The 55921-nt window shown below is 61.0% G+C and carries 50 protein-coding genes, 1 tRNA gene, 1 other RNA gene and 1 pseudogene (2 of these 53 only partly in view); 8 read left to right on the top strand and 45 right to left on the bottom strand.

Annotation, left to right across the window (positions count from 1 at the left end):
• Nucleotides 1-53, bottom strand: the 5' end (the start) of a protein-coding gene (rdgB, locus tag HMPREF9720_RS00790; RefSeq protein WP_014775358.1) for an RdgB/HAM1 family non-canonical purine NTP pyrophosphatase. Its footprint begins 529 nt before the window's first position; only the first 53 of its 582 coding nucleotides appear in the window; the start codon lies at nucleotides 51-53; its stop codon lies beyond the left edge, outside the window.
• A gap of 65 nt (nucleotides 54-118) precedes the next feature.
• Complete coding sequence (locus HMPREF9720_RS00785) at nucleotides 119-958, bottom strand: HAD family hydrolase (RefSeq protein ID WP_009596168.1); 840 nt, start codon at nucleotides 956-958, stop codon at nucleotides 119-121.
• A 77-nt stretch (nucleotides 959-1035) separates the two neighbouring features.
• Between HMPREF9720_RS00785 and HMPREF9720_RS00780 the strand changes: the two genes are divergently transcribed.
• Nucleotides 1036-1563 (top strand): nitroreductase family protein, encoded by a 528-nt coding sequence (locus HMPREF9720_RS00780; RefSeq protein WP_009596196.1) that lies wholly within the window; start codon nucleotides 1036-1038, stop codon nucleotides 1561-1563.
• A 14-nt stretch (nucleotides 1564-1577) separates the two neighbouring features.
• On the opposite strand, the gene HMPREF9720_RS00775 is transcribed toward HMPREF9720_RS00780, so the two are convergent.
• From HMPREF9720_RS00775 to HMPREF9720_RS00750, 6 genes are all read right to left on the bottom strand, one after another.
• Entirely contained in the window at nucleotides 1578-4727 is a 3150-nt protein-coding gene (locus tag HMPREF9720_RS00775; RefSeq protein ID WP_009596139.1) for an ATP-binding protein, read from the bottom strand.
• A 154-nt stretch (nucleotides 4728-4881) separates the two neighbouring features.
• Nucleotides 4882-6648 carry a single-stranded-DNA-specific exonuclease RecJ gene (gene recJ, locus HMPREF9720_RS00770; RefSeq protein WP_009596137.1) on the bottom strand — a complete coding sequence of 589 codons (1767 nt, stop codon included), beginning with the start codon at nucleotides 6646-6648 and terminating at the stop codon, nucleotides 4882-4884.
• An 8-nt stretch (nucleotides 6649-6656) separates the two neighbouring features.
• A complete protein-coding gene (lipB, locus tag HMPREF9720_RS00765) occupies nucleotides 6657-7415 on the bottom strand; it encodes a lipoyl(octanoyl) transferase LipB (protein ID WP_009596134.1) in 759 nt (252 codons plus the stop codon).
• Entirely contained in the window at nucleotides 7412-8299 is an 888-nt protein-coding gene (gene lipA / locus HMPREF9720_RS00760) for a lipoyl synthase (protein ID WP_009596228.1), read from the bottom strand. The genes lipB and lipA overlap by 4 nt, the downstream gene beginning before the upstream one ends.
• A gap of 487 nt (nucleotides 8300-8786) precedes the next feature.
• The gene (locus HMPREF9720_RS00755) at nucleotides 8787-9704 is read right to left on the bottom strand and encodes an AraC family transcriptional regulator (RefSeq protein ID WP_009596129.1); all 918 of its coding nucleotides are present in this window, start codon (nucleotides 9702-9704) and stop codon (nucleotides 8787-8789) included.
• Nucleotides 9705-9862: 158 nt separating this feature from the next.
• A complete protein-coding gene (locus HMPREF9720_RS00750) occupies nucleotides 9863-10843 on the bottom strand; it encodes a hypothetical protein (protein WP_009596141.1) in 981 nt (326 codons plus the stop codon).
• A 507-nt stretch (nucleotides 10844-11350) separates the two neighbouring features.
• On the opposite strand from HMPREF9720_RS00750, the gene HMPREF9720_RS00740 reads away from it, so the two are divergent.
• A complete protein-coding gene (locus tag HMPREF9720_RS00740) occupies nucleotides 11351-11950 on the top strand; it encodes a ribonuclease HII (protein ID WP_039939447.1) in 600 nt (199 codons plus the stop codon).
• Between the two features lie 111 nt (nucleotides 11951-12061).
• Here the strand turns inward: HMPREF9720_RS00740 and HMPREF9720_RS00735 are convergent, their stop codons facing one another.
• The 7 genes from HMPREF9720_RS00735 to dprA form a co-directional block, all read right to left on the bottom strand.
• Entirely contained in the window at nucleotides 12062-12532 is a 471-nt protein-coding gene (locus HMPREF9720_RS00735; RefSeq protein ID WP_009596170.1) for an ExbD/TolR family protein, read from the bottom strand.
• A gap of 3 nt (nucleotides 12533-12535) precedes the next feature.
• Complete coding sequence (locus HMPREF9720_RS00730) at nucleotides 12536-13141, bottom strand: ExbD/TolR family protein (RefSeq protein WP_009596190.1); 606 nt, start codon at nucleotides 13139-13141, stop codon at nucleotides 12536-12538.
• Nucleotides 13142-13155: 14 nt separating this feature from the next.
• Nucleotides 13156-13575: a hypothetical protein gene (locus HMPREF9720_RS00725; RefSeq protein ID WP_009596184.1), complete on the bottom strand. Its 420-nt coding sequence runs from the start codon at nucleotides 13573-13575 to the stop codon at nucleotides 13156-13158.
• Nucleotides 13576-13606: 31 nt separating this feature from the next.
• Complete coding sequence (locus HMPREF9720_RS00720; protein ID WP_009596195.1) at nucleotides 13607-14365, bottom strand: MotA/TolQ/ExbB proton channel family protein; 759 nt, start codon at nucleotides 14363-14365, stop codon at nucleotides 13607-13609.
• A gap of 362 nt (nucleotides 14366-14727) precedes the next feature.
• Nucleotides 14728-15756, bottom strand: a complete 1029-nt coding sequence (locus HMPREF9720_RS00715; RefSeq protein WP_009596157.1) for an asparaginase — start codon at nucleotides 15754-15756, stop codon at nucleotides 14728-14730.
• Nucleotides 15757-15775: 19 nt separating this feature from the next.
• Entirely contained in the window at nucleotides 15776-16564 is a 789-nt protein-coding gene (locus tag HMPREF9720_RS00710; RefSeq protein ID WP_009596154.1) for a TatD family hydrolase, read from the bottom strand.
• On the bottom strand, nucleotides 16561-17664 hold the full coding sequence (gene dprA, locus HMPREF9720_RS00705) for a DNA-processing protein DprA (protein WP_009596127.1): 1104 nt from the start codon (nucleotides 17662-17664) through the stop codon (nucleotides 16561-16563). Before dprA ends, HMPREF9720_RS00710 begins: the two co-directional genes overlap by 4 nt.
• 223 nt (nucleotides 17665-17887) lie before the next feature.
• Between dprA and HMPREF9720_RS00700 the strand changes: the two genes are divergently transcribed.
• Nucleotides 17888-17958, top strand: a tRNA-Cys gene (locus HMPREF9720_RS00700).
• 354 nt (nucleotides 17959-18312) lie between these two features.
• Here the strand turns inward: HMPREF9720_RS00700 and HMPREF9720_RS00695 are convergent.
• The 28 genes and pseudogenes from HMPREF9720_RS00695 to HMPREF9720_RS00565 form a co-directional block, all read right to left on the bottom strand.
• Nucleotides 18313-20430: a Tex family protein gene (locus HMPREF9720_RS00695; protein WP_009596142.1), complete on the bottom strand. Its 2118-nt coding sequence runs from the start codon at nucleotides 20428-20430 to the stop codon at nucleotides 18313-18315.
• A gap of 104 nt (nucleotides 20431-20534) precedes the next feature.
• Nucleotides 20535-21682: pseudogene (locus HMPREF9720_RS00690) on the bottom strand (aldo/keto reductase).
• A 1-nt stretch (nucleotide 21683) separates the two neighbouring features.
• Nucleotides 21684-22646, bottom strand: coding sequence for a DUF362 domain-containing protein (locus HMPREF9720_RS00685; RefSeq protein WP_009596152.1), 963 nt, complete (start codon nucleotides 22644-22646; stop codon nucleotides 21684-21686).
• 11 nt (nucleotides 22647-22657) lie between these two features.
• Nucleotides 22658-23170, bottom strand: coding sequence for a hypothetical protein (locus HMPREF9720_RS00680; RefSeq protein WP_039939443.1), 513 nt, complete (start codon nucleotides 23168-23170; stop codon nucleotides 22658-22660).
• A gap of 162 nt (nucleotides 23171-23332) precedes the next feature.
• Complete coding sequence (locus HMPREF9720_RS00675; RefSeq protein WP_009596191.1) at nucleotides 23333-23770, bottom strand: DUF1893 domain-containing protein; 438 nt, start codon at nucleotides 23768-23770, stop codon at nucleotides 23333-23335.
• 486 nt (nucleotides 23771-24256) lie between these two features.
• The gene (locus tag HMPREF9720_RS00670; protein ID WP_039939441.1) at nucleotides 24257-26464 is read right to left on the bottom strand and encodes an alpha-galactosidase; all 2208 of its coding nucleotides are present in this window, start codon (nucleotides 26462-26464) and stop codon (nucleotides 24257-24259) included.
• A gap of 275 nt (nucleotides 26465-26739) precedes the next feature.
• A complete protein-coding gene (locus tag HMPREF9720_RS00665) occupies nucleotides 26740-27312 on the bottom strand; it encodes a hypothetical protein (protein ID WP_039939439.1) in 573 nt (190 codons plus the stop codon).
• 11 nt (nucleotides 27313-27323) lie between these two features.
• Entirely contained in the window at nucleotides 27324-28631 is a 1308-nt protein-coding gene (locus HMPREF9720_RS00660) for a phenylacetate--CoA ligase family protein (RefSeq protein WP_039939438.1), read from the bottom strand.
• Nucleotides 28628-30286 (bottom strand): C45 family peptidase, encoded by a 1659-nt coding sequence (locus HMPREF9720_RS00655; RefSeq protein WP_009596165.1) that lies wholly within the window; start codon nucleotides 30284-30286, stop codon nucleotides 28628-28630. Before HMPREF9720_RS00655 ends, HMPREF9720_RS00660 begins: the two co-directional genes overlap by 4 nt.
• Nucleotides 30283-31782, bottom strand: a complete 1500-nt coding sequence (locus HMPREF9720_RS00650) for a phytoene desaturase family protein (RefSeq protein ID WP_009596161.1) — start codon at nucleotides 31780-31782, stop codon at nucleotides 30283-30285. Before HMPREF9720_RS00650 ends, HMPREF9720_RS00655 begins: the two co-directional genes overlap by 4 nt.
• A gap of 1 nt (nucleotide 31783) precedes the next feature.
• Nucleotides 31784-33667 carry a trifunctional MMPL family transporter/lysophospholipid acyltransferase/class I SAM-dependent methyltransferase gene (locus HMPREF9720_RS15750; RefSeq protein WP_254654345.1) on the bottom strand — a complete coding sequence of 628 codons (1884 nt, stop codon included), beginning with the start codon at nucleotides 33665-33667 and terminating at the stop codon, nucleotides 31784-31786.
• Between the two features lie 563 nt (nucleotides 33668-34230).
• Nucleotides 34231-35625 carry an MMPL family transporter gene (locus HMPREF9720_RS15745; protein WP_009596144.1) on the bottom strand — a complete coding sequence of 465 codons (1395 nt, stop codon included), beginning with the start codon at nucleotides 35623-35625 and terminating at the stop codon, nucleotides 34231-34233.
• Nucleotides 35618-36772, bottom strand: a complete 1155-nt coding sequence (locus HMPREF9720_RS00640) for a DUF2062 domain-containing protein (protein WP_009596164.1) — start codon at nucleotides 36770-36772, stop codon at nucleotides 35618-35620. The genes HMPREF9720_RS15745 and HMPREF9720_RS00640 overlap by 8 nt, the downstream gene beginning before the upstream one ends.
• The gene (locus tag HMPREF9720_RS00635) at nucleotides 36769-37137 is read right to left on the bottom strand and encodes a FabA-like domain protein (protein ID WP_009596171.1); all 369 of its coding nucleotides are present in this window, start codon (nucleotides 37135-37137) and stop codon (nucleotides 36769-36771) included. The genes HMPREF9720_RS00640 and HMPREF9720_RS00635 overlap by 4 nt, the downstream gene beginning before the upstream one ends.
• Nucleotides 37138-37155: 18 nt before the next feature.
• Nucleotides 37156-37770 (bottom strand): LolA family protein, encoded by a 615-nt coding sequence (locus tag HMPREF9720_RS00630; RefSeq protein ID WP_009596193.1) that lies wholly within the window; start codon nucleotides 37768-37770, stop codon nucleotides 37156-37158.
• The gene (locus HMPREF9720_RS00625) at nucleotides 37767-38453 is read right to left on the bottom strand and encodes a polysaccharide deacetylase family protein (protein ID WP_009596169.1); all 687 of its coding nucleotides are present in this window, start codon (nucleotides 38451-38453) and stop codon (nucleotides 37767-37769) included. Before HMPREF9720_RS00625 ends, HMPREF9720_RS00630 begins: the two co-directional genes overlap by 4 nt.
• Complete coding sequence (locus HMPREF9720_RS00620; RefSeq protein ID WP_009596151.1) at nucleotides 38444-39346, bottom strand: beta-ketoacyl synthase chain length factor; 903 nt, start codon at nucleotides 39344-39346, stop codon at nucleotides 38444-38446. The genes HMPREF9720_RS00625 and HMPREF9720_RS00620 overlap by 10 nt, the downstream gene beginning before the upstream one ends.
• Nucleotides 39343-40506 (bottom strand): beta-ketoacyl-[acyl-carrier-protein] synthase family protein, encoded by a 1164-nt coding sequence (locus HMPREF9720_RS00615; protein WP_009596222.1) that lies wholly within the window; start codon nucleotides 40504-40506, stop codon nucleotides 39343-39345. Before HMPREF9720_RS00615 ends, HMPREF9720_RS00620 begins: the two co-directional genes overlap by 4 nt.
• Nucleotides 40503-40757 (bottom strand): phosphopantetheine-binding protein, encoded by a 255-nt coding sequence (locus HMPREF9720_RS00610; RefSeq protein WP_009596179.1) that lies wholly within the window; start codon nucleotides 40755-40757, stop codon nucleotides 40503-40505. The genes HMPREF9720_RS00615 and HMPREF9720_RS00610 overlap by 4 nt, the downstream gene beginning before the upstream one ends.
• A 5-nt stretch (nucleotides 40758-40762) precedes the next feature.
• Nucleotides 40763-42727, bottom strand: a complete 1965-nt coding sequence (locus tag HMPREF9720_RS14750) for a beta-ketoacyl synthase N-terminal-like domain-containing protein (protein WP_009596131.1) — start codon at nucleotides 42725-42727, stop codon at nucleotides 40763-40765.
• Nucleotides 42712-43155, bottom strand: a complete 444-nt coding sequence (locus tag HMPREF9720_RS00600) for an acyl-CoA thioesterase (protein WP_039939433.1) — start codon at nucleotides 43153-43155, stop codon at nucleotides 42712-42714. Before HMPREF9720_RS00600 ends, HMPREF9720_RS14750 begins: the two co-directional genes overlap by 16 nt.
• A complete protein-coding gene (locus tag HMPREF9720_RS00595; RefSeq protein ID WP_009596148.1) occupies nucleotides 43155-43595 on the bottom strand; it encodes a hydroxymyristoyl-ACP dehydratase in 441 nt (146 codons plus the stop codon). Before HMPREF9720_RS00595 ends, HMPREF9720_RS00600 begins: the two co-directional genes overlap by 1 nt.
• Entirely contained in the window at nucleotides 43571-45073 is a 1503-nt protein-coding gene (locus tag HMPREF9720_RS00590; RefSeq protein WP_009596202.1) for a B12-binding domain-containing radical SAM protein, read from the bottom strand. Before HMPREF9720_RS00590 ends, HMPREF9720_RS00595 begins: the two co-directional genes overlap by 25 nt.
• Nucleotides 45043-45924, bottom strand: coding sequence for an LpxL/LpxP family acyltransferase (locus tag HMPREF9720_RS00585; RefSeq protein ID WP_009596156.1), 882 nt, complete (start codon nucleotides 45922-45924; stop codon nucleotides 45043-45045). The genes HMPREF9720_RS00590 and HMPREF9720_RS00585 overlap by 31 nt, the downstream gene beginning before the upstream one ends.
• The gene (locus tag HMPREF9720_RS00580) at nucleotides 45914-46162 is read right to left on the bottom strand and encodes a phosphopantetheine-binding protein (protein WP_009596180.1); all 249 of its coding nucleotides are present in this window, start codon (nucleotides 46160-46162) and stop codon (nucleotides 45914-45916) included. The genes HMPREF9720_RS00585 and HMPREF9720_RS00580 overlap by 11 nt, the downstream gene beginning before the upstream one ends.
• A gap of 14 nt (nucleotides 46163-46176) precedes the next feature.
• Nucleotides 46177-47400: a beta-ketoacyl-[acyl-carrier-protein] synthase family protein gene (locus HMPREF9720_RS00575; protein WP_009596159.1), complete on the bottom strand. Its 1224-nt coding sequence runs from the start codon at nucleotides 47398-47400 to the stop codon at nucleotides 46177-46179.
• A 4-nt stretch (nucleotides 47401-47404) separates the two neighbouring features.
• Nucleotides 47405-48145: a 3-oxoacyl-ACP reductase FabG gene (gene fabG, locus HMPREF9720_RS00570; RefSeq protein WP_009596187.1), complete on the bottom strand. Its 741-nt coding sequence runs from the start codon at nucleotides 48143-48145 to the stop codon at nucleotides 47405-47407.
• Nucleotides 48142-49656: an HAL/PAL/TAL family ammonia-lyase gene (locus tag HMPREF9720_RS00565; protein WP_009596200.1), complete on the bottom strand. Its 1515-nt coding sequence runs from the start codon at nucleotides 49654-49656 to the stop codon at nucleotides 48142-48144. The genes fabG and HMPREF9720_RS00565 overlap by 4 nt, the downstream gene beginning before the upstream one ends.
• Nucleotides 49657-49920: 264 nt before the next feature.
• On the opposite strand from HMPREF9720_RS00565, the gene HMPREF9720_RS00560 reads away from it, so the two are divergent.
• Nucleotides 49921-51183 (top strand): anaerobic sulfatase-maturation protein, encoded by a 1263-nt coding sequence (locus HMPREF9720_RS00560; protein WP_014775392.1) that lies wholly within the window; start codon nucleotides 49921-49923, stop codon nucleotides 51181-51183.
• Between the two features lie 75 nt (nucleotides 51184-51258).
• Here the strand turns inward: HMPREF9720_RS00560 and HMPREF9720_RS00555 are convergent, their stop codons facing one another.
• Together HMPREF9720_RS00555 and rnpB are read right to left on the bottom strand one after the other, a co-directional pair.
• Nucleotides 51259-52782, bottom strand: a complete 1524-nt coding sequence (locus HMPREF9720_RS00555) for a DHA2 family efflux MFS transporter permease subunit (protein WP_009596166.1) — start codon at nucleotides 52780-52782, stop codon at nucleotides 51259-51261.
• A gap of 208 nt (nucleotides 52783-52990) precedes the next feature.
• An RNA gene (rnpB, locus tag HMPREF9720_RS14755) (RNase P RNA component class A) lies at nucleotides 52991-53359 on the bottom strand.
• Between the two features lie 194 nt (nucleotides 53360-53553).
• Here rnpB and HMPREF9720_RS00550 point away from each other — a divergent pair.
• The 4 genes from HMPREF9720_RS00550 to HMPREF9720_RS00535 form a co-directional block, all read left to right on the top strand.
• Nucleotides 53554-54150: an RNA polymerase sigma-70 factor gene (locus HMPREF9720_RS00550; RefSeq protein ID WP_009596192.1), complete on the top strand. Its 597-nt coding sequence runs from the start codon at nucleotides 53554-53556 to the stop codon at nucleotides 54148-54150.
• Nucleotides 54151-54237: 87 nt separating this feature from the next.
• The gene (locus HMPREF9720_RS00545) at nucleotides 54238-55239 is read left to right on the top strand and encodes a FecR family protein (protein ID WP_039939430.1); all 1002 of its coding nucleotides are present in this window, start codon (nucleotides 54238-54240) and stop codon (nucleotides 55237-55239) included.
• 126 nt (nucleotides 55240-55365) lie between these two features.
• Nucleotides 55366-55782, top strand: a complete 417-nt coding sequence (locus tag HMPREF9720_RS15740) for an STN domain-containing protein (RefSeq protein ID WP_009596189.1) — start codon at nucleotides 55366-55368, stop codon at nucleotides 55780-55782.
• A 13-nt stretch (nucleotides 55783-55795) separates the two neighbouring features.
• On the top strand, nucleotides 55796-55921 hold the beginning of the coding sequence (locus HMPREF9720_RS00535; protein WP_009596178.1) for a SusC/RagA family TonB-linked outer membrane protein. The gene runs 2811 nt beyond the window's last position; the window shows 126 of its 2937 coding nt (coding positions 1-126); it begins with the start codon at nucleotides 55796-55798; its stop codon lies beyond the right edge, outside the window.

The following is a 55921-nucleotide window of genomic DNA, read 5'->3' as shown; positions in this document are numbered from 1 at the left end:
GCCTGCACCTCCATGAGTTTATGCGCGTTATTCGTAGCGAAGAGGATATTCACTGCGTCTGTTTCGGATTGTGACATATTTGTTGTGTCGGATGGTTGTATCTGCGTTCGCTTCCCGGTCATTTTACGACCTCCAGCTTTTCGAGTTTGTCGTCGAGGTCGATCTTGTCGATGATGGTTTTGACCAGCACGTCCATGTCCGACCCTTCGGAGTAGTCGGCCGGGCAGACGTGGCTCACGCGGTTGTCGTGAATCAGCGAGGCCATCTCGCGCCGCGCCCCCTTCTGGTCGGGGTTGTAGACGGCGATGGAGTGGCCGCCGGAGTTCTTCACCAGCCGCATGCAGGGGATGTCGGTCGTTCCGTCGCCTACGTAAATCATGTGTTTGAACGGTATGGGACGCTCGTTTTCGGGGATGTAGCGGTTCACCAGCTTGCTGTCGAAAACCGACTCGACGCCTTTGTTGATCTTGAAGATGAACTGCGTCTTGTTGGTGTAGTTGACCGCCACGGCGGGCCAGTAGGCGATGCCGTCCACGTCGTAGAGAAACGAGCAGGCGTATATTTTCCGGAATTCGTGGGCGATCTCCGTGCCTTCGATGATCTCCTTCATGCCCGACGAGTTGATGTAGTGCAGAATCCGGATGCCGCGTGCGGCCCCGTAGGCGTTTATCCGCCCGAACCACTCCCGGACCCCCTTGTAAAGCGTCACGCGGCGGCCCGACTCCTGAAAGGCTTCGCGCCGCAGCGACAGTCCTTTCGATTTGGCCTCCTGAAGCATGCGCGCCATGTAGGTCAGGACCATGTCGGCGTCCTGCTCCTCGGCCAGCGTGTTGGCTTCGGTCCAGAACTCCTTGTTGCTTTTGCCCACGGCGGGGATGAAGTCGTACTCCTGCATGTTGCCGGGGGCGAGCGTGCCGTCGAAATCGTAAATCAGGGCGATGTTGAATCGGTAATCCATTCTTCGGGGTGTTTTGAATTTCAAATATACCTATTTTTCACTACTTTTGCAAAAGCGAGACCGAAAAGACAAAACAAATGGAATTCAAAGAGTTGATCGAAAAACGCCGCAGCATCCGAAAATTCTCGGACCGGGCGGTGCCGCGCGAGACGGTGGACCGCATCCTGCGCGAGACCCTTACGGCGCCTTCGGCGCGCAACACCCGGACCACGCGCCTCATGGTGGTGGACGATCCGGCCTTGGTGGCCCGCATGGCCGAAATGCGCGATTACGGTTCGGCGTTCATGAAGGGTGCGCCGCTGGCTTTCGTCGTGCTGGGCGATACTTCGAAAAGCGATCTCTGGCGCGAAAACGCCGCGATTTCGGCCACGCTGCTGCAGCTCGCCTGCGTGGACGAGGGACTCGGCTCCTGCTGGGTGCATATCAACGGCCGGCCGCGCCGCAAGGATGAACCCGACGGGCAGAGCGCGGCCGATTACCTGCGCAGTTTCCTGCCCGTCCCGGCGGACTGCGAACCCCTCTGCGCCATTGCGGCCGGCTACTCCGACTTCACGCCCGCTCCCCTGCCCGACGCGGACGACGCGGCGCGGATCATCCGCCTTTAAACAGTTTTTTCCGGCTACAGCAGAACCACGTGTTTGCGCAGCATGTCGACGATCTGCGTCCGCAACTGCAGGGCGTTGATCGGCTTGGCCATGTAGCCGTCGAATCCGCTCTGGAGCACCTTCTGTTCGTCGGAAGCGAATGCGAACGCCGTCACGGCGATGATCGGGACGCTCTCTGACAGTTTGCGTATTTCGGCCGTGGCCTCGTAACCATTCATCACGGGCATGTTGATATCCATCAATACGAGATGCGGACGGCGCTGCCGGTATATTTCGACCGTTTCCAACCCGTTCCATGCGTGCAGAAGCGTGTATTCTTTGCGCAGGATCGATTCGAACAGCCGGTAGTTGCTGTCATTGTCCTCGGCGATCAGAATCACCAGTTTGTCCTTTTCGACCGAGATGACGGGATATTGCTCCTCCGTCCTTTGCGCCGCGGCCTTTCCCGGAACATAGGGCAGGATAAACCAGAATTTCGATCCTTTGCCCTCTTCGGATTCCACGCCGATACGTCCGCCCAGATGCTCGACGATCATCTTGCAGATCGACAGGCCGAGTCCCGTGCCCTGCTTGAAGGTGTTGAGTTTGACGAAGCGTTCGAAAACCTGTTCCGTTTTGTCTGCGGGGATTCCGCTGCCGGTGTCCGAGACCCAGAAATAGAGTTCTCTGTCGCGCATTTCGTATCCGAACCGGATGCTGCCCGTCTGCGTGAACTTCGCGGCGTTGGTCAGCAGGTTGATGATCACCTGCGAGAGCCGGTTGCGGTCGGTGCAGACGGAGCATTGTTCGTATTTCTGCTCGAAGAGCAGTTCGACGCCCTCCCGGACTTTCATGCGGATGACATTCTCCTTCTCCCGCATCAGTTCGTTCAGGTCGAAGTCCGTGTGGATGAAGTCGAGCGTCCCCGCCTCGATTTTCGAGAGGTCGAGGATGTCGCCGATGAGCTGCAGCAGCAGGGCGTTGTTGTTTTCGATGATCGAGACGTATTCCTGCTTCTCCTGCTCCTCGTCGGTCGAGGCCAGAATGGCCGAAAATCCGACGATGGCGTTGAGCGGCGTGCGTATCTCGTGGCTCATGTTGGCCAGAAACGCCGTTTTCAGGCGGTTCGACTCTTCGGCGCGGTCGCGGGCCGAGAGGAGCTCCTGCTCCATGCGTTTGCGTTCGGTGATGACCTGCGACGTTCCGACGAGCGTCTTGGGCCGTCCCTGCGCGTCGAACGACTCTACGGCGGCCAGCGCTTCGACCCATTCCATGTGCCAGTGTCCGCTTTCGTTGGAGATCACGCGGTACTCTTCGCAGACCTTGTCCGTACGGCCGGCTATCAGGTCGTCGTAGGCCTGCCGTATGCGGTCGCGGTCCTCCTTGTGTATCTTCGAGAAATAGCATTCGTCGCTTACCGAAAGCGAAGCTTCGTTTTGCAGGATCGCCTCTCCGGAGGCGGCTTTGACCGGTTTGTTGATGTCGCAGAGGATGGTGCGGTTGTTCAGGTCGCATTTCCACGGAACGATGTTGGCCACGTCGAGCGCCAGCGAGAGCTTGTGGTTGATCAAGTCCAGTTTCTGCTGCACCTTGTGCAGCGCGGTGCCGTCCAGACAGAAGATGTCGATGTGGTCGGTCAGGTACGAGCGGCTGAGAACCACCTCGAAAAAGATGTCCAGCGGTTTGTAGTAGAAGGGATAGGTGACGGTCCGGTTTTCCGTCAGGACGATGTTCACGAGCCGCAGGAACTCGGAGAACGAATCGGCGAAAAGTTCGCTCCCCCGTTTGCCGACGACCTGATTCCGGGGCAGGAACGTCCGTTCGAAGTAGGCGTTTATGTCGCTGAATTCCGTATCGGCGGGATAGTGTTTCTCGTCGAATATGACCCGTTCCTGAATGTAGATGATCGGCATCCGGTTGAACAGGTTCGCATATTTTATCTGGCTTTCCGATTCCCGTCGGCGGGCCGCTTCGACCTTTCGCATGACGCGGATGCGCCATTGCTGGAAGAGGATGAACAGCAGGAAGAAACCGCCGCATAGGATGATCGCCGTTCTGTTCCGCTCCGCGAATGTCTCCGGTTTGTCGATGAATACCGAATCCGGGGGACATATTTCGGGTGAAATCTTGTTGCGCAGCATCGCCGGATAGTTGAACGTCGGGTGTGCGTCGGTCGGGGTGTAGAACGGAATGTCGCGCGGCTGGCGTCCCTCCAGAATGGTGTTGAACGTCTTGATGATCTGCCGGTTGTATACGCTCACGTCGTATGTGAATCCGCCTACCACGCCGCTGTTTTTCACCGAAGAGGGCCATAGTGCGAACAGCGGAGCCGTCGAACTTGCGATGATCTTGAAGGGATTGGCCGTTATCTCGGTATTGCCGGCGATATTTCTTGTGTAGTGCCACGAGGAAAAGAGCACGCCGGTATGCCGGGTGTCGGTGACGTTCAGCGAGTCGAGCAGCTGGTCCACGCTCATGTTCGAAGCCTTGTAGGAGGTGAACCGCATTCCCGGATAATCGGTGTCGAGCAGTTTCTTCAGCTCGTCTTCGTATTGCTGGTTGATATAACGGCCGTCGCGGACGAATACGAGGCGGTTCATCTCCGGAATCATGCGGCGCATCAGCTCGATGGTCTGTTCGAGGTAGATCGGGGCGTAGAGCAGTGTCAGATTGTATTCCCCGCTCAGCTCCCGGAGCGGAATGCGCTCGGAGTGCGGGATGGCCCGCTTGCTGACGTAGTACTTGTCGGGGCCGATGAAATCCTCCTCGGCGCAGATGATCGACGGGATGCCTTTCCCCCACTCCTTTTCGGCGAAGTCCCGCATGATGAAGGCCGGGGCGCCGATGTATATCAGCATCCGGGGCGGATTCTTGCCGTATTCACGGGAGAGATTCGTCCGGAAATTGTCCAGATCCGACTGCTGGTCCATCAGGAGCGTGTTCATATGCTCGACGTATACTTCGAGGTTTTCGATCTGCTCTATCCGGGCGGTGATGTCGGTGATTATCTCCCATCCCCACGAGGAAGATTCGTTGTAGCTGTTGATTATCAGTACGTAATCACGTTTGTCTCCCGGAGGGCTGCTGGTGGCGTTGGTGAAAGGATGAGCCAGCAGGCATCCGAAAATCATGACCCAGAGCAACGCCTGAAGCGTCAGTCCGAACGGTTTTTTCAGTAAGTTCATGGTGTGGGACGGGTTCCGTGTGCCGAGCGCGGGGACCGGATGCGGAGATTAGGGGTGAGACGACGCAGGTTTTTAGTGAAAAGAGACGCAAAAAAAGAGGATCGGAGCCGTAAAGACCCGCCGTGCGGCGGGTCTTTACGGCTCTCCGAATCATCTATTTGTTTAAAACGGGTTTAATGTCCTTGATACGCAACTGGGTGGTTACCGTACCGCGGTAGTGGTTTTCGACGATTTGGTAGCATACGTCGATCGGGCGTCCCGAACGCACCCATTCGTAGTGCGTGGGCTGCTGGAAGGCGATCGACTGGATCTTGGTGTTGGGCTTCTGCCGCTGTATAAGGTCCATGCGCAGGTGCTCGCACTCCACGCCGACCAGTTTGGCGTCGCCGTGGTTGCTGACCCCGTAGGTGGCGAAGACCGGCGCCGTATTGCCCGGCCCGAAGGGCTGGAAACGGTTGAGGTCCTTGCGGAATGCGGGCGTGATGTCCGAGAAGAGCAGTTCGCTGTCGATGTCCACTTGGGGCATCAGCATCTGCGGGTCGATATTCTCCTCGACATAGGCGTTGAAGCGCCGGGTGAACTCGTCCACGTTTTCGGGCCGCATCGTCAGTCCTGCGGCGTACATGTGTCCGCCGAAGTTCTCCAGCAGGTCCGAGCACGATTCGACGGCCTGATAGAGGTCGAAGCCCGGCACCGAACGGGCCGATCCGGTCACGAATCCGTTGCTCATCGTCAGCACCACCGTGGGCCGGTAGTAGGTTTCGATCAGACGCGACGCGACGATGCCCACGATGCCCTTCATCCACTTGGGATTGTAGATCACGGTGCTCTTCAGCTGCTTCATTTCGGGGTTGCGCTCGATGAAGTCGTGCGCTTCCTGCGTGACGGAGCGGTCGATCGACTTGCGGTCCTGATTGTAGGCGTCGATGACGTTGCCGAACTCCGCGGCGATGCTTTCGTTACCCTCGATCAGCAGCTCGACGGCGGCGTGGCCGCCCGAAGGCGACGCATTCTCGTCGTTCTCGTCCATGCGCATGCGCCCGGCGGCGTTGATGCGGGGACCGATCTTGAAGACGATGTCGTCGATGGTGATGTTGTGCTTGTCCAGACCGCAGATCTTGATGATCGACAGCAGGCCCTTCGACGGCTCGCGGTTGAGGTCTTTGAGGCCGAAATGCGCCAGAATGCGGTTTTCGTCCACCAGCGGCACGATGTCCGAGGCGATGCTCACTACCAGCAGGTCCAGCAGCGGGCTGATCTGCTCGAAGGGAATCCGGTTTTTCTGGGCGTAGGCCTGCACGAGTTTGAATCCCACGCCGCAGCCCGACAGTTCGTCGAACGGGTAGGAACAATCGACCCGCTTGGGGTCCAGAACGGCTACGGCGCGGGGAATTTCCTCGGCCGGGAGGTGATGGTCGCAGATGATGAAATCCACGCCCTTGCTCTTTGCATAGACAATCTTTTCCGTGGCTTTGATACCGCAGTCCAGAGCGATGATAAGCCCCACGCCCTTGCGGGCCGCGAGGTCGATACCTTTGACCGAAATGCCGTAACCTTCGGTATAACGGTCGGGAATGTAGAACATCAGGTTTTTATGCCCGATCTGGCGCAGGAACTTGTACACCAGCGCAACGGCCGTGCAGCCGTCCACGTCGTAGTCGCCGTAAACCATGATCTTCTCATTGTTACGAACGGCCTGTTCGACCCGCTCGACCGCCTTGTCCATATCCTTCATCAGGAACGGGTCGTGGAGGTCGGCGAGGCTCGGTTTAAAGAACTTGTCCGCCTTTTCTACAGTGTCTATGCCTCTCTGTACGAGCAGATTCGCCAGCACGGGGGATATCCTGAGCACGGAGGCGAGCTTCGCCACCGCCTCGGAATCGCCCTGCGGTTTCACTACCCATCGTTTTTCTATAGGCATACGATTTACTATTTATATATTCTAACATTTAATATCTCACTTAAAAATTTCACGACGAGTCTTTTGACATCGTCCATCGGGACTTTGGCGCCCGTTTCCCTTTCGATCGAGGTCGCGCCCCGGTCGGTGAATCCGCAGGGGTTGATGCGCGAAAACCACTCCAGATCGGTCGTTACGTTCAGCGCGAACCCGTGCATGGTAATATAACGCGACGAACGGACTCCTATTGCGCATATCTTGCGCGGAGCGCCCGCCGGCGTGCATTTTCCGCCGCCGTCCGCGGTCCGGTGATCGCCTTCTTGCGCGATTCCCGCTCCCACCCAGACGCCCGAAGCGCCTGCGATGCGTTCCGCCCGGATGCCGTATTCGGCCACGGTGCGGATGACGGACTCTTCCAGCGCGTCGATGTATGCCCTCAGCCCGATGCCTAACCTTTCGAGGTCCAGAATCGGATAGCAGACCAGCTGTCCGGGTCCGTGGAAGGTGATGTCGCCCCCTCGGTCTATGTGAAAGAACTGCGCGCCCATCGCTTCGAGCGCTTCGCGGCCCACGAGCAGGTTCTCGGCGTGGCCGCTTTTGCCGAGCGTGTACACCGGCGGATGCTCCACCAGCAGGATCGTGCCCGCCTCTTCCGAGGACGGCGTTGCGCTCTCCGGCGCTGCCGTCCGGTTCGTTTTTCCGGCTGTCAGGGCGTCGAACAGGGTCTGCTGCAAATCCCAGCAGGCTTTGTAGTCCATCTGTCCGAGGTCCCGGCAGTAAACGTTCATCGCTGCAAACTTTTAACGCTTTTCAGGGCCTCTTCCGCCAAATACGACGAGCGGACCAGCGGCGCGCTCGCGCAGTAGGCGAAGCCCATTTCCAGCGCTTTGAGTCTGTACCATTCGAATTTTTCAGGAGTGATATACGCCGCCACGGGGTAATGCTCCAAAGTTGGACGAAGGTACTGACCGAGCGTTACGATCCCGACGCCCGCTTCGCGCAGGTCGTGCAGGGTTTGTAATACTTCGTCATCGCTCTCGCCAAGTCCGACCATCAGTCCGCTTTTCGTTGCGACGCCCTGCCGGCTCATGTGGCGCAGGGTCTCCAGACTCGTGCGATATTTCGCTCTGGAACGGACCACGGGGGTCAGCCGCTCGACGGTTTCGATGTTGTGCCCGATTATATCGGGCTTCGACGCGATGACCGTGTCCAAGAGGTCGGGCCGTGCGTCGAGATCGGGAATAAGGAGCTCAATTGCGGCGTCGGGATTCTGTTTGCGGATGGCGCGGACGGTTTCGGCCCAATGTGCGGCGCCGCCGTCCGGCAGGTCGTCACGCGTTACAGAAGTTACGACGACATACCTCAGTTTCATCAGCGAGACGCTTTCGGCTACCCGCCGGGGTTCCTCGGCGTCCGGGGCAAGGGGATGTCCTGTTCTGGTGGCACAGAAGCGGCAGCCCCGTGTGCAGATATCGCCCAGAATCATGAAGGTCGCGGTTCTGCGGCTCCAGCATTCGGCCTTGTTGGGACACATGCCGCTGCTGCAAATCGTGTGCAGCGCATGTTTTCGGACTATCTGCTGAACCTCGGCGTATTCCGGGGTTCGGTGGAGCCGGATCTTCAGCCATCCGGGTTTTTTCAGTACGTCTACCTTGTCATAAAACTTCGGCATTTAAGATCATTATTTTCCAATTGATGCAAAAATACGAAAAAATAATTGATATTCCCTAAGAATGGTTCATTTTCTTTGACAGCCCTGCGCCGGACGCTTCTGCGCCGGCATCCGTCCGTTTTCGGGCTTTTCGGGGCGGATCTTCGAAGGGGGAACCGCTTTCCGCCCTCCCGTCGTCGCCGCGGGGAGAAAGCATATTAAAAAATAAAAAAACGCACCTGCCGAAACTGCAATAATTCATTATCGGAGCCTTCTCTCCGCCGCTTCCGGACACGAGAAAGGGGTTCGGTACCTGGCAGTAGCGAACCCCTCTGGTTAGGTTAGTTAGGTTAATGAGAGTGGGAGAATCCCACGTTTTGTTATACAAAGATAAACTGAAATTCACAATTCACCAAATCTTTTATAACATTTTTTCAAACTAACCTGAAGAAATCTGTTAAATTATAATTAAAAAATTTAAAATAATAGCCGATTTATAAGTTTTTGATTAAAGCGCTTCGCGTATTTCCGCGTTCTGCACCGTTTCGGGCTGCTTCTCCGGGGTGAGCGAAGTGATGTGGCGGTTGCGGTAAGCGGCCGGCGTCATCTGGTATTCCTTTTTGAAAAGTTTAATAAAATGCGACGTATTGGGGAACGTGCAGGCGTTGCCGATCTCCGAAATGGATTTCGAGGTCGAGATCAGCAGCAGACGCGAGTGCATCAGCCGCTGGCGGATGTACCACTTGTGGGGCGGCATCTGGAAATGACGGCGGAACTCCTTCTTGAACGAAGTGAGCGAACGGTTCGTCAGTTTCGAAAGCTCCTCGATGGAGATGTCTTTGAAGATATGGTCGTAGACGATCTGTTCGAAATTCTCTTTCGCGGCGTCCATGTTGCTCAGCAGCTTGCTTTTGATGCAGCAGTCCTCGTGCGAGGCGATCAGATAGATCAATTCGGTCATCTTGATGTTCTCGGCCGTCTCGTCGCGGTGGAAATCTTCGTCGCGCAGGTCGTTGTTGGTATTGACGAAAAAGTTGCGGATCGAATTCCATGCGGGCATGGCGACGTGCGTGCGGTTGCGGCAGTTTTCACACGAATGTTCGTTCGAAATGTTCAGGCCGTAGGTGATGTTCAGATGCATCAGGATACGCTGGAGGTCCGCCGGCGTATAATAAAAGAGCACTTGTTCGAAGGGCTGGCCGTTTTCCGGGAAGTTCTCGATATAGTGATGCCCGATGCCGAGGTAGAATACGTCTCCGCGTGTGAGCGTCTGGCGCTTATCGCCTTCGTAGATGTACTTCGTACCACGAAGAATGTAACCGATTGCATAGCGCGAAAGCGCCTGAGACTGGATTCCGTTGTGAAGTGCTTCGACATACTTCACGATCATCGGCTGCTGAGCCGACGAATTCAATGAATTCTTCATACTAAATCGTATTTTAAGTTTCTATGAACAATAAGTTGCGTCACTTTTGTTCAACTCCAAATATACAATTTAATATTTGTTTTATAAAAGAATTAATACGCTAAAAAGGCGCATTAAGGCAAATAGGACTGTTTGTATTACCTTTGTGACTAAATAGATTATTGTAATGTTGCAATGTAGACCGACGCGGCCAGCAGAATCAGGTAAACGGGCAGTGCGATTCTGCGGTCTATCCGCACGAAAAACACCGGGAAAAGCAGGGCGGCGGGAACCGCCGTCAGGGTGAATGCTTCGGGGGTGACCGACGGGGTGCAGAGCAGGGCGAGAGTCATCGCCAGTATACCTGTATTGAAAATAAGGATGAAGCGGGGTTTGGTTCCGGCGGCATAAATGTCCGAGAGAAAGAAAAGGAGCGCCGTCAGGGCAAGCGCCGCGATGACGCACAACATGACGAGCGACGGGAGCGGAAGGCCCTTAAAGATCCACAGCGGAACGCCCGATACGAGCGCATCGGCCAGCGTCATGACCGGAGCCGTAAATTCGTCACCCATGCCCCAGCTGACATAGCAGGCGGTCAGGAGGGGCAGTATCAGCCCTGCGGCGGCGACTACCGCTTCGCGGAAGGTACGCTTGAAAAGCAGTATCGCCAGCGGAAGGATCAGCACCGGCGGCGTCGCGGGAGCATAGACCAGCGGCAGCAATCCCAGATACAGGGACGCGCGGAAAATGGCGTCGAATCCGTAGCCGTTGCAGTACGAACGGCAGTAGTTCTTGGCGGCGAGCGCCAGCAGCATCGAAGCGGCGAATGCCGTCAGGTAGTTCCCGCCGGAGAAGATTCCGCAGGCGACGACGGCGTAGAGCGGAATCGGCAGGCATGTGCTGACGCCATAGAGGTTGTAGCGGATGGCGATCCGCCCCGTGCACATTCCCGTGAAGAGGATCATGAATCCGGCGGCCAGACGTGCCCACACCGGATATGCTGCCTGAAACCGGGTCAGCGCTCCGCCCAGCAGGGGCATTGTCTCCGGCGCGCCGGCGGACACGCCGTTTCCCGCCCCGCCCCACATGGCCGTGACTGCGAGTGCGAAGAGGGTGACGAAGGCCGGGACCAGCGGTTGTCGGGCGATATCTATCTTCATGCGGCGATTTCTGCTTTCGGCAAAAATACGGAAAAAAGCTGTACGGGACTAAATAATTGCTAACTTTGTTGTAGCCGGAATCCTGCGGAGGGTGTTTCTTTTCCAGTCTTGCGTATGGTTGCGGCCCGTTCGCAGGAGCAACACGGCATGTTTCGGCTGTCCGGCTGTCCGGCTGTCCGGCTGTCCGGTTGTTCGGTTGTTCGGCTGTTCAGTTGCTCGGCTGCTCGGCTGTTCAGTTGCTCGGCCGCTCGGCGGAACCGGTGGGCGGAGGCGGGGCGGATCGACGTCTCCGGAGATGCCGGTTGCATTCCGGCGGTTCTGTCCGGAATTGGGTTCCGACTCGCTTTTCGGACCAGCTTTCCGGGCCTGTTTCGGGATTTGCTTTTCCGGTCGCAGGATTCGTCTGTGCAATTTTTGCCGCAGCAGCTTCCGGCGGCGGGCGTGTAATAGTTTGTTGCCGGTTTTCCTTGATTTGTGTCGGGTGCCGATGATTTAATGTTTTTGGCTATGCTTGAAAATTGCTTTCAATACGATCTTCCCGAAGCGGGATGCGACGAAGCCGGGCGGGGGTGTCTCGCCGGGCCGGTCTTTGCAGCGGCCGTGATGCTGCCGCCCGATTTCCACGACCCCTTGCTCAACGATTCGAAGCAGATGACCGAGCGCAACCGCGAGAAGCTTCGGACGATTATCGAACACGAAGCCGTGGCATGGGCCGTCGAAGCGGTCTCCGCCGAGCGGATCGACGAGATCAACATTCTGAATGCGTCGTTCGAGGGAATGTCGCTGGCCGCGGCGCGGCTTGATCCCGCTCCCGGCTTTCTGGCCATCGACGGCAACCGCTTCCGGACTCGGCTCGAACTGCCTTACCGCTGCATCGTCAAAGGCGACGGCAAGTATGCCGACATCGCCGCCGCTTCGGTGTTGGCCAAAACGCACCGCGACGAGTACATGCTGCGTCTGGCTGAGGAGTTTCCCCAGTACGGCTGGCGGAAGAACAAAGGTTATCCGACGCGCGAACACCGCCTTGCAATCCGCGAGTACGGTCTCACTCCACATCACCGGCTGACCTTCAACCACGAAATCGGCCAGCTGGAATTGGTGTTCTGATCCGGCGGCGTATCATTCGTATTCGAAACGCCGAAATCCCTCTTCATACGGCAAAACAAAAAGAGCTGAAGTCTTGACTTCAGCTCTTTTTCAAACAATTTTCCTCGGATTTTAGTATCCCAGCGACTTGGAAGCGGCGTAGGAGACTTTCAGTGCGTTGGCACGGCGAAGCTCCTGCTTCACGTCGGTTACGATACCCATTTTCGTGGTCTGGTCGGCCTTGAGGCAGATGGTCATCGAAGCACGGTCGGCCTCGCTGAGCTTATCGCGCTCTGCAGCGACGAAATCCAGAATATCCTTGGTCGTTTTGTACGAGTCGTTCAGCTGGATACGGGGTGCAGTACCGAATTTGGCCTGCATCGCCAGCGAAGGCTGTCCGATGTGGATGTAGCTGACGAGCGATTTCTTCTCCAGCTTCTGTACCTCGGTAGCCTCAGGGAGTTTGTATCTCACGAGCAGTTCCTGATCGCGCATGGTCGTCGATACCATAAAGAAGAAGAGGATCATGAAGATCACGTCAGGAAGCGATGCGGTCGAGATAGGGGGCAAACCTTTGTTGCCCTTCTTTTTCATTACTGCCATAGCTTACTTCTTTATATTACGGGGTTCTGCCTCCGAGATCTTCAGCGGAACGGCTTTTGATACTGCGTTGCGGTTCTCTTCGGGAAGGTCGGCGAATTTCGAGCCGAATTTCCGCATGGCGACTTCATCGCGGACCTCGTTGAATGCGCGGGTCAGCTCGTTCTGCACCATGATATACGACTGGTAGCCGGTATCACGTGTAGTCTGGAGCGAAACGACGCCTTGGCTTTCGGGATACATCCACTTGCTGCCGTCGCTCAATTCGATCTCCTTCTCCACCTTCTCAGGAAGGTTTTCGTCGTCCATCGGATTGAGAATGAATTCCTTCGTCCTGTTCTTGAGCTGGTGCAGGTCGATAATCTCCTGCTTGCCGGAGGGACCAGCCATGATGTTGCCGCTGCCCGATATGAGCACGAGGAAGAGGTTGCGTTCCTTGACCTTGATGTCCTCCTGTTGTTTCTCATCGGGGGGCATCGGCGGGAGCATACGCACCAGACCGGTATCGACATTCATGGTTGTGGCCACCAGGAAAAAAATCAGCAGCAGGAAGGCGATGTCGGCCATCGAGCCGGCATTGATTTCCTGTATTTTCCTTTTATCTGTTGCCATTGTTGTTCACTCCATTATTTGAAAGCGCCCCAGATTTCGGTTACTACGGCCGTCAGGAAAGCGGCGACGAAAGCAACGTACGTCACGAGAATGCTCGTTTCGGTAATTACGGTTTCACCGTGGCCGAAGAAACCATTGGTCTGGAGATCGACGATGTTCACCGTGTGGCCGGCAGCGTAGAAGTACGACACGCCGACGACGATGATTATCAGCGCCAGAGAGAGGATGGTTCCCTTGATGCCTGCCGGGTTCTGAATCATTCCGAAGATGGCGCAGAACAGGGCTGCGGCGACAGCGAACACGAAGAGGAAGTATCCCCATACGAGGTTCAGGCTGATCGCAGCATCCGAGCCGCCCGTAGCGATCGCGTATACCAGAAGTACCACGGTGATCGCCATCAGAATGCCCAGCAATATGTTCAATATCTTTTTCATAATTGCTTTTTAACTCTTTAAATCGTTGGGATTATTTCTTGCTGTATGCCGTCAGGATATCCATCAGCGTGATGGACGAATCCTCCATATCGTTCACGAGCGAATCGATCTTCGAAACGATATAGTTGTAGAACAGCTGAAGAATAACCGCAGCGATAAGACCCATGAGGGTGGTCAGAAGGGCGACCTTGATACCGCCTGCAACGAGGGTCGGGCTGATATCGCCGGCAGCCTGAATGGCGTCGAACGCCGCGATCATGCCGACAACGGTACCCATGAAGCCCAACATCGGCGACAGAGCGATGAACAGACCGATCCACGAAAGACCCGACTCCATCTGGCCGGTCTGAACCGAACCGTAGGAAACGACAGCCTTCTCGACCGAATCCAGACCCTGATCGTAGCGGTCGAGACCCTGATAGTAGATCGAAGCGATAGGACCGCGGGTGTTGCGGCAAACTTCTTTGGCAGCTTCGATGCCGCCGTTCTTCAGTGCGTCCTCAACGGCAGCGATGAGCTTCTTCGAGTTGATCGTTGCCAGCGACAGGTAGAGGATACGCTCGATAGCGACAGCCAGACCGATCACCAAGCAGAGAAGAACCGGGAGCATCCATTCCCAACCGCCTTCGAGGAATTTCTGCATCATGATGTGGTGCATGCTGTCGCCTGCGAGTGCGGTTTCGGCAGCGACTGCAGTCTCTTCGGCAGCGGCAGCGGCTTCCTGCGCGAAAGCGTTAACAGTACCCAGTGCGAACAGGGCCACTGACAGAATCAAAAAAAGTTTTTTCATAGTTGTGTTGGATAAAATTAAATTTGATTAGTTGTTTATTTGTTTGTGTCTTTTTTGGTTTATTCCATATCTCGGTTTCCCGACTTCTTCAATTTCTTATTTTTCCCTAAAAAAATCCTAAAAAAATCTTTTTTTTCACGCTTCCGGAATTTATCCGGCGTTTTTTGGTCGCTGTCCGCATATTTTCCGTACCGGTTTCACGCAGGCAGCCGAATCCCGAATCTTTCATTCTGAACTCATGCAATTTCCTGCCGATCAACTTGTTGCGATGTTCGCATCTTTCCGTCCGCCGTCACCGGGGGCCTTCTAAGGATACATTAGCAGTGCGAAATATAGAAAAAAAAATCGTTCCGTGCAATGGCTTAGGCCGTAAATTCTCCGCGCAGGGGGCGGCGCAGCAGCGCGCGCGTCCGGTCGTCCGGCAGGTCGAGTCCCAGCACGTACATCAGTTTGGTCACGGCGGCTTCGGTGGTCATGTCGTGGCCGCACAGGACGCCGATTTCCTGCAGGCGAAGCCCCGTTTCGTAAAGTTCCATCGAGACTTTTCCGCCGCCGCACTGCGTGATGTTGAGAATGATGATCCCGCGGCCGATCGCCTCCTTCAGTACGCGGATGAACCACTCGTTGGTCGGGGCGTTGCCCGCGCCGAAGGTTTCGAGCACCACGGCTCTCAGTCCGGGGGCCGAGAGCATGGCCCGGAGGATGTTTTCGCCCAGTCCCGGAAAGAGTTTGACCACCTCGATTCCGTCGGCCAGCCGCGTGGCGATGCGCAGCTGGGGCGAAACCTCCGTCGGATGCAGGATGGCCGGGAGGTTGTAGGCGATGTTGACCCCGACCTCCGCCAGCGGCGGATAATTGTAGGAGCGGAAGGCGCTCAGCGCTTCGGCGCTGCGCTTGGTGGTGCGGTTGGCGCGGAACAGCCGGTTCTGGAAATAGAGCGACACTTCGGGCACTTCGGGGCGTCCGCCGATGTGCGCCCCCGCGATTTCGATGGCCGTGATGAGGTTCTCGCGGCCGTCGGTCCGCAGTACGCCGATCGGAATCTGGCTTCCGGTGAAGACGACCGGCTTTGCGAGGTTTTCGAGCATGAAACTCATGGCCGACGCGGTATATGACATGGTGTCGGTGCCGTGCAGCACGACGAATCCGTCGTAGCGCGCGTAGTTGTCGCGGATCAGTTCGGCAAGTGCGGCCCAGTTGGCGGGCGTGACGTTCGACGAGTCGATCACGGGGTCCATCGTCAGTACGTCGATGTCCACGTTGAGCCGCTTGAGCGACGGGAATTCGTCGTATATGGCGCTGAAGTCGAACGGCACCAAGGCTCCGGTTTCGGCGTCGTTCTTCATGCCGATCGTGCCGCCCGTGTAGATAATCAGGATAGAGGATTTCATCGTGTATGCTTGTGTTTTTTTATTTTCCGAAAATGCGTTCGGCGTTGGCCGTCGTCGCTTCGGCCGTCTCGCCGGGCGTCAGTCCTTTCAGCTCCGCGACTTTTTCGCAGACGTACCGCACATAGGCCGATTCGTTGCGTTCGCCGCGGTGGGGTGCGGGCGTCAGGTAGGGACAGTCGGTTTCGAGGACGATGTCGCGCAGCTCCATCTCCCGCACCGCGTCGGCCAGCTTGCTCTTTTTGAACGTCACCACCCCGCCGATGCCGAAGACGAAGTCGCCGTACTCCTTCAGTTCCCGGTAGGTGTCGGCCGTGTCCGAAAAGGCGTGGAAAACGCCCCGGACGCCTCTGCCCTTGTATTCGCGCATCAGCTCCACGGTTTCGGGCCATGCGTCGCGCGTGTGGACCGCGATCGGAAGACCGTACTCCAGCGACAGGTCGATCTGGCGGCGGAAGGCTTCGAGCTGTTCGGCCCTGAAATCACGGCTCCAGTAGAGGTCCAGCCCGATTTCGCCCACGGCGCAGAAGCGGATCCCTGCGGGCGGCGTTTCGAGATAACGCTCTACGAGCGCCAGCTCCTCGCGCCAGCGTGGATTGTCGTTCACCGACGTCGGGTGCAGGCCCATCATCGGGGCGCACCGCTCCGGATGGCTGCGGCACAACCCGAACAGCCGTTCATGGCTTTCGGAGTCGATCGCCGGGAGCAGCGCTCTCTCCACTCCGGCGTCGGCCGCACGTGCGAGGGCCTCCTCGCGGTCCGCGTCGAATTCGGGGGCGTACAGATGCGAATGTGTATCGGTAAGTCTCATATCAGTTTCATGTATCTGTTGCCGGGCAGCTGGCGTACGGCGCCTGCCAGTTCCAGCCCCACGAGCAGCGTCGCCAGCTCGCCGGGATCGAGTCCGCTCAGTTCTGAAAGCGTTTCGTGCGACAGCGGATCGTCCGTGCGGAAACAACCCAGCAGTCCCGTTTCGTCGGGCGTGAGCTGCGGTGTGGCGGGTTTCGGCCGGAGCGTCGCCGGTTCCGCGCCGAGATCCCACATCAATTCGCGGACAATGTCGTCGGCCGTCAGCACCAGCTGCGCTTTACGGTTGCGGATCAGGTGGTTGGTCCCTGCCGACATGCGGTCCGTGGCGCGGCCCGGCACGGCCATCACCGAACGGTCGTAATCGTCGGCGCAGTGCGCCGTGACGAGCGATCCGCCGCTGTCAGGCGATTCGACGACGATACATCCGGCGCTAAGCCCGGCGATGATGCGGTTGCGGGCGATATAAGCCGTGCCGTTCTGCCGGGTCTGCGAATGAAGTTCCGTGACCAGTGCGCCGCCGTGATCGAGGATGTCGCGGGCTACGGCCGTATGCTGCGCCGGCGTCACTTCCGGCAGCGGGTTGGCCAGCACGGCGACGGTCGGCACTCCCGCCGCCAATGCCGCGCGGTGCGCCGCGACGTCGATCCCGAAAGCCAGTCCGCTGACGATGCAGAGTCCCGGCACCTGCGCCGCGAGTCCCTCCACGAGCCGGTTGCACATGGTCTGTCCGTAGGGCGTCGCATTGCGCGTGCCGACCATCGACAGACAGCGTGCCGAAAGGGCTGCCGTATCACCTTTTATGTATAGGACATGGGGATAGTCGGGGATTTCCCGCAGGAGCGGCGGGTATTCCGGATCGGTCGAGGCGATGGCCGCGATTCCGTTGCGGCGGCAATGCTCCAGCTCCTTTTCCGCGGCGGCGAATCCTCTGCGGCGGACGATTTCGCGGGCGATCTCTTCGCGCAGGCCCGCTTCGCCCGCCAGTTCGTCCGGAGCCGCGGCGAAAATGTCCCGTGCGCTGCCGAACACTCCGAGCAGATGCACGGCGCCCTTCACCCCGATACCCGGAGTCATCTGAAGGGCGATATCCTCGATTGTCATAGCCGCAAAAGTCGTTTAACGTGTCGTAAAAGTAAATATTTTTGGGAAATAACGCAAAGTTGAGCCGAAGTTTTGCAGATTTTAGAAATGTTTGTATATTTGCACTCCGATACGCCTGAGCGTAACCCGGAAAACACCTGAGACGGTGGAGCCGGGGGCTGAATGAAATCAGCGGCCGCGGCCCGAACAGCGGTTTGCGCAGGACGGATCGGAAACGAAAAATGGTCTGATGGCCGAGTGGCTAGGCAAAGGTCTGCAAAACCTTGTACAGCGGTTCGAATCCGCTTCAGACCTCACCAAAACACCGTTGTAGATTACTACAACGGTGTTTTATTTTTAGCTTGTCATACATCTTCTGACATTCGCATTATCCGAGTCTTAATTGAAGCCGTCGCGGAGATGCATTCATGTATAAATAACTATCGCAATCTGATTCATTCAATTCTAATTTTGGGCTAGTTCTGATTTTGTATAATTTAATTCATTTATATGCATTTTAACCATTTGGCGTAATAAAGTTGGTTTATCGGCGGAATTCATCCGGGCGTTGGGAAATCGTGCACACGCATTGGTCTTTCGTGCCGCCTGAGGAGTGAGCGGGATGCTATGTGAAAATCGGCGTTCGGGTAATTCCGGACGCCGATTTTGTCAGCCGTTCTTGCGCATCGACAGTGCAATGCGGTTGCGGACCGTGTCGATGCCCGTCACGCGGACCTCGACGTGCTGTCCCAAATGGACGACGTCGGCCGGCGATGCGACGTAGCGGTCGGCCAGCTGCGAGATATGCACCAGCCCGTCCTGCTTGATGCCGATATCGACGAACGCGCCGAAGGCCGTGATGTTGGTGACGATGCCGGGCAGCGTCATGCCTTCGCGCAGGTCGGTGACCGAGTGCACGTCGGGATCGAACGAGAATGCCTGCAGCTGTTCGCGCGGGTCGAGACCCCGCTTGTCGAGTGCTTCGAGAATGTCCGTCACGGTCGGCAGCCCCACCTCGGCGTCCACGTATCTTTCGGGTTTTATGCCTTTGCGCAGCTCCTCGTCCGCCAGCAGTTGCTCGACCGTCACGCCCGCGTCGGCGGCCATCCGCTCCACGATATGATACGACTCCGGGTGCACGGCGCTGTTGTCGAGCGGATTCCTGCCGCCTACCACGCGCAGGAATCCCGCCGCCTGCTCGTAGGCTTTGGCGCCCAGACGCGGCACTTTCAGCAGGCTTTTCCGGTCTTTGAAATCGCCGTTCGCGGCGCGATATGCGACGATGTTTTCGGCCAGCGCAGGCCCCAGACCGGATATGTAGGTCAGAATATGCTTCGATGCGGTGTTGATGTTCACGCCGACCTTGTTCACGCAGCTCTCGACCACCGTGACCAGTCTGGCCCTGAGCTTGGACTGATCGACGCTGTGCTGGTATTGTCCCACGCCGATCGACTTCGGGTCGATCTTCACCAGCTCCGACAGCGGGTCCATCAGCCTGCGGCCGATGCTGACCGCGCCGCGAACGGTCACGTCGTGATCGGGGAACTCTTCGCGGGCCGCGGCCGACGCAGAGTAGACCGATGCGCCGTCCTCGCTCACCATGAACACCCCGACGCCCTCCAGCCCCAGCCCGCGGACCAGCTGTTCGGTCTCGCGCCCTGCCGTGCCGTCGCCTATGGCGAAGGCTTCGGCCTTGTACCGGGCCGCCAGCGACCGCAGCGTTTCGGCGGCTTCGTCGTAACGGTTCTGCGGCGGATGGGGATAGACGGTGGTGTTGTGCAGCAGGTTGCCCTGCGAATCGAGCGCCACGACTTTGCAGCCCGTACGGAATCCGGGGTCGACGGCGATGATGCGCTTCTGTCCGAGCGGCGCCGAGAGCAGCAGCTGCCGCAGGTTTTCGGCGAATACCCGGATCGCTTCGTCGTCGGCCTTCTCCTTGGCCGCCGCCAGCAGTTCGGTCTCGATCGAGGGCCGTATCAAACGTTTGAACGAGTCCGCGACGGCGGCTTCCATCCATTCGCGCGTCGCCGAGCCGTGGCGCACGAACTGGCGGCAAAGCCCTTCCGTAATGCGGTCGGCGTCCATCTCCACCGAGATCTTCAGGATCCCTTCGTCCATGCCGCGGCGCATGGCCAGAAAGCGGTGCGACGAAACGGTGCGCAGCGGCGACGTCGCATCGAAGTAGTCCGAATATTTGACCCCTTCCTGCTCCTTGCCTTTCACGAGCCGGGAGTGTACTGCGCCTTCGCGGGCCGCCGTGCGGCGTACGCTGTTGCGGGCGCGCTCGTCCTCCGACACCCGCTCGGCGATGATGTCGCACGCCCCGGCTATCGCCTCCTCCGGAGTCGGCACGTCGGCCGTGACGAAACGCTGCGCCTGCCGTGCGATGTCGTGCGAGTTTTGCGCCATGATGCTGTTTGCCAGCGGCTCCAGCCCGCGTTCGCGCGCTACGGTCGCCCGCGTTCGCCGCTTGGGTTTGTAGGGCAGGTAAATATCCTCCAGCTCTACGGCTTCCCAGCACGCTTCGATGCGTTTGCGGAGTTCGTCGGTCATTTTGCCCTGCTCCCCGATCGTCGAGAGGACGGTCTGTTTGCGGGCTTCGAGTTCGGTGAGTTTGTCCAGCTGCTCCTTGACGGCCCCGACCTGCAGTTCGTCGAGCGAACCGGTCGCCTCCTTGCGGTAGCGGCTGATAAAGGGGATCGTCGCGCCGTCGCGCAGCAGGCGTACCGTGCCCTGCACCTGCCGGAGGGTGATTCCGAGTCTTTGTGCTATGATTTGTTCGGTCATTGTCGGTGTGTGTCGATCGGCAAAGATAGGAAATTGTCGCGATTTCGGAAGCCGGAACCGCCGCCGGATTCGCTTTTTCGCCCGCTCCTCCCCCGGAATGCGGATCAGTACCCGAACTTCGCGGCCGCCAGCTGCATGCGGCCGACGATATCGACTCCGAAGGGACAGTTGCTCTGGCAGCGGCCGCAGGCGATGCACTCCGAAGCGTGGTGCGCCAGCAGGTTGTAATGTTCGCGTACGGTTTCGGGCACTTCGTCCTGCGCCAGCGTCAGGTTGTAGTATTTGTTCACGCTTGCGATGTCGATCCCCGCCGTGCAGGGGGCGCAGTGGCCGCAGTACATGCAGTGTCCTTCCCACGAGAACCGGCCGAGTCCTGTCAGCGCCTGCGTGTAGTCGCGCTGGGCGGCTGTCGCCGTACACCATGCGAGCGCCGCCTCGATTTCGGTCCGGCTGCGGCATCCGGCCATCACGGCCGCCACGCCGGGGCGCGTCAGGGCGTATTCGATGCACTGCACCGGTGTCATCGGCTTCCCGAACGGCGAGTTGGTCCCGCTCAGCAGGTCCCCGCCGCCGTACGCCTTCATCACGTCGATCGCCACGCCTTCGCGTTCGCAGAATTCGTAGAGCCGCTGGCGTTCGGGGTCGATGTTGTGCAGCTCCTGCGCATAGCTTTCGTCGGCCCAGAGCGTGTCCACGTCGTCGCTCGGCGGCAGAGGTCGTAACAGGGATTGAGCGAGAACATCAGCACGTCGATCAGTCCGGTTTCCGCGGCCTGCCGCGCTACGGCGGGGTTGTGGCTGCTGATGCCGATATGGCGGATGCGCCCCTCCGACCGGAGCCGCAGTGCCAGTTGCAGGATCGGCCCGTCCAATACCTTCCGCAGGTCGGCCTCGGCATCGACGTAGTGGATCATGCCTATATCGACGTAATCCGTCCCCAGCCGCGCGAGCAGGTCGTCGAATGCGGCCTGCGCCTTCTCCGGATCGCGCGTGCGGAGATACTGCCCCTCTTCCCACACCGAGCAGAGGTGCCCCTGTATGACGAACCCTTCGCGCCGCCGGGCCAGTGCCGCGCCGATGCTGCTGCGCAGTTCGGGGTTCGAAGCGTAGAGGTCGAGGAAGTTGATCCCGTTTTCGATTGCGAAGTCGAAGTCGGCCCGCACCTCTTCCTCCGGCCGGTTCATAAATCCCTCGCAGCCCAGCGCCACGGCGCTGACGCGCAGTCCCGTGCGGCCCAGTGTCCTGTACTCCATGCTATTTCAGTTCCACGAGTCGGTACTGCTGCGAACCCAGCCCTATGGCTTCGGCGTGTTCGAGCGTGTGAATGCCGTGGCGCGACTCCATGCGCTCGATCAGGTGCGATTTCCCCGGATCGGGCGATGCGTACACCAGATCGACGCACGCCTTGTCCAGCGCCACGGGATCGAGCGAGGCGAGGATGCCGATGTCGCCCATCTTCGGCTCTTCGGGATGGGCGTCGCAGTCGCAGTCCACCGAGAGGTTGTTCATCACGCTGATGTAGAGAATCCTGTCGCCGCAGTGGTCGGCGACCGACTTGGCCGACTCGGCCATCGACTCCAGAAAATCGTCCTGCGCCGGGAGGTCGCTCCACATTTCGGCGGCGTTTTTGGTCTTGCCCGCCGAGTGTATCCATGCTTTCCCGGCCGACGACGCGATGCCGATCGAGATGTTCTTGACCGCACCGCCGAAGCCGCCCATCGCATGCCCTTTGAAGTGTGACAGCACCACCGTGAAGTCGTAGCGGGGGTAGTGCGAGCCGACAAAGTTCTCTTTCAGGTGTTTTCCGCCTTTCACCGGCAGGCTCACCCCTCCGTCGGCGTCCATGATGTCCACCGGGGCGATGGCCGTGAAACCGTGGTCGGCGGCGGCCTTCAGGTGCGCTTCCGTGTGTGCGCGTCCGCCGCCGTAGGCGGTGTTGCACTCGACGATCGTGCCGCCGACTTTGGTCACGATCTCCTTTATCTGCTCCGGTTTGAGGTAATTGTGCCCGTCCGGTTCGCCCGTCGAGAGCTTGACGGCGACCTTTCCCGTCGCGGGACGTTCCTGCGCTTCGTAGATGCGCACCATGTTTCGGGGTGTGATCTCGCGGATGAAGTATACTTCGGGGGCTTCGGTCTTTTCGCCGCCCTGAGCCGATCCGCAAGCCGTGAAAGGCAGGACCGACAGCAGTGTGATCACATACATTCTATTGATCATGTCGATTGGATTTATTTGCGTAACAGATAGTTGATAATCAGGTAACCGCCCGCCGCCTGCGCGAGCATGCCGGGAATCCCGATGCGGAAATCCTGCACGGCGGCCGTCGCCGAACCCGTGAAGGCCCATTCGCCCAGCGCACCCACCGTCTGGTAGAAGAGCACCACGCCCGCCAGCAGCGGCAGCGTAGCGCGCCCGAACCGCCGTGCGGCGAATCCGGCGGCTGCGGCCAGCAGTACGGACTTGAGCAGAATCGCCGGCAATGCCGCCGCGGCGGGCATTCCGAACAGCGCGGAGTTGACCAGCGGCGACAGCACGGCGGTCAGCAGGCCCACGCGCCAGCCGTATTTGTAGGCTCCGACGAGCGTGAAGAAGTAGATCGGCAACCACCGCAGGCCGCCCTGCGGCACCGAGTGGCAGATTTGGGGCAGGAGGATGTTGCCCGCGACGAAGAGCGCCGCCGCGAGGTAGGTTTTCGCATCGCGGTAATCGAGCGAATAGAGTTTTACAGCCGTTGTTTCCATTTTGTCTTTTGTTTGTTCATATTCAAAAACAGTGCTTTTCGTGCGGTTTTGAAAATCGAGGCTCACGCCCCCGAAGAGCGTCGTCCGGGGCGTCGGGTTCCGGCGTCGATCCCGTCGCTGCGCCAGCGGAAAATCCCTGTGCCGGGCAGTAGCGAACCCTATCTATTCGTTTCGCTCCTGCATTTTGCGGATGAATCCTTCGATCAGCGGCAGACACTCCCCGGCCGTCTGCGCCGAGGCGCAGAGCCGCTCCACGGGGCATATTCCGTCGCCCGCACGGTTGATGATATGGGGCACGGCGACCGTGTAGGCGACAGCTTTGCCCGCGGCGGCGAACAGGTCGAGGGCCGCACGGCTCACCACGTCGGCGAAAAGCTCCTCCACGCCGCCCAGAATCATCAGCGCCGCCGCGCCTTTGCCAACCACCTTGTCGGCCACGAAAGCCCCGTCGAGCAGCTGCGGCTCCTCGCGCAGCAGCCTGTAGAGGTCCTTCACGCCCCGTTCGCGGAAAATCCGCACTTCGTCCCCGTTGCGGACGACGCACGAACACTTCTCGGCGAACAGCAGTCCGATCGTCTGCTCCTTCTGTTCCTTCGTCATAGCGTATGCCGTTTTTTCGGGTCCGCACCGCTTTTCCCGGTCTGCCCGTAATTCCACATTGCAAAGATATCCGATTTCGCGTTATTGCCGGCTACCCCGATTACGGTTCGTCATACCATTTTTACAGAATCGCACACCAACGGCCGCAGACAGTGGATTTTCCGCCGCCCGTATCTGGCGGCCGTTCCCTCTCCTGTCGCCCGTTTCTTGCATTCGTTCCCGGTTCCGCTTGTGCGTTTGTTGCCGTTCTTGCCGTCTGTTCCTGCTTCTGCTGTTTGTTTTCGTCCCCGCTGTCCGATCCCGCTTCCGCCGTCCGGTTTCGCTTTCGCCGTCCCGCTTCTGCTTTCGCCATCCGGTCCCGTCCCCGCCGTCTTTTCCCGCTTGTGCCGTCCGCTTCTCCGGCCCTTTGCCGGGCGACGAAAAAGCCTGCGGCCATAACAGGGCCGCAGGCTTTCCGGAGCAGGCGCTTCTCCCCTTCGGGGAGCGCTATTCTGCTTCGAGCACGAATACGGCGCTGTCGTAAATTTTGTTCAGATTGGGGTTGATGCCCGCATGGTTGAGGTATTCGCCGGTGAAGGTGCCGCCGTCGAACCAGAACCGTTTCTTATCGACGTTCTGCTCCCTGATCTTGTAGCGGGTCTGCGCGTCGAGTCCGTAAAGCCGGTATTTCGGAACCAGCGTGCGGCTCTGGTAGAGGGTGCAGTAGGTGAACAGCACGGCTTTTTTCTTGTCTTTCGATACGTACATCACCCCGTAGTAGCCCGTATCGTCGTAAGGCGTGCCGATGCGGTAGAGGTCGCCCTCCATGACGATGTCGCGGTATCCCTTGTAGCTTTCGATGGCTTTGCGCGCGAAGGCCTTCTCCTCGGCGTTCATCTGCTTGGGCTGCAACTCCATGCCCAGACGGCCCGCGCAGGCCATGTCGAAGCGGAATTTGATCGGCGTGATGTTGCTGGTCTGGTGGTTGGGCGTGGCCGAGACGTGCGAGCCCATGACCGTCGCCGGGTAGAACAGGCTGGTGCCGTACTGGATGCGGGCGCGCGAAAGCGCTTCGGTGTTGTCGCTGGTCCACACCTCGTTGAAGTACTTCATCGCGCCGTACTCCACGCGGCCGCCGCCCGAAGCGCAGGCTTGGATCAGCACGTCGGGATATTTGGCGCGGATGCGCTCCATGACCTTGTAGAATCCCTGCACATAGTCGATCCAGAAGTGCGACTGCCTGTCTTTGGGCAGGAATTCCGATCCGGCGTTCTCCGCATGGCGGTTGGCGTCCCATTTGATGTAGTCGATGTTGGGCGAGAGCTTCATCGTGTTGTCGAATACCGAGAATACGAAGTCCTGCACCTTGGGGTTGGTCAGGTCCAGCAGCCACTGGTTGCGCATCCGGGGCATTTCGCGGTCGCCCGACCTGACGATCCAGTCAGGATGTTTCTCGGCCAGTTCGCTCTTGGGGTTGACCATCTCCGGCTCGATCCAGATGCCGAATTTCAGCCCTTTGCGGTGTGCGTGCGAAGCGATGTAGTCGATGCCTTCGGGGAGTTTTTTTGCGTTGATCTGCCAGTCGCCGAGTCCGGCGTTCGCATCGTTGCGCGGATATTTGTTGCCGAACCATCCGTCGTCCAGCACGAACATTTCCAGTCCCATGTCCGCCGCGTCGTCGATCATGTCCGTCAGGGTCTTGGCGTCGAACGTGAAGTAGGCGCCCTCCCAGCTGTTGAGCAGCGTCGGGGCGTACGTATGGCCGTGCCATACGCCGTAGTTGCGCGCCCAGTCGTGCAGGTTGCGGCTCGCGCCGCCCGCGCCCTCGAAGCTGTAGGTGTAGACCATTTCGGGCGTGGTGAACGATTCGCCCTTGGCGAGCGTGTAATCCGAAGCGTAGGGGTTGACTCCCGCGAGGATGTTGAGCACGTTGAATTCATCGACCTCGAAGTTGAGCCGGAAGTTGCCGCTCCATGCCAGCGCGCCGGCGATCACCTCGCCGTAGTTCTCGTCGAAGGCTTCGCTGTCGAGCGTGATCATGAAGGCCGGGTTCTCGGTGTGCGTCGTGCGCACCAGCTTGCGCGACTCGATGCTCTTCGAGCCGTGGGTGAGCAGCGTGTGGTCGGTCTGGCTCTCGCGCGCCCATGAGCCGTAGAGGTGGGTCAGCAGGTAGCTGCGCGCCTTTACGGGCAGCGACGACGAATAGAAGGCGTGCAGTACGGCGTCGCCCTTTTCGCGGTTGCGGATCACGGTGTGGGTCGTGATGACGTTCTCTTTGGCATAGGCCGTATAGACCAGTTCGACGTCCAGCGCCTGATTGGTGTCGGTGAGTTTGACGACCGTTTCGCTGACGTTCTTGTCGGCCAGCGTGCGCGTGGCGTGCGACACGTAACGCAGTTCGGTGTTCATGTCCCCGTCGGCGTGGGTCACGCGCAGCGCGGGTTCGCGGAAGTTGCGGCCGCCCATCGTCGAGTAGGCGAGGTTGTCGGTGCCGTGGTCCGTGCGGCGGTAGCTTTTGATGCCGGCGGCGGGCGATGCGTCGTCGATGCGTCCTCCGAAGTGGTGGAACAGCACTTCGCCGTTCGGAGCGACGCTCATGACCATCGAAAGGTCGTTGGTCCGGATGTTGATGACCTGCGGTTCGGCGGCCTTGGCGCCGGTGCAGACCATGCCCGCGAACAGGGCCGTGAAGAGCGGTTTCAGCAGTTTTTTCATAGGTTTGAGTCGGTTACGTTTAGGATAATGCGTGCACACGCGTACAGCGCATTTTCGTTGTGTGGGGATAAAGTTACGAAAAAAATTGCGTTGCGGTCAAAAAACCGCCGCATAATCTTTCGTTGTGAAACTTCCGGCCCGACCGGAACTCTTCCGCTGTTTCGTATCGAATTCCAATGGTCCGCCGTGCACGGCCTGCGCGGTTCCGGTTCCGCCGGGCAATGAAAAATCCCTGCACGGAGACGTGCAGGGATCGTTTCAGGACGGGACCTCTCCTACTTGGTCAGGTATTTTCCCTGTTTTTTGAGGGCGTTGTAAACCGAACCTGCCCAGTAGTTGCGCAGGCCGAAGCCGCCGGGCTTGCCGACCATGTCCATCTGGGTGATTATCTCGTGCGTCGCGGGATCGAACAGCACTGCGGTGTAGTAGCCCAGACCGTTGCCCTTGTCGAGCGTCGTGGCGACCAGCACCAGCCCCTTGTTGCCCGAACCGTTGTCGTAGCGGGCGACGATCTGCGGCAGCTGCGTCTGCCAGTCGGTTGCTGCGCTGCGGGGCGTGAACTGCTCTGCGGCCAGTGCGCCGAGCGATTCGTTGGCCTGCTCTACGCCGGTCGAGAGGATGTCGATGCCGGTGAACCCTGCCACGTCGTATTTCTTCGGTTCGCTCAGGAAGAGCCTGTTGATGGCTTCGAACGCCTTGATGAAGGCGCCCGGTTCCTCGTCGGCGCCCTTGACGTCCACGCAGCTGTAATCCACGCCGTAGAAATCGGCTGCGATCTTCTCTTTTCCCTTCTGGGCGTAGCCGCTGACTGCGACGAGGCACAATGCCATGGCCAGTAACTTTTTCATTGTCGGATTTTTTATTTGGTTTGTTCGCGTAAATCTACGAATTTAATTTGTTTCCGGCTCATCTGGGGCATCTGTTTTTTCGCAATGTACTCCACGGGTTCGAAAACCACCTCCGGGGCGACGCGCACTTTCGAGCGGAACGTGTCCTTTATCTCCTTTTCGAAAGCTTCGTCGCGGCGCGCGCTGCCGATGCGCAGCACGATCTGGTCGGTGCCCAGACTGCCTGTGAAGACCTCGATGATGTAGTTGCTCACGCCCGGAATGTTCTCCAGTATGTCGTACAGCGCGGGCGGGTAGAGCGTCGTGCCCTTGAACTTGATCATCTGGCCCTTTCGGCCGATGACCGACGAAAGCCGCATCGTGCTGCGCCCGCAGGCGCACCGCTCCGTGTATCCGATGCAGATGTCGCCCGTGCGGAATCGCAGCAGCGGCATGCCCCGCACGCCGAGCGTCGTAATGACGACCTCGCCCTCCTCGCCTTCGGCGACGGGGTTGTTCTGCTCGTCGAGCAGCTCCACCAGAATCAGGTCGGCCGGCACGTGGCCGCCGCAGTGGTGCCCGCACTCGGTGATCGAGGTCTGCATCTCGGTCGAAGCGTAGGTCGAGAACAGTTCCAGTTCGGGCCACAGCTCGGTAATCTTGGCCCCCAGCGTGTTGTTGCCGAAGGCGGTGTCGCGCAGCGCTTCGCCGATGCAGATCGCACGGCGCAGCGACGAGCGGCGGTAGTCGATGCCGTGCTCCTCGGCATAGGCGACCAGTTTTGTCAGGAACGACGGCACGACGATGCAGCCCGTGGGGCCGATGCGCCGTATGGTGTCCCACTGCAGTTCGGGAATGCCGTTCCCGACGCGGATCACGCCGCACCGGAGCTTCCGCGCGCCCAGAAAATAGGCCAGCCCCGCCATGAAGCGGCGGTCGATGGTGGTCATCAGCTGCAGCACGTCCTCCGGCGTGCATCCCGCCGTGGTGAAGGATTCGGCTTCGTTGTAGGCCAGCCGGTCGAGGTCCTCCTCCGTGAGGGCGAACGTCACCGGGTCGCCGAGCGTTCCCGAAGTGGTCACGTAGTCGATGATGCGGCTGCGGGGTACGCAGATGAAATCCTGCGGGTGGAGCTGCAGGTCGGTCTTGGTGGTCACCGGCAGCCGCCGCAGGTCCTCCTGCGTGCGGATGTCGTCCGGACGCGCGCCGCAGTGGTCGAACATGCGCCGGTAGTAGGGTGAATTTTCGTACAGATAGGCGATCTCTTCGCGCAGGTATTCCTGCTGGAACGCGGCGATCGCATCCGCCGATGCGAATTGTATTTCCGGATTTCTTATCATGGCTTGCATTCCGATTTTAGTCTTTCAACCGCTTCCCGCTCGTCGGCGCGCGGGATTCCGCTCTGCAGCGCCTTGTCGAAGCATTGCGCCGCCCGGACGTCGTCGCCCTGCGAGCGGTAGTATTCTCCCAGCAGTTTCCATGTGTGGAAATTCTGCGGATTGGTCCGTTCGAAACGGTCGAGCGTCGCGGCGTCGGCGGCGGTCTCTTCCCGCATGGCTTTGCGGATTTCTCCGCCCAGCCGCCTGTATGCCACCACGCGCGGATAGTCGTGCGCGAGGTAGGCCGTGTCGGCGGCTATCTCCTGCGCCGCGTCGCAAAGCTCTCCGGCCGGATCGGGATCGCGCATGACGGCTCCCAGATCGTAGCAGATATAGGCGCCGCCCTGCCACGGCGAGGTCGAAACCCACATTTTCAACGCCGAGGGCCGGAATACCACCGAGTGGTGGGCGATCGACTGGTTGACCGAGCAGTCGTTTCCGACGCCGATGTCCGCGCCGCCTTCGCCCCGCTGGTCGCGCAGCATGGCCACGGCCGCCTGAGGTGTGAGCGGCGCGTTTGCCGCCGTCAGCTCCTCCAGCCGTGCGAAGCGGCAGGGGCTGTCCGTCCGGGCGAGGTTTTCGAGGTTGTGTTCGTCGCCGGCCAGTTCGGCCGACTGGTAATGGTTCGTGCAGAGGAGGTATTCGCCGCCGCTTTCGTACAGGGCGGTCTTGCGGGGCGTCTTCTCGATGATCGCGGCCCTTCCGTCGCGCGCCGATGCGATGAGCAGCGATTCGCTGACGAAGGTGTCGCGGCGGCGGGCGATTTCGAGGGCTTCGCCGATCGTGGCCGCATGCTGCAGGATTTCGCGCGCGAGGATCGAAATCGGGGTCGCCGCCGAGAGCGGGACGGGACCTTTGGCGGCGTTGATCGTCACGGTCAGCCCCTTGTCGTTCATGCCCGACAGTACGCCGATCATCCCGGCCCAGCCGATGCTGACGAAGGGGTGCCCGGCCTGCGGACGGCAGAAGGTGACGATTTTGTGGCGGGCGAAGTCGTCGCCCATGTAGAAGTCGAAATTGCGGCCGACCACCAGCTCCCCGTCGGCGCTCATGCCGCCCCATGCCGCGAACGAACTGCACCCGACGAGCATGTACTGGCTCATGGCGTGCCCGATGTCGTGCGCCGCATGGTAGTTGAGCTGACGCTCGTAAGGGGTGCCTATGGCGTCGAAGTCGTGCGAGCAGTAGAGCGACCGGGCGTATATCTCGCGCCGGTACTCTTCGGGGACGTGCCGTCCCAGATTGCGGTTGAAGATCACGATCAGGCCCCGCAGGAACTTCAGGTAGCCGTCCGAGGGGATGAATTGGCGGATCTGGTCCACGAAAACCTGCTCCTGATAGCGCATCAGCCCGGCCGTGAGCGCTCCCGCCGCCGCTCCCGACTCTTCGGGCGACCCGGCCGTGTAAAGCTCCCAGAGACCGTATCTGTTATGGCGCAGGAAACTTCCGCGGCACGAGGTGTAGCCGCCGTGGTCCGCGACGCGGTAGGCCGCCGTGTCTACGGTCATCGCGGGCGGCTCCATGTCGGCCGTGAGGTAGAGTCCCCAGAGGAACGCCGCCGCCAGCAGCGGAAGCGCAAGGAGCGTGATGAGCGTGTATTTGAGAAATCGTTTCATGCGTCGCCTATTTTTTTAGCCAGATATTCCGTGCCCAGCAGCTCGGCGCAGGTCGCCGCCGCCGAGAGCGTCACCCCGATCGCGCCGTGAACCGTCAGGTTCTGCCCCGTGAGCAGCAGGTTCTCGAATTTCGTCCGTACGGGGATGCAGGTCGCCATGACGTTGCGGCAGTCTTTCTGCAGGCCGTAGGCAGCCCCGTGGGGGATTCCGGTGTAATGCCGGTAGGTGAGGGGCGTGGCCGCGTACGTCTGTTTGACCGCCGCCCGCAGGCCGGGCAGCCGCTCGCAGACGAAGTCCGTCAGATGCTCCGCGACGGCCGTTTTCAGGGCCGTATACGCTTCGGGACGGCGGCCCGGCGCCGATCCGCTCCATGCCGACCAGATGTCGGTGGCGATCGGGGCCATCAGCGTCACCACCTCGCTCCACGCCGGATCGGCGCACGGCGGCTGCGCGCTGAACAATACCATTTTCGGACGCATGGCCTCCGTGTCGAAGAGCGTATCCCAGACGTCTCCGCCCTCGGCGTAATAATAGAGGTTGCGGTTGATATAGGGAAAACTTTGCGGCCGGAGCAGCAGATACACCGAGAAAAGGCCGTACGTGCCCGGCATGGCGGCCATCCGGTCGCGGAATGCCGGGCGCAGAACCGGCGTCGGCCCGATCAGGCCGAACGTCGCCGCGGGATGGATGGCCGAAATGACGCACTTCGCCCGCAGTATCCTGCCGTCGGCGAGTTCCACGCCCGTGATGCGCCTGCCTTCGGTATGGAGCGCGCTTGCCCGGCATCCGGTGAGGATCGTACCGCCGTGCTCGCGGATTCTGGCCGCCAGCGCGTCGGCGATATGCTGCGTCCCGCCGGCGAAACGGCAGGCGCCTTCGATGTTCGAATGGTTTATCATGGCGTGGTGGTAGAGCGGCGAATGCTCCCGAACCCCGCCGTAGAGGGGATTGGTCCCGGCCAGAACGCTGCGCAGCAGCGGGTCGGCGACGCATTCGCCGATGAACTCCGCCGCCGATGCGCCGAGGTATTTCACCCCGCCGGACGACAGCCGTCCCGAACGATGCACTTCAACGCCTATGCTGTCTCCTATCTCCCTGATTTTGTCGCAGTAGCGGGCGATTCCCGCCGCTTCGCGCGGGAAGAGGGAGGTCAGGTGCCGCCGGAATTCGTCGTAGCCGTGCATGTAGGCGAACTCTCCGTCTCCGCCCGGCGATACGATGTCGAACGCTTCGTCGAGCGGCCGTATTTCGAGCGAATCCCCGATGCCGAAATAGTCGAAATAGCGGCGCATGATGCCGCCCTGCTGCATGCTGCCCACGTAGTGCATCCCCGTGTCGATGGAATGGCCGCGGCGGCGGAACGACTGCAGGCAGCCGCCGGGGACCGCCGCCTGTTCGACTACGCAGACGCCCACCCCTTCGCGGCTCAGCATGACGCCGCATTCCAGTCCGCCCAGCCCGCTGCCGATGACGATTATGTCGAACTCCTCCTGCATCTTATTCCGGTCGGGTCAGTATGTAAACCGTATTCGACGTGTGCGCGTCCGTGTGCGCCGCATGAATCTCCAGCCCCAGCCTGCGGGCCGTCTGCTGCAGTTCCGGCGTCGAGGTGAAGTGCAGTTCGCCGTCTGTCTTGTTGAATCCGACGATCTTCGTGGACCACACTTCGGTCATGGCCGTGGTCTTGTGCCGTTCGGCCTTCCCCGCGTCGCCGTCGCGGATGATGATCCGCCCGCCCGCCTTGAGCCGCGCCGCACAGCGTGCGATCAGTCCGCGCTGCTCTTCGGGCTGCATGTAGTGCAGTACGTCGAGCAGCAGGAACGCATCGGCTTCGGGCAGCTCCGCCGTGCGCAGGTCGGCGTGGACGAACTCCGTTTCGGGCCGCCGCAGGAAGCTGTGCCGCGCCGTTTCGATCTTCTCCGCGTCGTAATCCACGCCCACGATGCGGCGGCGGTCCGAGAGCATGGCGAGCATGTAGCTCAGCGGTCCGTATCCGCAGCCGAGGTCCACGACGGTCCCTTCGCGCGGCACGATGCGGTCGAAGAGCGTGTAGCACTTCTCCAGCCGTATCTTGACCCGCATGTACCACTCCAGCACGGGGCCTTTGTAGGTGTAGCTTTTGATGAGCATGTCGCGGAAATAGGGGTTGCAGGGCCGGTTGTAGGTCTCGTAGAGTTTGCGGTACTCGCGGCGCATCTGGCGGCATGCGGACTTGGCCTGCGCGGAGTAGGCCGCGGGGTCGCCGCAGGCCGTGCGCGGCAGGATGCGGCTCACGACCAGTCCGTGCTTGATGTAGATGGGCTGGCGTTTGGACGAGATCATGCCGTTGCCGTAGAGACATATCGGCAGGATGTCCAGTCCTAACTCCGCCGCGAGGTAGAAGGCGCCCTTGTGGAAACGCTTGATCCTGCCGTCGGCCGAGCGCGTGCCTTCGGGGAAGACGATGACGCTGTAACCCTCTGCGACCTTCTGCGCGAGCGCGGGAGCGAGGCGTTCGTACCCGTCTGCGGCGTGGTAGAAGCCCAGATAGCGGACGATGCGTCCGAAGACCGGCGAACGCCATACCCAGCCGTTGGTCACCATCACCGCCTTGGGGCAGATGCTCAGCAGTACGAGGATGTCGATGAACGACTGGTGGTTGGCGATCACCACCGCCGGTTCGGCGAACGTTTCGCCCGTGTCGTTCAGGCGTATGGTTTTGGTGGTGACCATCGCCCGCAGGAATCCCCGCGTCATATGGTGGATCGACCACTGCACGATGCGCTGCTTGCGTCGTCGCGCCATCGGCAGCGGCCAGAGCGTGAAGATCAGCGCCTGCAGCAGCTGGCATCCCGTCACGAACAGTCCGAATGCGTAGAGGGTGTTGATGAGGCTGCCCAGCGTGTAGGGCGCGCCGCCTTTTTCGGTCTGCGACGAGACGAGCATCCGGAACAGCACGGGCTGTACGGTGTAGGATACCAGCACCACGGCGACGATGCCGAAGAGCGAGATCAGCGCCAGCGAATGGAGCGCCGGATGCCGCGCGAAGATCAGCGCTCCGAGTCCCACGACGACCGTGAAGGCCGAGAAGAAGATGGCCGTCTTGTGCGTGTCGAGCATCCTGCGCCCGGTTTTGTATTCGCTCAGCAGTCCGTCCATGATGAAGATGCTGAAGTCGTCGCCGATGCCGAATATGAAGGTCGAGAGGATGATCGTCACGATGTTGAACTCGATGCCCAGCATGGCCATCAGTCCGAGGATGATGACCCACCCGACGGCCATCGGCAGCAGCGACATGAGCGTCAGTTCGATCCGGCCGTAGCAGAGGAACAGCGCCGCGGTGACCAGTATCGACGAGATCGAGAGTATCAGGTAGAAGTTGCGGTTCACGCTCCGCGCCATTTTCCCGGCGTAGAACGCCCGGTCGGCGGCTACGATGTCGTCCGTCGCCGAGAACGCCGCGTATACCCCGTGCTTGCAGCTGTCAGCCAGCGTCACGTGGCTCAGGAAGATGGGGGACTTCTCCTGTCCGTCGATCCACTCGCGGAATACCTCGCGCGCCGCCGCGGACGCGTAGTCGAGCGGGCCGTACTCCTTTTCGGCCAGCTTCAGCGCGCCGTCGAACGCGCCGTCGGCGAAACCGTAGCGTTTTTCCGCCTCCCGAATCCCCGCGCGCACCGCTTCCCGCCGCTGCGGAGTCCAGAACCGGCGCCACCGCTCCAGCCGCCGCTGCTGTTCGGCGCTGTCCACCACGAACGATGCGATGCCGGCGTGGGAGTCGATTTTCCCGGCCTGTTTGAGCGAGTCGAGCCGCCGGCCCATGCGCAGGTAGCTCGCGACGGCTTCGCCCGGCGTGTCGGCCGTGGTGATGAAGAGCACCTTCGACCGTTCGCCGTCTTCGTCGGTCAGCCTGCTCAGCCGCTGCTGCGCGGCGGCCAGCCGGGGCGGGTCGTAGTTCAGGTGCATCATGTCGCTGTCAAAGCCGATGCGGTTGAAGAAGAAGAGACATATGAACGTGAGCAGCAGGATCGCCGCCACCAGCGGGCGGTTCCGGTCGGGACGCATTCCCGTGAGCCGCTCCACCCGTTCCAGCACGGCGGACCCCCCCCGCGTTTCTCCTTACGGATCAGGTGGGGAAGCAGCACCAGACTGAAAAGCGTCGTTCCGACCAGCGTCAGCGATGCGAACAGCCCGAAGTCGCGCAGCAGCTGCGAATCGGTGAAGAGCAGTCCCGCGAAGGCGCCGATGGTCGTTATGCTGCCGATGGTCAGCGGATAGGCCAGATCGCGGATGATCTGCCGCGGATCGTGGCAGTGGTTCGCATGGCAGAGTATGTGGATCGAATAGCTCAGCGCGATGCCCATTACGACGGTCCCCGCACCTACGGCGATCGACGAAATCGTATGGCACGTCAGCGACATGAGCGCCAGCGCGAACAGCGCGCCGCCCGCCACGGGAATCAGGGCCAGCAGGACCGCGAACTTGTTGCGGAACGAGAAGGTGATGAACGCCACGATGATCAGGATGGCGACGTTGAGCGTCAGCATCATGTCGCGCTTGATCTGGCGGGCGTTGTAGGCCGCCACGGCGGGTCCGCCGTAATAGTCCGCCGTGATTCCTGCGGCGGCGTATTCGGCGTTCAGCCCCTCCAGCGCCGACTCGATCCGCTCGATCAGCCGGTCGCCGACGCCCGTGTCGCCGCTCTGGTAGTGCGGTGATATGAAGACCAGCAGCGTGGTCATGTCCTTCGAGAAGAGGTAGTCGTCGCAGAGCGTGTAGTTGCCTCCGATGTTCAGCTCCTGCAGCTTGCCCAGCGCGCCGAACGACAGCCCCAGCGGATCGTCGTAGATATATTCGTCGATAAATCCCCCGACGGGCGACAGCAGGCGGCGGTAGTTGCCCTCCATCGCCTGCGCGATGCCCCGCGGGGTGACGAGCGTGTCCATGCGGGCGTAATCCGCTTCCGAAAGCAGCAGCGGCAGGTTGCCCTGCAGGAACGACCGCATGCCGTCCGCCAGTTCGCGGCCGAAGGTCGCTTCGACTTCGGCATAACGCCTGAAGAGCGTGTCGGCGTTGAGCCGCGCCGCCAGCGAATCGGCGCAGGCCATCATCTCGTCGGTCTTGTCGGCCGCATCCTCGCCGGCATTTATCATCACGGCGATCTTGTCCTTGATCTTCAGGTTCGAGAACGCCGCGGCCGCCTTCCGCTCCCCGTCGGGGAAGAATCCGGTGATGTTCTCGCTGAACCGCAGCCGCAGTGCGGCTGAGGCCATCGCCACGACCAGCACTCCCAGCAGCGCATAGAGCAGCGTGCGGCGGGATTCGAAGAAGTCGTACAGGGCGATGAAGAACTTATTCATGGCGGGGCGTGCGTTTACAGAAGACGAGCAGGGCGTAGCTGACCGCCGCGGCCGCGACCGCGCATACGGCGGCCATGACGAAACTGCCCACGACGTACTGGAACATGTCGGCGGCGGCCCTTTCGAGCGTGATGTCCGACAGCGACAGCGGCATTGCGCGCCGCAGTACCTGCGCGCCGGTCCAGTAGCTGCCGTAGAGGATGAAGGGGATCATCGGCGGGATGCTGATGTTCGAGCTGAGTATCGCCACGGCCTTGTTGAGCCGTGTGAAGTGGGCCGTAACCCCCGCCGCGATCATTTGGTAGCCCCACAGCGGGGCGATGCCGAAGAAGATCCCCAGCCCGATCGAAGCGGCCAGCTGCGGATTCGAATCCCGCGAACGGGTGATGTTGTCCGCCACGAAACGCCGGATATTCTCTTTGGTGAGCGAGCGCAGGAACCGCCACGGATAGTAGAACAGCAGGGCGCCCAGCACGAGGAACGTGTTGAGGATGCTGATGCGCGTGAAATCCTTGCCCGGCCGGAAGTGCGTTACGCGTTCGTCCTTTTCGGGGTAGAAGACGTTGACGGGGATGTTGCGCACGGCGATTCCCCGCCATGCGGCCCGCACCAGCACCTCGACTTCGAATTCGTAGCGGCGCGTCAGGAACCGCATGCCCTTCATCCGCCGTACGGGATAGAGCCGGAATCCCGACTGGGTGTCGTCGAGCCGCATGCCGGTCTCGACGCGGAACCAGAAGTTCGAGAATTTGTTGGCGAAGGTGTTCTTGCCCGGCATGTTGTCCGAGCGGAGGTTCCGGGCGCCTACCAGCAGCGCGTCGGGCGTCTTTTCGATCTCTTCGACGAACTTCGGGATGTCCGACGCGAAGTGCTGTCCGTCCGAGTCGATCGTTATCATGTAGCGGTAGCCGTGTTCTTCGGCATAGCGCAGTGCCCGGCGTATGGCGTACCCTTTGCCGCGGTTCGGGGCGTAGGAGATGGTCCCGACGCCCTCGGCGGCCAGTATCTGCGCCGTCGAATCGGTCGAGCCGTCGTTTACGACCAGCACGTGCGCGCAGTAGCGGCGCACGTCGGCGATCACGCGGGCGACGGTTTTTTCGTTGTTGTAGGTCGGGATCACCGCCAGTATGTCGTTCCGGTCGTTCATGGTTCGGGGGTGGCGGTCGCCTTGAGTTTGAGGACCGTTTTTTCGTTGTTCGTGACGACGCAGGTCACTTTTTTCGCCGCCGTGCCGTCGTCTGCGAGGCGGATGTCTATGTCGAGCAGAGTGTCCGCCTGCGGAACGATCATGCCGAGGAACTTGCATTCGCGGATCGCCGTGAAGCGGTGCCTGCGTCCCGTGCCGCGCTCCAGACACTCCCGGACGATCTGCAGCGTGCAGACGCCCGGCAGCACGGGGTTGCCGGGGAAGTGCCCTGCGTAGACCGGATGCGCCGCATCGAGCCGGACCCGGAACGCGAGCCGGTCCTCTGCCGAGAGGTAGTTGTCTATGTCGCTGAAGAGTTTCTGCATCTGAGTCGGGATCGGAGGTCAGGGGTTGAATTTCGCGGGATCGACCGCGAGGTTGAATCGTTTGTCGCGGAACTCGTAGACCGAATGTCCGCCTTCGGTTTCGTTCAGCTCCATCCGGTCGAGCGTCATGTTCTCCAAGTCGAAGCGGAGCGTGATCGAGTCGATGTATTTGCGGGCGCGGCGCGACAGGGGTACCATCCGTACGGTCCCCGCGCCCTCCGTTTCGTCGTAGCCGATCTGCCACCCCTCGCCGAACTGCGAGAGGTCGCCCGTCATGCTGGCGCGGATCATCAGCGCGACCTGCTGCAGCATGGGATTGGCCGAGGTGGCCGTTTCGGTCACCTGCCCGGCGGTCCTGAGGATGATGCGGTCGTCGCGGATGATGACTTTGTCGCCCGCAGGCACGGTGTATTCGAGCGCCATGGCTTTGGTGTTGTCGTAGTAGAAACGGCCTTTTAGCTCGATTTCGCCCTTCATCCGGCGCACCTGCCGGTGCTGCGTGAAGTCGCACTGAATGGTCTTGTTATCGCGGCTGGCTTGGGCGAGCCGCTCCCGGAACGAGTCGGGCAGCTGTCCTTGGGCCGTCAGCGCCGACAGCAGCGCAAAGGGAATTAGCAGGGAGGTTATTTTCATGGTTTTTCGATTTTAAACAGTTCGCATACGGTCGCCGTGCCGTAGCCGCGCCGCTTCAGGTCGTCGAGAACCAGCCTTAGCAGCCGATCCGCGCCGGGACGGTCGTCGTGCAGCAGGATCACCTTGCCGTCGCCCAGCCGGCGGGCTATGCGCTCCGCCACGGCTTCGCGGCTGCGGTGCAGAAGCGTGTCGAACGAGCGGACGCTCCACCCGATGCAGCGGCTCTGCGTCCGCTTCACGGCCCGCGCCACCATCGGGTTGGTGACCCCGAACGGCGGCCGGAAAAGGTGCGTCTCCACGCCGGCGATCTGCCGGAGCGACTCCCTGCACCGCAGGATGTCGGCCGTCATCGCCCGGCTGCTCCGCATCGGGAACCCGGCTGCGTGCTCCCAAGTGTGTATGCCTGTATCGTGCCCTTCGGCGGCGATGCGGCGCACCAGTTCCGAATGCCGCTCGGCCTTTGCGCCGACGAGGAAGAATGTCGCCCTTACGCCCCTCTCCCGGAGCAGGTCCAGCACGCGGGGCGTCATCTCCGGGTCCGGTCCGTCGTCGAACGTCAGCGCGACGACCCGTCCCGCGGCCCGGTTGCGGCACAGCGTGCGGACGTACGCCCCCAGCCGTATCTGGTAGGAGCAGTAGAACAGGACGAATCCCGCGGCGATTATGACGGCGGCTACATACATGTCAGTTCCATGGCCGATTCGGTGCGGCCCGAAAAGTCGTTGTAAAGCGTGATCTTATGCCCGGCGTTCTCCGCGACCGCCTGCCGGAATACCTCGGCGATCGCTGTAAAGTGCGGCTTGACGCCGGTTTGCGAAGCCCGTATCGCCCGGCCTTCGGACGCTTCCGCGCCGGATTCCCCGACGCAGGCGTTTTCGTTTCCGTATGCCTTTCCGGAGGGGGCTTCGGCGCGGGACTTCTCTTCTCCGCCCGTCTCTCCGTTTGTTTCTCCGCCCGCCGGATATCCGCCGTCCGCCGCCGGAGTCCCGGCCGGGATGCGGATTCCCGTGATTTCGGCGACCGAACAGTCGAACCGCTCGGCCGTCAGCACGAAGAATACCGACGATTCGCCCCATCTCCCCTCCTGCGCGACGCGGAGCCGCTGCAGAACCTTTTCGACCGAGGGCGTCGTCTCGTCGAATGCGCCGACCAGCACGGCCTGCGACCAGCCCGCGCCGATGCGCAGTGCGGCGTCCGTAAGCGCGTTCTCGAAACTCGTCCAGCGGTGGGCGTAGGTGGTGTTGTAACAGTGCAGTCCGCGCAGCAGGGCGATCTGCGCGCCGACCGTGTTGAAGGTCGACTGGATGAACGGCGTGGGGTTGAGCATCGTCTCATCGCCTGCGATCAGCCCGTCGAGGAATTTCTCGCTGTCGGCGATGCACCCCAGTCCCGTCGCGGTGATTATCGCGTCGATCGGCGCCCGTGCGCCGAATTCCAGCAGCGATTCGATGCCGGCGGCCACGCCCGACTTCACGACATGGCTCATCCGCCGCCGCAGGTTCATTTCGGGAATCAGGACCTTGATGTCGCTGCGCAGCTCCGCGCCCGATGTTATGCAATTGACGTATGCCTTCATTTTGCGAATATCAGTGAGGAACAGTTTCCGCCGAACCCGAACGAATTGGACAGCACCGAATTTACGGCTGCGGCTTCCGTCTCCGCGACGGGACGCAGCCCCAGCTCCGGAATCGGCTCCGCGAATCCGGGATTGCCGTAGCGCAGTCCGTGCCCGATGGCCAGCGCCGACAGCACGGCTTCGATGCCGCCCGCCGCGGCCAGCGCATGCCCGGTGAAGCCCTTCGTCGAACTGAAGGGCGGCACCAGCTCGCCGAACAGCCGCCGCAGGGCGGTGCCTTCGGTCAGGTCGTTGTTCGGCGTCGCCGTGCCGTGTGCGTTGATGTAGTCCACGCGCTCCAGCCCGCTCCGGGCCAGCGCTTCGGCCATGGCGCGGTACGCCCCCTCGCCCGTCTCGGACGAAGCGGTCTGGTGGTGGGCGTCGTTGGCGTTGGCGTACCCCGCAAGGCGGCAGTAGGAGCGCATGCCCGGTTCTTCGCGCGCAAGGACGACATATCCCGCCCCTTCGCCCAGATTCAGCCCTGCGCGCGTGGCGTCGAACGGGCGGCACCGCTCCCGGTCGAGAATCGAGAGCGAGTTGAATCCGTTGAGCGTGAAGCGGCACAGTGCGTCGGTGCCTCCGGCCACGACATAATCGGCCATGTCGTTTTCGAGCAGCAAGGCTCCGGTGATGACGGCGTTCGCGGCCGACGAACAGGCCGTGCTGACGGTCGCCGTGTAACCCGTGATGCCGCAGTACTCCGCGATCCGGCGGGTGCTGTCGGCGCAGTCGTGCCCCGCCACTGAGCGCAGGCGGCCTCTGCCGTTGTCCGACCTGAAGTCGCGGTAGAAGTTCTCCGTGAGGTCCATGCCGCCGACCGAAGTCCCCGAAACGAGTGCCACGCGCGCCGCGGCGGGAATCGCCGCATCGGCCACGGCCTGCGCCGCGGCGATCATCCCCAGCAGGGCCGTGCGCGAAGGGGTCTCACGCGCCGGGATGCCGAGCAGTTCGCCGAGCGCCCGGTTGTCGCGCCGGACCTCTCCGACGGGCACGTCGACGGCCGAACGGAAAAGCGTCGGCTTCCCGATCCCGCTGCGTCCGGCCCGCAGGGCCGCCAGCGTCTCCCCGGCCCCGTTGCCGAGTGCCGAGATGATCCCTATGCCCCGGACGGCTATGTTCATTTGCGGTTTTTACGGATATAGTCGGCCAGCGTGGCGACCGAGTGGAATATCGGTTTGGCTTCGGCCGGGTTGGCCAGCCGGATGCCGTAGTGTTTTTCGAGCAGGAGCGTGATTTCGAGGGCGTCGATCGAATCCAGTCCGAGTCCTTCGCCGAACAGCGGCGCGTCGGTGGCGATCTCTTCGGCGGTGATCTCCTCCAGATTCAGCGCTTCGATAATCTGCTGTTTGAGTTGCAGTTCCAGATTTTCCATCGTATCTATTCGAGTTTTTCGGTTAATGTCAGTTCACAGTCGTACTCCCCGCCGCAGAGTTCGCACCAGCCCCATACGACGGCGTCCATGCGTCCTTGGGCGATCAGTCCTTCGGCGTATTTCCGGATAAAGTTACAGCTTTTGTCGGGGAACGCAAAAAAAGTGCTCTCGCCTTTCAGCCCGTGCTTGATCGCGATCTGCCCCAGCATGATGTTCGGGAGCGTGTAGACGAACACCGCCGGAGAGGCCCCGCCCCCGTCGTCGGCGTCGATGACGGCCTGATGGCGCATGTCGCTGTCGAGCGATGCGCTGCGGTTGGCCAGCACCACGCCGATCCGCTCGGCCGGGCAGTCGGGACGTCGCCCGGCCAGCAGTTCGCACGATGCGACGTAGGCCAGCTTGCAGAGGTCGTCCATCTTCGAAAACTTCATGTTCGGGTCTGCCAGCGCGCGGTATCTCTCGCGGATGAAGACGCCGAACGGCATCTCCGGATGCCGCGTTATGGCGACGTGCGCCGTGTCGCGGGCGGTGCGTATCTCTTCGGTCTCGTCGCCGCCTGCCTGTCCGGCGTTTGTTATGACGTTGTTTTCGTTCGCAGCGGCGCACTCTTTCTGTCCGACGTTCGCTGCGGCGTTACTCTCGTCCGCTCCGGTGAATCCGGGTTGTCCGCCGGCTGTTTCCTGCCTGCGTTTGTTCTGTGCGTCGTCCCGGTCGGTTTCGGCGCCGTTTGTCCCGTCCTGACGGGCGGGATTCTCTCCGTCGCAGTATCGTCCGCCGAAAACGTCGCTTCGCTCCGCCGCGGCATTCTCGTCCGTGCTGCCCGTCTCGTCCGTGCCGTATGCGTTCCGGCCCGTCCCGCGCCGGAATACCGCCGCGGCGTTGCAGCCGCCGAATCCCGACGCCGTTTTCAGCGCGGCGTCCGTCCGGGTCGTGCGGTGTTCCGCGCTTATGTTCAGCGGATAGGGCACCCCGCACTCCGCATAGCCTTTGACGCCGAAGACGGTTCCTTCGGCCAATCCGTGCACCGTGACGATGCTTTCGATGACGCCCGATGCGCCGAGCGTATGCCCGAAATAGGGTTTGAGCGAGTTGCAGGGCGTGCCGCACAGTCCCGCGAGATGCAGCGCCCGGCTCTCCATCTCGTCGTTGTAGAGCGTCGCCGTGCCGTGGGGATTGACCATGCCGATCGCTGCGGCGCCGAGCGACGCTTCGCGGAGCGCTGCGCCGATTGCGAACGCGAGTCCGTCGCCCGTGCGCGACGGAGCCGATATGTGGTTCGCGTCGTTGGAGATGCCGCCTCCCGCCACGGTGATGCCCGTGGCCGAAAGCTCTCGGTCGGTCGTGAGCAGCACCGCGCCGCCGGCTTCGCCCAGCGTCAGCCCGTCGCGCGCCGCGTCGTAGGGGCGGCAGAGCGCGGGACTTACCGATTTGAAGGCGTTGAATCCGCTGACGATGAAATCGCACAGCAGGTCGAATCCCGCGACGAAGACATGGTCGTACTCGCCGCTGCGGATCAGCCGCGACGCGACGACGATGGCCGACACGCCCGAAATGCAGGCGTTCGAGATCACCAGCGGCCGGTTCGCCGCCCCGAAATGCCTTCCGACGACCTCCGCCGTGTCGTTCAGGTCGCATTTCGCCGGATCGCCGTTCAGCAGGCCGATGTTGCCTTTGGTCGTGGAGAGCAGGACGAGCGTCCGTTCGTTCGCGGGCGACACGCCCGATCGGGCGATCACCTCGCCGAGCGTCAGCAGCGCCAGTCGTTCCGCGGGCGTGTATTCCGCCACTGCCCGCTCCGCCGTCAGCTGCGCAAACCGTTCCGGGTCGATCTGGCAGACGGGCGTGCCGTCGTGCCATGCCGAGAGATTCGTCCTCCCGGCGCGCACGGCCTCCATATTCTCCCGCGTGCCGAATCCGAGCGCTGACAGGATGCTGTCAGGTCCCCACCAGACCGCTACTTCACGTCCCATCTCTCCTTCCATTTGCGGTAGAACTCCGGCGCGAGCAGCTGCAGCTCGCCGCGGGCGTCGAGAAACACCTGCGTCGAGCTTCCCTCGGCGACGATTTCGCCGTCGGTGCCGCTGCGGATCGTGTATTCGAAACAGATTTTCGCCGCTTCGGTGGCGATATAGCGGGTCTCGACCACGGCCGTGTCGTTTACGCGCAGCGGCTTTTTGTATTGCAGCTGCAGTTCGACGATCGGCGCGGTGTATCCGCTGGCATGGATGTCCATGTAGCCCAGCCCCGCGAATTCGCGCCCGAAGGCCTCGCGTCCGTCCTCGAAATAGCGCACGTATTCGCCGTGCCACACGATCTGCATCGAGTCCACCTCGCTGAACCTTACGCGCAGCGACGTCTTGCCGACCAGACTCGCCTCGGCTGTTTTTCTGCGTACCATCACTCTTCCATGTATATTTTCATCCGGCACTCGGCGACGGGCTTTACGCCGCATTCGGTCCGTGCCGAAAGCAGGGTTACGTTCATTACCGCCTGTTCGACGGCGATCGTCGTGACGAGCCGGCTGCCGACCGGGGGCAGTGCGTGGACTTTCAGGTCGTTCACGGCCCCGATATATCCCAGCCGCACCTTTTCGCCGCGGCTGCGGTCCATGTAGCCTGCGCGCAGGGCGGCCGACTGGGCGATATGCTCGATCAGGCCGCACTCGCTGAGCGCGCCCTCTTCGACGAAGATGTTGTCTTCGCATACGGTCAGCCCGCTGCGGGCGCATCCGTCTTCGCCGATGCCGTAGAAGGCATCCGCCATGACGATCGGCGGCCGCTGCGGAATGTATTCCACTATTTCGTCCGCTGCAATCAGGGCTTTCTCAGGTACTCCCATAAAGGTCCTTTTTTATTTCGTTTCAGCCGCAGCGTATCGACCAGCGCGCTCTGCGGGTCGTCGGGGAAAACCCACGCCTTGCCCGTCGCGGCGGCTGCGCTGCGGGCCTCTTCCAAGTCGAAGTCCGGGGCGATGTAATAGGCCGGCGCCAGCAGGTCGTCGTCCGGGCCGATGACGCCTTCGCGTGCGGCCAGCTCCGCCAGCCGGGTGTGCGGATAGATGCGCATGCCCGCATAGGGGAACATGACGGTGTATTCCAGCCGGCGCGAATTTTCGATCGTTTCGCGCACATGCTCCCGCGTGTCGCCGTACCCGCCCAGAATCAGGAAGTGGGCGTAGTAGACCCCGTTGTCCAGCGCCAGCCGGCTGGCCCGCACGACGTCGCCGAAGGTGAAGCGTTTGCCGTAGGCTTCCAGCGTCCGGTCGCAGAACGACTCGGTGCCGAATTCGATGTGGGTCAGGCCCGAAGCCCTGAACAGCCGCATCTGCTCGGCGTCGATGCCCCGCGGCGAGAAGTAGGCGCCCCACGCGACGTTCGTCCCGCGCCGGATGAGCGTTTCGGCCAGCCGGACGTTGTATTCGGGACGGATGTTGAACACCGAGTCGGTGAAGAACAGGTAATTTATGCCGTAATCGCGCTTGGCGCGGAGGATGTTTTCGGCGATGATTTCGGGGTCCATCGTGCGCACGCACCGCCCGTCGATATGAGGATACGAACAGTAGATGCACTCGTAGGGGCACCCCCGCTTGGTCTGGATGTTGAGCATGCCGCTCCGCTTCCAGTAATACCCGGTCAGCTCCGGCTCGAACTCCACTTCGATCGCCGGCAGGTAACTGCGCCGCCCGTTTCCCGTGCGTTCGTTTCCGGTGGGGCTGTTGGTGCGTTCGTTTTCCGTGGGTGTGTTTTCCGTGCGTTCGTTTTCCGAGAGACGGTTTTCCGCAGGGCCGTTTCCCATAGGTCCGTTTCCCGTGCGGCCGTCGCGGGTGTAGACCGCCGGAATGTCTGCCCCGGTTTCGCCCCGCTCCAAGGCTCCGATCAGCTCCGCCAGCGGCCCTTCGCCCTCGCCGTGAATGCCGTAATCGGCCCCCAGCTCCCGCATGAACGCCTGCGGATAGATCGAGAATCCCGCCCCGCCGATAATCAGGGGTGCGTCGCTGGCTGCGCGTATGACGTCGATCAGCGCCTTGTACTCCGGCAGAAACCCCCGCCGGTCGAGCGAATTGGCGCCGTCCACGTTGCGCAGCGACACCCCGATGTAGCGGGGCGCGAGCGTGCGGATGCGTTCGGCCAGCTCTTCGTCCGTGAGCAGGTTGCAGTCGGCCGTATCGACACGTATCCCGCTTATCGTGCGCTCAAGGTAGGTTTTCAGGTAGGAAATTCCGAGCGGATAAACGGGGTAGGGCGACGTGTGACGGTTTGCCGAAATGAGTAATATGCTACATGCGCTCACGACCAGAACCGATAGAAATTGAACCATTGCTGCGGATAGCGCCTCACCACGGCTTCGAGCGAGCGGACGTAGCTTTCGAGCACGGCGTTCGGGGTTTTGCCGTCCGGCGTCTCCGGAATGTCGAAGATGAAGCGGTAACGCCTGCCGCGTTCGCGCATCGCATAGTAGAATACCGCCGGCGCCCGGAACTTCTCGGCGACGACGAAGGGTCCCGCCGGGAAGAGGGCCTTGCGGCCCATGAAGGTCACCGGTGCCGTGGCGCCGCCTTCGACGAAGCGGTCGCCCTGAAAGCAGACGTACTCCCTGCTGTCGAGCACCTCCTTGATCCGCAGGATCGACTCGATGCCGCCCTCGTTCACGGGGATCACCTTGTAGCCCTCCTGTTTGCAGTGCTTGTCCATGACGTTTTTGATCCGCCGGTATTCGGCGTCGTACATCACGAGGTGCATTTTGCGGGCGTAGTCGCCGAAGAACCCGGCCCCCGTGCCCCAGCAGCCGACGTGCGCGCCGATGATCACCGCGCCGCGCCCGCCGTCGAGCAGACGCAGGAAAGCGTCGTAATTCTCGAATTCGAATTTATACCGGTCCGCCATGCCGCTGCCGATGGCCACCCGGTCGATGATGGTCTGCCCCAGCGCGTAATAGTGGGCATAGAGTTTGACCGCCGAGCGGAAGACGCCGTAACGGAGTATGCGGCGGTTATAGAACCAGACGGCCCGCGTGGCGCGGGGTGCGAAAGGGATGAAGTAGACGACTACCAGCGAGAGGAAAGCGTACGCGGCGCGTATTCCGAACACGTTCATCAGGAAGATGAAGAAACCGTATCCGAAAGATCCGCCGCGCGAGCGTCCGCTCCACCGTTTGTCGTTATTTGCCATTCGTCCGGCTGATGATCAGGTCGTAGAAGTCCTGAAAAGTCTTCAGCTCCTTGAAGTCGGGACCCGTGAGCGTCACGCCGAAATTCTTGTCGACGAGCACCACGACATCCACCAGATCGAGGCTGTCGAGGTCGAGCGTTTCGAGCAGCGGCGCATCGGGGGTGATGACCTCCTGCTCCACTTCGAATTCGTCGGCCAAAACGGTATTGATTTTTTCGATGAGTTCCTGTTGTGTCATTGTCTGCGTGGGATTTATTTGCATTTCTTGATAATGAGGGTCGAGTTGGTTCCGCCGAATCCGAACGAGTTCGACAGAAAGCGGTCGAAGGCGAGGTCCACCTTGCGGGCGGGGATGTTGAGCTTCGAGGTGGCTTCGTCTCCCTGCGCGAAATTGATGTTCGGGGCGATGAATCCGTGCTCCATCATCAGCATCGAGTAGACGATTTCGCTGGCTCCCGCCATCCACATTTCATGGCCGGTCATCGACTTGGTCGAGGCGACGTAGGGCCTGTTCGCGCCGAACACCTCGTCGATGGCCAGCGCTTCGTTGTAGTCGCCCAGCGGCGTCGAGGTGGCGTGGGCGTTGACGTAGGGAATCTCTCCGGGCTGCATGCCCGCATCCGCCAGACAGCGCAGCAGCGAGCGGCGCGGTCCGTCCACGTTCGGCACGGAGATATGCTCGCCGTTCGACGAGAATCCGTATCCGGCCACTTCGCCCAGTATCGCCGCGCCCCGGCGCACCGCCGAGTCGTAGCTTTCGAGGATCACGGTCGCCGCGCCTCCACTCGGCACCAGCCCGTCGCGGTCCTTATCGAAGGGGCGCGATGCCGCCGCGGGGTCCGATTCGCGCTTCGAGAAGGCTCCCAGCCCGTCGAAACTGCCGACCGAATAGAGGTTCACCTCCTGCGCTCCGCCGCATACGATGCGCTCCTGCAGTCCCTGCCGGATCATCAGGTATCCCATGCCGATCGCGTGCGAGCCGCTGGCGCAGGCCGCCGAGAGGGTGAGGTTGACGCCCCGCAGGTTGAAGATCACCGAGAGGTTCATCGTGACGGTCGAGTTCATCGACTGGAAGATGTTTCCCGAACCGACCATCGCCGTATTCCGCTTGGCGCGGATGATGTCGATGCCCTCGATCACCGGGGCCGCGCTGCTGTCATTGCCGTAGATGATGCCGACCTCGTTGGCCGCCAGAAACGCTTCGTCCATTCCCGCGTTGCGCATCGCCTCGGCCGTGGCCATGTAGGCGTACTCGCCCTGCTGGGGCAGGCAGAGCCGCTTGCGGCGGTCGAGCGCCCCCTTCAGTTCGGGGCGCTTGACGATGCCGGTCAGCGCCGATATGTATCCCAGCTCCCTGCGCTCCGGGTCCAGCCCGATGCCCGAACGCCCTTCGCGCAGCGATTCGGTCACTTCGCCGAGACTGGTGCCGATCGAGGACCAGATGCCCAGTCCGGTGATGACTACTCTGTTTTCCATGGTGTCAGGTGTATAATCCTCCGTTGATCGATATCACCTCCCCCGTGATGTAGGAGGCCTTGTCCGAGATGAGGAACATCGCCAGATCGGCGACCTCCTCCGCCTCGCAGAAGCGTCCGGCGGGTATCTGTTTTTTGAGTTCCGCTTCGTCGAGGTCGGCGGTCATGTCCGTGCGTACGAATCCCGGCGCGATGGCGTTTACCGTCACGCCTTTCTTGGCCACCTCCTGCGCCAGCGCCTTCGTCGCCGCGATCACGCCGCCTTTGGCCGCCGAATAGTTGGTCTGTCCGGGCAGTCCCTTGATTCCCGACAGCGAGACGATGTTGACGATGCGGCCGAAACGTTTGACCAGCATGTCCTTCAGCAGCGGGCGCGTGACGTTGTAGAATCCTCCGAGGCCGGTATCCACTACCGAGTGCCACTGCTGCGGCTCCATCCACATCATCAGAGTGTCGCTGCGGATGCCCGCGTTGTTCACCACCACCTCGATGACGGCTCCCTTGTGCCGCTCCTGCCACGCCGCGATCGCCGCCGCGGTCTCTTCGCCCGCGGCCACGTCGAACCGCAGGGTCTCCCCGTCGCCGCCCGCGGCGCGGACGCCTTCGAGCGTCCTTTGGGCTTCGTCGGCGTTCGAGCGGTAGTTGATGAGTACGTAGTAGCCGCTCCGGGCCAGCTTGAGACATATCTCGCGGCCTATGCCCCGGCTTCCGCCGGTGACGAGCGCATATTTCGTCGGTTCGGTCATGCTTGCTGTTTGAGGAAGTTTTCGATGGCTGCGATCTCCCGGTATTTGGGCGTGTCGTCGATGAACTTGGGTACGATGCGGCGGATGTCGTCGTACAGCTGCCGGGTCTGGGCCGACAGTTCTGCGGCGCACTCCAGATAATCCGCGGCCTGCACCAGCGCGAGCATCTCGATCGCCAGCACCTGATAGCCGTTTTCGATCACCTGACGGGTCAGCATCGCGGCGTTGGTGCCCATGCTGACGATATCCTGATTGTCGTTGTTGTTGGGTATCGAGTGCACGTACATCGGATTCGAAAGCGTCTGCGATTCGGCCGTGGTCGAGGTCGCCGTGAACTGCGCCGCCTGCAGGCCGTAGTTGAGCCCCAGCTTGCCGAGGTTCACGAACGGCGGCAGCGTTTCGTTGATGCGGTCGTGGAAGAGGTAGTTCAGCTGCCGCTCGGCGAGCATCGTCATCTTCGTGACGGCGATCTTGAGTTTGTCCATCTCCAGCGAAACGTAGTCGCCGTGGAAGTTGCCGCCGTGGTAGATGGTCCCCGTCTTGGGGTCCACCACCGGATTGTCGTCCACCGAATTGAACTCTTCGACGAGTATCTTCTCCGCCTGTTCGAGCGTTTCGAGCACCGGACCCAGTATCTGGGGCGTGCAGCGCAGCGAATAGTAGGGCTGCACCTTGTGCTTGAAGGTCGGAGCCTCTCCCGTGTCGCCGTTGTAAAGTTCCGTTTCGCGCTTGCGCAGGCGGCGGCTCGATGCGCATATTTCGCGCATCCGGCGGGCGATTTCGATCTGCCCGGCGTGGAGCTTGCAGGCGTTGAGCGGCTCGGCCATGAAGTCGTCGTACGATTCGACCACCTCGTTGAGCATCACCGAAGCCTTCACGGCCCAGTCGAGCAGGCGGCGGGCCTGCGCGAGGTTCACCATGCCGATTCCCGTCATCACGGCTGTGCCGTTGGTCAGCGCCAGCCCGTCGCGGATGCGGAGCCTGAGCGGCGTTATGCCGCACGCCTTCATCGCTTCGGCCGCGGAGACGGTTTCGCCGCGGAACGACACTTCCGATTCGCCGATCAGCGCCAGTGCGATATGCGCCAGCTGCACCAAGTCGCCGCTGGCGCCGACGCTGCCGTGGCGCGGCACGAGCGGATATATTTCGTTGTTGAGGAAATCGGCCAGAATCCGCACCACGTCGGGATGTACGCCCGATTTGGCGTTGAGAAAGGTTTGCAAGCGCGCAAGCATGGCCGCACGCACGCAGATGTCGGGCAGCGTCTCGCCCGCACCGCAGCTGTGCGAACGTATGATGTTGTATTGCAGGCTGTTCAGGTCGGCATCGCCGATCCGGTACTGGGCCATGGGGCCGAAACCGGTGTTGATGCCGTATATTACTTTTCCCTGCTCGAAATCTTCGAGAAAACGGTAACATGCCTCGACTTCCCGGAGTTCCGCTTCGCCGAGCGAAACTTCTGTCCGGTTGAAAATCCGGCCGTTAATGGAGTCCAAGTCCGAATAGTGCATTTTTTGAACGGATTTATGGCTCCAAAAATACAAAAACTATCTCAATAAATCCTTTATATGGTCACTTTTTTGTTTCCGTTGTCCACTCCGGCCGTGCTCTGCGGGCAGGGTGCCGGACCCGCCGCGCCCTTCCGCATTCCGGACGCCGGCCATTCGCGGTGTCGCGGCGGCTTTCCGGATTTGCTGTTTCGGAGACTCTTTTGAACATTCATGGCGGATATTGTCGGGATTTTATTATTTTTGTCCGGACTTTCCCGCTTGCCTATGAAATCGAAAGACATCTTCACTTTCCGCGACGCCGAGAAGCAGGCCGGCCCCGTGGCCTTTTCGACGATGCTCAAGCCGGCCGGCTCGGCCTGCAACCTCGATTGCCACTACTGCTATTACCTCGACAAGGCGGTGCAGTACGGCGGCCGGCAGGCCGTGATGAGCGACGAACTGCTGGAACTTTACGTCAAACAATACATCTGCGCCAACGAAGTCGATACGGTCCAGTTCTGCTGGCACGGCGGCGAACCGCTGCTGCTGGGCGTCGATTTCTACCGCCGGGCCATGGAGTTCCAGCGGAAATACGCCGACGGCAAACGCATCGAGAACACCCTTCAGACCAACGGCACGCTGGTCGACGAGGCGTGGTGTGATCTGTTCGCGTCGAACAATTTTCTGGTGGGCGTCTCGCTCGACGGTCCCGAAGACATTCACGACGCTTTCCGCCTTACCAAAGGCGGCAAGCCGACCTTCGCGCGCGTCATGGAGACCGTGCGGATGTTCGAACGCAGCGGCGTGGAATTCAATACGCTGAGCGTCGTGAACCGTCGCTGCGAAGGCCGCGGCGCGGAGATCTACCGCTTTTTCCGCGACACGGTCCACAGCAAATACATGCAGTTCCTGCCCGCCGTGGAGCATGTCGTCGACAAGCCGGGCTTCCACCGTCCGCTGATCGTCTCCCCCGACCGCGAAGGCGCGCGGGTGGCCGAGTGGTCCGTCACGGCCGAAGGCTACGGGCGTTTTCTGTGCGACGTTTTCGACCAGTGGGTCGTGGGCGACGTGGGCCGCTATTACGTCCAGATGTTCGACGCCTCGCTGGCCCAGTGGTGCGGCGTGCAGCCGGGCGTCTGCTCGATGGGCGAGACGTGCGGCGACGCGCTGGTCGTCGAGCACAACGGCGACGTCTACTCCTGCGACCACTTCGTCTACCCCGAATACAAACTGGGCAACATCGCCCAGACGCCGCTCGACGAAATCTACCGCACGGCCAAACGCCGCGAATTCGGCCTGAACAAGCGCAACACGCTGCCCACGGAATGTCTGCGCTGCAAATTCTACTTCGCCTGCCGTGGCGAGTGCCCCAAGCACCGCTTCGACCGCGGTGCCGACGGAAGCCCGAAAAACTCGCTCTGCGAAGGTTTGAAAATCTACTTCCGCCACGTGGAGCCGTACATGGAATACATGCGCGACCTGCTGTCTAAACAGCAGGCTCCGGCGTGGGTCATGCCCTTCGCCCGCAAACGCATGGGGCTGGAATAACCCTGCCCGGCATACGAATACGCCTGCATCCTTCTCCGGGTGCAGGCGTTTTATTTGTGTCCGGCGGACGCCGCCCTATTCGGGTTTTGTCCGGTAAATGGTTGTCTTGTCGGTTTTGCCGGAGACGGCCTCTCCCGGCGAAGGGGTTGCCGCACCTTTCACTCCGCTCTTTCCCGGCCGTTTTTTCCGGAAGACCCCCAGCAGCGGAAGCAACGCCGCCAGCGTGATGACCGCCACCACGCGCAGGGCGTCCGTGACCCCTTCGACGTAGGTCTGCGCCGCGGAGACGGTCTCGTGTGCGGCGTGGTAGGAGGTTCGCGCCGAGAAGATCACCGTCAGGAGGGCGATTCCGATGCTTCCGGCCAGCTGTTTGATGCTGTTCGAAATGCCGGCCGCCGCGGCCATGTCCTGCTGGGTGAGGTTCTTGAGCGAGAAGAGGTTGAGCGGCGCGAACGTAAGTCCCATGCCGAAGCCGCGCAGATAGAGTATGAAGAGAATATGTCCGTGCGTGGTGTGGAGCGTGAAACGGCTGGCGAGCCAGAAACTCAGCGCCATGATCAGAATGCCCGCCGCGCTCAGCAGCAGCGGCCTGACGTAGCGGGTCAGATAACCCGAAACGGCCGAGAGCACGCCCTGAATCACACCTACGGGCAGGAACATGCTTCCCGCCGCCAGCGCCGTGTATCCCAGTCCCCGCTGCATGTAGAGCGGCAGCAGATAGGTGCCGCCGAGCATGCCTATGGCGAAGAGCGTCAGCACGGCCATCGAAATTCCGAAGTTGCGTTCCGCGAGCAGCCGGATCTGCAGCAGCGGCGCGGGATTGCGCAGCTCCGCGACGATGAACCACGCCAGCGCCGCCCCCGCGACGATGAAACAGCCGATCACTTCGGGCGCGCTCCACCCGCCGGGATTCGACGGCGAATTGCCCCGCGCCAGCGCATAGATCGCCAGCGGCATGAAGAGCACGATGGCCGCGAACCCCTGCCAGTCGAACGGGCTGCGCGTCTGGTTCTTCCACTCCTTCTGGACGAATGCCGCGAGCAGGACGGCCAGCACTCCGACCGGCACGTTCACGTCGAATATCTTGTGCCAGCTGTACGCATCGACCAGATAGCCGCCCAGCAGCGGCCCGAACGAGATCGAAGCCGCCGCGGCCATCGACCACAGACCCAGCGCCAGACCGCGCTCCGCGGGCTTGAACTCGCGCGTCACGATCGCCAGTCCCAGCGCTTGTATGATGCCGCTGCCTACGCCCTGCAAGGCCCGCGCCCCGATCAGGAACGGGTCGCTCGAAGCCTTGCCGCAGAGCCACGAGCCGAGCGTGAACAGCACCAGTCCGAGCATGTAGACGCGTTTGTTGCCGAACCGGTCCGCAAACCACCCGGCCGACGGAAGCATGATCGTCATCGTAATCATGTAGGCCGTGATGACCCATTCGGCCGACGAGATGCCGATGCCGAAGGCCGACATGATCGCCGGCAGTCCGACGTTCACCACCGTCACGTCCAGCACGGCCATGAACGTTCCGAGCATGATCATGCCCAGAATCCACCATTTGTAGCCGCTGCTTTGCCGTATGTGTTCGCGCAGATTCGCCATTGCGCGGCAGTGCGTCAAAAAAAATGCCACCACAGCGGCGGCGGACCGAAGGGCGGGGAAAACCGGCGGCCTGAACAGCCGCCGCAGAGCAATCGGTACGCCCCGCGTTCGGGGAATCGAAACGCGAGGCGGCAGGGCGGCAAAACCCGCGGATGCGGATAAGGCTGCGCCTGAAAAAGAAGGAACGTTCTCGAAAAGAGAACGTTCCGTACGTGCAGGTCCTGTAAGCCGGGTTCTGTTTCCGGGGCGAACCCCGGACCTCTGTCATTTATCTAGGGCGGCAGTCTCCTGCCGTCTCAAGCAACCTACCCCCCGGCATCGGGCGAGCAACCCTTAATTGCCGGTATACACGGTCTTGCAACCCGCGAGACGTACTGCCGGGCGACATCGCTGCCCCCGCGGTGGGCTCTTACCCCGCCTTTTCACCCTTACCCGCCGGGAAATCCCTTGTGGGCGGTTCTTTTCTGTTACGCTCCTATACCCTCACGGATATCAAGTCATTAGCTTGCGCGGCGCTCTGCGTTGCCCGGACTTTCCTCTCCCGGCCACGGCCGGCAGCGACAGAGCGGACCTGCACCGCAAAGGTAATAAAATTCGGCGGTATTCCCGCTTCGGGGGGGGCGATATTCGGAAAATGCGTTTCCCTCCTCCGTACGGGCCGTAACGATGCGGTGCATGCGAAGTTTTTTGGAAATATCGGATTAAATAGTACTTTTGCTAAAGGCTGATTCCGTCTCCGGCGGCAGCCGAATCGTGCGAATAACCCGGCCTATGACAGATAACGCGCAAACAATCAACATGCAAGACAACCGTACGGTTGTGGGTTTGCTCCGCGCCGGAGACGAAAAATGTTTCGACGCGCTCTTCCGCCGTTATTATAAACCCCTCTGTACCTACGCCACCCGTTTCGTCACCCCGGCCCGCGCCGAGGAGCTGGTGCAGGATACGCTGATGTGGGTCTGGGAAAACCGCACGTCGCTGCTGCCCGAAATGCCCCTCAAGTCGCTGTTGTTCACCATCGTCAAGAACAAGGCGATCAACCATATGTCGCGCGATACGATCAAAAACCGCGTGATCCGCCAGCTCGCCGAATACTACGAAGAGGAGTTCGACGATCCCGATTTTTACCTCGAAGGCGAACTGGTGGAGCGTCTCACGGCCGCGCTGCGCAAGATGCCGCCCGAATTCCAGCAGACTTTCCGCATGCACCGGCTCGAAGGCAGGACCCACAAGGAGATCGCCGCCGCGCTCGGCGTGTCGCCGCAGACGGTCAATTACCGGATCGGGCAGACCGTGCGCCTGCTGCGCGAAGAGCTGAAAGAGTACTGGCCGCTCGTCGTTTTGCTGTTGTGGCCGGACCTGCACTGAAAAAATACCGAAAATTCCCTATTTTTTTTGAATTCCGTTTAGCATCCTCTGCCGACGGATTGTATTACTATATAGATTAGCGAACAGATGACGAATTTACAGATCAGCGAAGAAGTATTGGCAGCCTACCTGAGAGGCGAACTGAATGCTGCGGAGGCCGCGGCCGTCGAAGCGTGGTACGACGCGTCGGCCGCCAACCGCAAACTGCTTGGGGAGGTTTATTACATATTATATGTCAACGACCGTATCAACGATACGGCCGGTATCGACGTCGAGCGTTCGCTCCGTCAGTTCAAGCGCCGCATGCACGCCGGACGCCGTATCTCCTTGCGGCGCATCGCGGTCCGCGCCGCCGCCGCTGCCGCCGTGGCGGTGATTCTGCTGGCCGGGGGCGTTACCACCGTGTCGCTTTCCAAACGCCTTGCGCAGCCCCTGACCGTCATCACCCATCTGGGCGAACGTTCGCAGGTGGTGCTGCCCGACGGCACCAAGGTCTGGCTCAACTCCGCCAGCAGCGTCGAGTACGTCGCTCCGTTCTTTTCGCGCGAACGCCGCGTGAAGATGGACGGCGAAGCCTATTTCGAGGTGCAGCACGACGCTCAGGCGCCCTTTGTCGTCTCGACCAACGGACTCGACATCAAGGTGCTCGGCACCCGCTTCAACATCCGCAACGACGACAGCGACCACCGCATCACCACCGTCCTGCTCGAAGGAGCGGTCAAGGCCTACGCTTCGGGCGACGAGAAGGCCGCCGTGCGCCTGCGCCCCTCGCAGCAGTTGGTGTTCGATACCCGGACCGGCGCCATGCGCCTGACCGACGAACCTTCGGCCGACCGGTCGATCAACTGGATCGACGGCCGCTTCTGCTTCGAGCACGACACCTTCGGGGAGATCGTCGCCGAACTCAAACGCTACTACAACGTCGATATCCGCTTTATGGACGAAGCCCTGCGCAGCGAACGCTTCTCCGGCGACTTCCGCGTCGAGGACGGCATCTACCACATCATGTCGGTGCTGCAGCTCACCTATAAGTTCACCTACAAGGTCGTCGGCAACGACATCGAAATCTACCCGAATCCTAAACGATAACCTAATACCAACCTGAAAACCACCGAACCGCCTATGGGAGAATAATACGTCAGTTTTCGCAGGCCGCTGTACGCAGCGGCGGTTTTTGACAATCTACTTTTCAAAATCTAACCTAAATTCAGATCCATGAAAAAAACTTACCTTGCAGCAGGCAGGGGAGTGCATGCCGTCTCCGCATGTTTCCGTTGTCTGTTTCTTATCCCGATTTTCGTATTGGGATGCTTCGGCGCTCATGCCGCAGCACAGACGCAGCAGTCCGTTTCCCGCGTCAGCCTCGACGTCCGGGACGCCGCTATCGTCAACGTTTTCCAAACCGTTCAGCAGCAGACCGGCTGCTCGTTCGTCTACAACACGTCGGACATCGACACCGACCGCAAAGTGACCGTTTCCGCGCAGGACGAGCCGCTGACGGCTCTGCTCGACAAACTTTTCGCAGGTTCCGACATCGCCTACACGCTTCGCGACAAGCACATCGTCCTTTCGAAGAAAACTAAAAATTCCCCCCCCCCACAACGCTCAGGGCGGAGTCAGCGGAACCGTTAAGGACGCTCAGGGCATGCCGCTGATCGGCGCCACGGTGCTGATTCAGGGCACGACGACCGGCGTGGCCGTCGATCTCGACGGCAATTTCATGCTGCCGCAGGCCAAGGTCGGCGACACGCTCGAAATTTCGCTGATCGGC

The sequence above is a fragment of the Alistipes sp. HGB5 genome (assembly GCF_000183485.2).
Lineage (GTDB): Bacteria > Bacteroidota > Bacteroidia > Bacteroidales > Rikenellaceae > Alistipes > Alistipes finegoldii.
Note: the sequence above shows the minus strand (reverse complement) of the source record. Positions and strands in the feature narration are given on the sequence as shown.

What these genes read in the sequence shown, in the direction of transcription:
- HMPREF9720_RS15745 (WP_009596144.1), bottom strand. Translation starts at nt 35,625, where the DNA reads ATGAATAAGTTCTTCATCGCCCTGTACGACTTCTTCGAATCCCGCCGC.
- HMPREF9720_RS00620 (WP_009596151.1), bottom strand. Translation starts at nt 39,346, where the DNA reads ATGAAGGCATACGTCAATTGCATAACATCGGGCGCGGAGCTGCGCAGC.
- HMPREF9720_RS00560 (WP_014775392.1), top strand. Translation starts at nt 49,921, where the DNA reads ATGAAATCGAAAGACATCTTCACTTTCCGCGACGCCGAGAAGCAGGCC.
- dprA (WP_009596127.1), bottom strand. Translation starts at nt 17,664, where the DNA reads ATGACAATCGAGGATATCGCCCTTCAGATGACTCCGGGTATCGGGGTG.
- HMPREF9720_RS00720 (WP_009596195.1), bottom strand. Translation starts at nt 14,365, where the DNA reads ATGAAAAAACTTTTTTTGATTCTGTCAGTGGCCCTGTTCGCACTGGGT.
- HMPREF9720_RS15740 (WP_009596189.1), top strand. Translation starts at nt 55,366, where the DNA reads ATGAAAAAAACTTACCTTGCAGCAGGCAGGGGAGTGCATGCCGTCTCC.
- HMPREF9720_RS00610 (WP_009596179.1), bottom strand. Translation starts at nt 40,757, where the DNA reads ATGGAAAATCTGGAACTGCAACTCAAACAGCAGATTATCGAAGCGCTG.
- HMPREF9720_RS00665 (WP_039939439.1), bottom strand. Translation starts at nt 27,312, where the DNA reads ATGAAAAAGTTACTGGCCATGGCATTGTGCCTCGTCGCAGTCAGCGGC.
- HMPREF9720_RS00600 (WP_039939433.1), bottom strand. Translation starts at nt 43,155, where the DNA reads ATGGTACGCAGAAAAACAGCCGAGGCGAGTCTGGTCGGCAAGACGTCG.
- lipB (WP_009596134.1), bottom strand. Translation starts at nt 7,415, where the DNA reads ATGAACGTTTACTGCCGGGACCTCGGACAGATGGACTACAAAGCCTGC.
- HMPREF9720_RS00730 (WP_009596190.1), bottom strand. Translation starts at nt 13,141, where the DNA reads ATGGCAACAGATAAAAGGAAAATACAGGAAATCAATGCCGGCTCGATG.
- HMPREF9720_RS00555 (WP_009596166.1), bottom strand. Translation starts at nt 52,782, where the DNA reads ATGGCGAATCTGCGCGAACACATACGGCAAAGCAGCGGCTACAAATGG.
- fabG (WP_009596187.1), bottom strand. Translation starts at nt 48,145, where the DNA reads ATGACCGAACCGACGAAATATGCGCTCGTCACCGGCGGAAGCCGGGGC.
- HMPREF9720_RS00660 (WP_039939438.1), bottom strand. Translation starts at nt 28,631, where the DNA reads ATGATAAGAAATCCGGAAATACAATTCGCATCGGCGGATGCGATCGCC.
- HMPREF9720_RS00655 (WP_009596165.1), bottom strand. Translation starts at nt 30,286, where the DNA reads ATGAAACGATTTCTCAAATACACGCTCATCACGCTCCTTGCGCTTCCG.
- HMPREF9720_RS14750 (WP_009596131.1), bottom strand. Translation starts at nt 42,727, where the DNA reads ATGGGACGTGAAGTAGCGGTCTGGTGGGGACCTGACAGCATCCTGTCA.
- HMPREF9720_RS00550 (WP_009596192.1), top strand. Translation starts at nt 53,554, where the DNA reads ATGACAGATAACGCGCAAACAATCAACATGCAAGACAACCGTACGGTT.
- HMPREF9720_RS00725 (WP_009596184.1), bottom strand. Translation starts at nt 13,575, where the DNA reads ATGAAAAAGATATTGAACATATTGCTGGGCATTCTGATGGCGATCACC.
- HMPREF9720_RS00565 (WP_009596200.1), bottom strand. Translation starts at nt 49,656, where the DNA reads ATGCACTATTCGGACTTGGACTCCATTAACGGCCGGATTTTCAACCGG.
- HMPREF9720_RS00575 (WP_009596159.1), bottom strand. Translation starts at nt 47,400, where the DNA reads ATGGAAAACAGAGTAGTCATCACCGGACTGGGCATCTGGTCCTCGATC.
- HMPREF9720_RS00625 (WP_009596169.1), bottom strand. Translation starts at nt 38,453, where the DNA reads ATGTATGTAGCCGCCGTCATAATCGCCGCGGGATTCGTCCTGTTCTAC.
- HMPREF9720_RS00755 (WP_009596129.1), bottom strand. Translation starts at nt 9,704, where the DNA reads ATGAAGAATTCATTGAATTCGTCGGCTCAGCAGCCGATGATCGTGAAG.
- HMPREF9720_RS00650 (WP_009596161.1), bottom strand. Translation starts at nt 31,782, where the DNA reads ATGCAGGAGGAGTTCGACATAATCGTCATCGGCAGCGGGCTGGGCGGA.
- HMPREF9720_RS00780 (WP_009596196.1), top strand. Translation starts at nt 1,036, where the DNA reads ATGGAATTCAAAGAGTTGATCGAAAAACGCCGCAGCATCCGAAAATTC.
- HMPREF9720_RS00685 (WP_009596152.1), bottom strand. Translation starts at nt 22,646, where the DNA reads ATGATCAATAGAATGTATGTGATCACACTGCTGTCGGTCCTGCCTTTC.
- HMPREF9720_RS00670 (WP_039939441.1), bottom strand. Translation starts at nt 26,464, where the DNA reads ATGAAAAAACTGCTGAAACCGCTCTTCACGGCCCTGTTCGCGGGCATG.
- HMPREF9720_RS00590 (WP_009596202.1), bottom strand. Translation starts at nt 45,073, where the DNA reads ATGGTTCAATTTCTATCGGTTCTGGTCGTGAGCGCATGTAGCATATTA.
- HMPREF9720_RS00675 (WP_009596191.1), bottom strand. Translation starts at nt 23,770, where the DNA reads ATGACGAAGGAACAGAAGGAGCAGACGATCGGACTGCTGTTCGCCGAG.
- recJ (WP_009596137.1), bottom strand. Translation starts at nt 6,648, where the DNA reads ATGCCTATAGAAAAACGATGGGTAGTGAAACCGCAGGGCGATTCCGAG.
- HMPREF9720_RS00695 (WP_009596142.1), bottom strand. Translation starts at nt 20,430, where the DNA reads ATGACCGAACAAATCATAGCACAAAGACTCGGAATCACCCTCCGGCAG.
- HMPREF9720_RS00715 (WP_009596157.1), bottom strand. Translation starts at nt 15,756, where the DNA reads ATGAAATCCTCTATCCTGATTATCTACACGGGCGGCACGATCGGCATG.
- HMPREF9720_RS00640 (WP_009596164.1), bottom strand. Translation starts at nt 36,772, where the DNA reads ATGAACGACCGGAACGACATACTGGCGGTGATCCCGACCTACAACAAC.
- HMPREF9720_RS00580 (WP_009596180.1), bottom strand. Translation starts at nt 46,162, where the DNA reads ATGACACAACAGGAACTCATCGAAAAAATCAATACCGTTTTGGCCGAC.
- HMPREF9720_RS00740 (WP_039939447.1), top strand. Translation starts at nt 11,351, where the DNA reads ATGCTTGAAAATTGCTTTCAATACGATCTTCCCGAAGCGGGATGCGAC.
- HMPREF9720_RS00710 (WP_009596154.1), bottom strand. Translation starts at nt 16,564, where the DNA reads ATGAGACTTACCGATACACATTCGCATCTGTACGCCCCCGAATTCGAC.
- HMPREF9720_RS15750 (WP_254654345.1), bottom strand. Translation starts at nt 33,667, where the DNA reads ATGGCGCGGAGCGTGAACCGCAACTTCTACCTGATACTCTCGATCTCG.
- HMPREF9720_RS00775 (WP_009596139.1), bottom strand. Translation starts at nt 4,727, where the DNA reads ATGAACTTACTGAAAAAACCGTTCGGACTGACGCTTCAGGCGTTGCTC.
- HMPREF9720_RS00595 (WP_009596148.1), bottom strand. Translation starts at nt 43,595, where the DNA reads ATGGGAGTACCTGAGAAAGCCCTGATTGCAGCGGACGAAATAGTGGAA.
- lipA (WP_009596228.1), bottom strand. Translation starts at nt 8,299, where the DNA reads ATGCCGAAGTTTTATGACAAGGTAGACGTACTGAAAAAACCCGGATGG.
- HMPREF9720_RS00585 (WP_009596156.1), bottom strand. Translation starts at nt 45,924, where the DNA reads ATGGCAAATAACGACAAACGGTGGAGCGGACGCTCGCGCGGCGGATCT.
- HMPREF9720_RS00785 (WP_009596168.1), bottom strand. Translation starts at nt 958, where the DNA reads ATGGATTACCGATTCAACATCGCCCTGATTTACGATTTCGACGGCACG.
- HMPREF9720_RS00635 (WP_009596171.1), bottom strand. Translation starts at nt 37,137, where the DNA reads ATGCAGAAACTCTTCAGCGACATAGACAACTACCTCTCGGCAGAGGAC.
- HMPREF9720_RS00680 (WP_039939443.1), bottom strand. Translation starts at nt 23,170, where the DNA reads ATGGAAACAACGGCTGTAAAACTCTATTCGCTCGATTACCGCGATGCG.
- HMPREF9720_RS00735 (WP_009596170.1), bottom strand. Translation starts at nt 12,532, where the DNA reads ATGGCAGTAATGAAAAAGAAGGGCAACAAAGGTTTGCCCCCTATCTCG.
- HMPREF9720_RS00545 (WP_039939430.1), top strand. Translation starts at nt 54,238, where the DNA reads ATGACGAATTTACAGATCAGCGAAGAAGTATTGGCAGCCTACCTGAGA.
- HMPREF9720_RS00750 (WP_009596141.1), bottom strand. Translation starts at nt 10,843, where the DNA reads ATGAAGATAGATATCGCCCGACAACCGCTGGTCCCGGCCTTCGTCACC.
- HMPREF9720_RS00615 (WP_009596222.1), bottom strand. Translation starts at nt 40,506, where the DNA reads ATGAACATAGCCGTCCGGGGCATAGGGATCATCTCGGCACTCGGCAAC.
- HMPREF9720_RS00630 (WP_009596193.1), bottom strand. Translation starts at nt 37,770, where the DNA reads ATGAAAATAACCTCCCTGCTAATTCCCTTTGCGCTGCTGTCGGCGCTG.